The 57671-nt window shown below is 45.4% G+C and carries 38 protein-coding genes, 1 tRNA gene and 2 rRNA genes (2 of these 41 running past the window's edge); 30 read left to right on the top strand and 11 right to left on the bottom strand.

The window, feature by feature from the left end; all coding sequences use genetic code 11:
• The 5 genes from ACZ49W_RS08355 to ACZ49W_RS08335 form a co-directional block, all read right to left on the bottom strand.
• A protein-coding gene (locus ACZ49W_RS08355; protein WP_464814827.1) for an IS3 family transposase occupies positions 1 to 954 on the bottom strand; the annotation gives its coding sequence in 2 pieces (ribosomal slippage) (positions 1 to 504 and positions 504 to 954; 1344 coding nt in all); it reaches 389 nt to the left of the window's first position.
• Between the two features lie 86 nt (positions 955 to 1040).
• Positions 1041 to 1685, bottom strand: coding sequence for a PAQR family membrane homeostasis protein TrhA (gene trhA, locus ACZ49W_RS08350; protein WP_464814826.1), 645 nt, complete (start codon positions 1683 to 1685; stop codon positions 1041 to 1043).
• Positions 1666 to 2121 carry a DUF1836 domain-containing protein gene (locus ACZ49W_RS08345; RefSeq protein ID WP_464814825.1) on the bottom strand — a complete coding sequence of 152 codons (456 nt, stop codon included), beginning with the start codon at positions 2119 to 2121 and terminating at the stop codon, positions 1666 to 1668. The genes trhA and ACZ49W_RS08345 overlap by 20 nt, the downstream gene beginning before the upstream one ends.
• A gap of 137 nt (positions 2122 to 2258) precedes the next feature.
• A complete protein-coding gene (locus tag ACZ49W_RS08340; RefSeq protein ID WP_464814824.1) occupies positions 2259 to 2996 on the bottom strand; it encodes an amino acid ABC transporter ATP-binding protein in 738 nt (245 codons plus the stop codon).
• Entirely contained in the window at positions 2993 to 4558 is a 1566-nt protein-coding gene (locus ACZ49W_RS08335) for an ABC transporter permease subunit (protein WP_464814823.1), read from the bottom strand. The genes ACZ49W_RS08340 and ACZ49W_RS08335 overlap by 4 nt, the downstream gene beginning before the upstream one ends.
• A 208-nt stretch (positions 4559 to 4766) precedes the next feature.
• On the opposite strand from ACZ49W_RS08335, the gene ACZ49W_RS08330 reads away from it, so the two are divergent.
• From ACZ49W_RS08330 to ACZ49W_RS08320, 3 genes are all read left to right on the top strand, one after another.
• A complete protein-coding gene (locus ACZ49W_RS08330; RefSeq protein WP_464814822.1) occupies positions 4767 to 6620 on the top strand; it encodes a DUF2207 domain-containing protein in 1854 nt (617 codons plus the stop codon).
• Between the two features lie 68 nt (positions 6621 to 6688).
• On the top strand, positions 6689 to 7528 hold the full coding sequence (locus ACZ49W_RS08325; RefSeq protein WP_464814821.1) for an undecaprenyl-diphosphate phosphatase: 840 nt from the start codon (positions 6689 to 6691) through the stop codon (positions 7526 to 7528).
• Between the two features lie 155 nt (positions 7529 to 7683).
• Positions 7684 to 9240, top strand: coding sequence for a YfcC family protein (locus ACZ49W_RS08320; protein ID WP_464814820.1), 1557 nt, complete (start codon positions 7684 to 7686; stop codon positions 9238 to 9240).
• A 46-nt stretch (positions 9241 to 9286) separates the two neighbouring features.
• Here ACZ49W_RS08320 and ACZ49W_RS08315 read toward each other — a convergent pair whose 3' ends face one another.
• The gene (locus ACZ49W_RS08315) at positions 9287 to 9664 is read right to left on the bottom strand and encodes a nuclear transport factor 2 family protein (protein WP_464814819.1); all 378 of its coding nucleotides are present in this window, start codon (positions 9662 to 9664) and stop codon (positions 9287 to 9289) included.
• 562 nt (positions 9665 to 10226) lie between these two features.
• On the opposite strand from ACZ49W_RS08315, the gene ACZ49W_RS08310 reads away from it, so the two are divergent.
• The 8 genes from ACZ49W_RS08310 (at position 10227) to ACZ49W_RS08275 (ending at position 26795) form a co-directional block, all read left to right on the top strand.
• Entirely contained in the window at positions 10227 to 10964 is a 738-nt protein-coding gene (locus ACZ49W_RS08310) for an adaptor protein MecA (RefSeq protein ID WP_464814818.1), read from the top strand.
• Positions 10965 to 12128, top strand: a complete 1164-nt coding sequence (locus ACZ49W_RS08305; RefSeq protein WP_464814817.1) for a glycosyltransferase family 4 protein — start codon at positions 10965 to 10967, stop codon at positions 12126 to 12128.
• A gap of 101 nt (positions 12129 to 12229) precedes the next feature.
• Positions 12230 to 13000, top strand: coding sequence for a Fe-S cluster assembly ATPase SufC (gene sufC, locus ACZ49W_RS08300; RefSeq protein ID WP_464814816.1), 771 nt, complete (start codon positions 12230 to 12232; stop codon positions 12998 to 13000).
• 10 nt (positions 13001 to 13010) lie between these two features.
• Positions 13011 to 14273: a Fe-S cluster assembly protein SufD gene (gene sufD / locus ACZ49W_RS08295; RefSeq protein WP_464814815.1), complete on the top strand. Its 1263-nt coding sequence runs from the start codon at positions 13011 to 13013 to the stop codon at positions 14271 to 14273.
• Positions 14273 to 15502: an aminotransferase class V-fold PLP-dependent enzyme gene (locus ACZ49W_RS08290; protein WP_464814814.1), complete on the top strand. Its 1230-nt coding sequence runs from the start codon at positions 14273 to 14275 to the stop codon at positions 15500 to 15502. Before sufD ends, ACZ49W_RS08290 begins: the two co-directional genes overlap by 1 nt.
• Complete coding sequence (sufU, locus tag ACZ49W_RS08285; RefSeq protein ID WP_464814813.1) at positions 15489 to 15932, top strand: Fe-S cluster assembly sulfur transfer protein SufU; 444 nt, start codon at positions 15489 to 15491, stop codon at positions 15930 to 15932. Before ACZ49W_RS08290 ends, sufU begins: the two co-directional genes overlap by 14 nt.
• Position 15933: 1 nt before the next feature.
• On the top strand, positions 15934 to 17346 hold the full coding sequence (gene sufB, locus ACZ49W_RS08280; RefSeq protein WP_464814812.1) for a Fe-S cluster assembly protein SufB: 1413 nt from the start codon (positions 15934 to 15936) through the stop codon (positions 17344 to 17346).
• A 50-nt stretch (positions 17347 to 17396) separates the two neighbouring features.
• The gene (locus tag ACZ49W_RS08275) at positions 17397 to 26795 is read left to right on the top strand and encodes a ZmpA/ZmpB/ZmpC family metallo-endopeptidase (protein WP_464814811.1); all 9399 of its coding nucleotides are present in this window, start codon (positions 17397 to 17399) and stop codon (positions 26793 to 26795) included.
• 387 nt (positions 26796 to 27182) lie between these two features.
• On the opposite strand, the gene pbp3 is transcribed toward ACZ49W_RS08275, so the two are convergent.
• Entirely contained in the window at positions 27183 to 28421 is a 1239-nt protein-coding gene (pbp3, locus tag ACZ49W_RS08270) for a D-alanyl-D-alanine carboxypeptidase PBP3 (RefSeq protein WP_464814810.1), read from the bottom strand.
• Between the two features lie 193 nt (positions 28422 to 28614).
• Between pbp3 and ACZ49W_RS08265 the strand changes: the two genes are divergently transcribed.
• The 11 genes from ACZ49W_RS08265 (at position 28615) to ACZ49W_RS08215 (ending at position 43251) form a co-directional block, all read left to right on the top strand.
• The gene (locus tag ACZ49W_RS08265) at positions 28615 to 30603 is read left to right on the top strand and encodes a peptide ABC transporter substrate-binding protein (protein WP_464814809.1); all 1989 of its coding nucleotides are present in this window, start codon (positions 28615 to 28617) and stop codon (positions 30601 to 30603) included.
• Between the two features lie 221 nt (positions 30604 to 30824).
• Complete coding sequence (locus tag ACZ49W_RS08260; RefSeq protein WP_464814808.1) at positions 30825 to 32810, top strand: peptide ABC transporter substrate-binding protein; 1986 nt, start codon at positions 30825 to 30827, stop codon at positions 32808 to 32810.
• Positions 32811 to 33043: 233 nt separating this feature from the next.
• Positions 33044 to 35017, top strand: coding sequence for a peptide ABC transporter substrate-binding protein (locus tag ACZ49W_RS08255; RefSeq protein WP_464814807.1), 1974 nt, complete (start codon positions 33044 to 33046; stop codon positions 35015 to 35017).
• A gap of 63 nt (positions 35018 to 35080) precedes the next feature.
• Positions 35081 to 36577 carry an ABC transporter permease gene (locus ACZ49W_RS08250; RefSeq protein ID WP_464814806.1) on the top strand — a complete coding sequence of 499 codons (1497 nt, stop codon included), beginning with the start codon at positions 35081 to 35083 and terminating at the stop codon, positions 36575 to 36577.
• Positions 36577 to 37503 (top strand): oligopeptide ABC transporter permease OppC, encoded by a 927-nt coding sequence (gene oppC / locus ACZ49W_RS08245; protein WP_464814805.1) that lies wholly within the window; start codon positions 36577 to 36579, stop codon positions 37501 to 37503. The genes ACZ49W_RS08250 and oppC overlap by 1 nt, the downstream gene beginning before the upstream one ends.
• A gap of 10 nt (positions 37504 to 37513) precedes the next feature.
• On the top strand, positions 37514 to 38578 hold the full coding sequence (locus tag ACZ49W_RS08240) for an ABC transporter ATP-binding protein (protein ID WP_464814804.1): 1065 nt from the start codon (positions 37514 to 37516) through the stop codon (positions 38576 to 38578).
• Positions 38575 to 39510 (top strand): ATP-binding cassette domain-containing protein, encoded by a 936-nt coding sequence (locus tag ACZ49W_RS08235; RefSeq protein WP_464814803.1) that lies wholly within the window; start codon positions 38575 to 38577, stop codon positions 39508 to 39510. The genes ACZ49W_RS08240 and ACZ49W_RS08235 overlap by 4 nt, the downstream gene beginning before the upstream one ends.
• Positions 39511 to 39585: 75 nt before the next feature.
• Positions 39586 to 40545 (top strand): class I SAM-dependent methyltransferase, encoded by a 960-nt coding sequence (locus ACZ49W_RS08230; RefSeq protein WP_464814802.1) that lies wholly within the window; start codon positions 39586 to 39588, stop codon positions 40543 to 40545.
• A gap of 59 nt (positions 40546 to 40604) precedes the next feature.
• Entirely contained in the window at positions 40605 to 41795 is a 1191-nt protein-coding gene (locus tag ACZ49W_RS08225) for an acetate kinase (RefSeq protein WP_464814801.1), read from the top strand.
• 63 nt (positions 41796 to 41858) lie between these two features.
• Entirely contained in the window at positions 41859 to 42518 is a 660-nt protein-coding gene (locus ACZ49W_RS08220) for a CPBP family intramembrane glutamic endopeptidase (protein ID WP_464814800.1), read from the top strand.
• Positions 42519 to 42597: 79 nt separating this feature from the next.
• The gene (locus ACZ49W_RS08215; RefSeq protein WP_464814799.1) at positions 42598 to 43251 is read left to right on the top strand and encodes a CPBP family intramembrane glutamic endopeptidase; all 654 of its coding nucleotides are present in this window, start codon (positions 42598 to 42600) and stop codon (positions 43249 to 43251) included.
• Between the two features lie 53 nt (positions 43252 to 43304).
• On the opposite strand, the gene ACZ49W_RS08210 is transcribed toward ACZ49W_RS08215, so the two are convergent.
• The 3 genes from ACZ49W_RS08210 to ACZ49W_RS08200 all read right to left on the bottom strand — a co-directional run bounded on the left by ACZ49W_RS08210 (position 43305) and on the right by ACZ49W_RS08200 (position 46373).
• Positions 43305 to 44647 (bottom strand): IS3 family transposase gene (locus tag ACZ49W_RS08210; protein WP_464814798.1). Its coding sequence is split into 2 segments (ribosomal slippage): positions 43305 to 44197 and positions 44197 to 44647, totalling 1344 coding nucleotides; the frame shifts between segments, so codons are not numbered across the junction.
• 74 nt (positions 44648 to 44721) lie between these two features.
• Positions 44722 to 45783: a glutamyl aminopeptidase gene (pepA, locus tag ACZ49W_RS08205; RefSeq protein ID WP_464814797.1), complete on the bottom strand. Its 1062-nt coding sequence runs from the start codon at positions 45781 to 45783 to the stop codon at positions 44722 to 44724.
• Between the two features lie 71 nt (positions 45784 to 45854).
• Positions 45855 to 46373 carry a TetR/AcrR family transcriptional regulator gene (locus ACZ49W_RS08200; protein WP_464814796.1) on the bottom strand — a complete coding sequence of 173 codons (519 nt, stop codon included), beginning with the start codon at positions 46371 to 46373 and terminating at the stop codon, positions 45855 to 45857.
• A gap of 151 nt (positions 46374 to 46524) precedes the next feature.
• On the opposite strand from ACZ49W_RS08200, the gene ACZ49W_RS08195 reads away from it, so the two are divergent.
• The 5 genes from ACZ49W_RS08195 to ytpR all read left to right on the top strand — a co-directional run bounded on the left by ACZ49W_RS08195 (position 46525) and on the right by ytpR (position 52408).
• Positions 46525 to 47871: an MATE family efflux transporter gene (locus ACZ49W_RS08195; RefSeq protein WP_464814795.1), complete on the top strand. Its 1347-nt coding sequence runs from the start codon at positions 46525 to 46527 to the stop codon at positions 47869 to 47871.
• A 62-nt stretch (positions 47872 to 47933) separates the two neighbouring features.
• Positions 47934 to 49250: an FAD-containing oxidoreductase gene (locus ACZ49W_RS08190; RefSeq protein WP_464814794.1), complete on the top strand. Its 1317-nt coding sequence runs from the start codon at positions 47934 to 47936 to the stop codon at positions 49248 to 49250.
• A gap of 131 nt (positions 49251 to 49381) precedes the next feature.
• Positions 49382 to 51400 carry a bifunctional metallophosphatase/5'-nucleotidase gene (locus ACZ49W_RS08185; RefSeq protein WP_464814793.1) on the top strand — a complete coding sequence of 673 codons (2019 nt, stop codon included), beginning with the start codon at positions 49382 to 49384 and terminating at the stop codon, positions 51398 to 51400.
• 82 nt (positions 51401 to 51482) lie between these two features.
• A complete protein-coding gene (locus ACZ49W_RS08180) occupies positions 51483 to 51785 on the top strand; it encodes a DUF4651 domain-containing protein (RefSeq protein WP_464814792.1) in 303 nt (100 codons plus the stop codon).
• On the top strand, positions 51782 to 52408 hold the full coding sequence (gene ytpR / locus ACZ49W_RS08175; RefSeq protein WP_464814791.1) for a YtpR family tRNA-binding protein: 627 nt from the start codon (positions 51782 to 51784) through the stop codon (positions 52406 to 52408). Before ACZ49W_RS08180 ends, ytpR begins: the two co-directional genes overlap by 4 nt.
• Positions 52409 to 52446: 38 nt before the next feature.
• On the opposite strand, the gene ACZ49W_RS08170 is transcribed toward ytpR, so the two are convergent.
• Positions 52447 to 53403, bottom strand: coding sequence for a LacI family DNA-binding transcriptional regulator (locus ACZ49W_RS08170; RefSeq protein ID WP_464814790.1), 957 nt, complete (start codon positions 53401 to 53403; stop codon positions 52447 to 52449).
• A gap of 809 nt (positions 53404 to 54212) precedes the next feature.
• On the opposite strand from ACZ49W_RS08170, the gene ACZ49W_RS08165 reads away from it, so the two are divergent.
• The 3 genes from ACZ49W_RS08165 to ACZ49W_RS08155 all read left to right on the top strand — a co-directional run.
• Positions 54213 to 55760: ribosomal RNA gene (locus tag ACZ49W_RS08165) — 16S ribosomal RNA — on the top strand.
• A gap of 65 nt (positions 55761 to 55825) precedes the next feature.
• Positions 55826 to 55898 (top strand) — tRNA-Ala (locus ACZ49W_RS08160).
• Between the two features lie 120 nt (positions 55899 to 56018).
• A 23S ribosomal RNA gene (locus tag ACZ49W_RS08155) occupies positions 56019 to 57671 on the top strand (it continues 1246 nt past the right edge of the window).
• The 16S and 23S rRNA genes sit together here with 1 tRNA gene alongside, the layout of an rRNA operon.

Here is a 57671-nt window from a genome sequence, read left to right as displayed (position 1 = left end):
TAATCTCACTGTTATAGCCATCAAGAACAGGGGAGAGATAAAGTTTCCCTTCAGGTAAGGCAAACTCCGTCACATCGGTATAGCCCTTCTCGTAAGGTTTAGAGCCTTCGAATTGACGTTTAATCAGATTATCAGACTTCTTACCAACCTCACCTTTATAAGAAGAATACTTGCGCTTACGACGAATACGAGCGGTCAAGCCTAACTCTTTCATCAAGCGCTGCACCTTTTTGTGATTGATGATAAAGCCACGATTTCGTAATTCTAAATGAATCCGACGATAGCCGTAATTACCTTTATGGTCATCATAAATAGATTGTATTTCATCCTTGATAGTTTTCTCCTTATCTGGCTTAGCCAGTCGCTTCACTTGATAGTAATAGGTGAAGCGTGGCAAATCAAGGATTTCGAGTAGCGTCTCTAGGGAAAACTGATTCGTTAATGCTTGAATGATTTCTGTTGCTCTTTGCGCTTTGCTTCGTCCCTCAAGCGGTATTCTCTCAGCTTTTTTAGCACAGCATTCTCCGCTCTAAGGTATTCATTTTCATGTTTTAGTCGTTCTAACTCTGTCATTTGGTCCAAAGTCTTTTTTGGTTTACGTCCCATCTTTGGTGGTCTCCCTCTTGGTTTTTCAAGAATAGTATAACCGTTTTTCTTGTATTTGGCTATCCAATTTGGGAGCATCCCTCGATTTGGCAAGGCATAATCAAGGGAAACTGAGAGTTGAGAGCAACCATGAATCAAGACTTTATCCATTATTTCCTGCTTTAATTCGGGTGAATAATACCGATTTTTACCCTTTTCAACAATCTCAACACCATATTTATCCATGAGTTTAACCATGTACTTGAGATTGGAAGGACAGACTTCATATCGCTGACTGATCTGAGGCCATGATACACCTCTCTTTCTCAACTTGTATATACCTCGTTTATCTTCATAACTTAATTTCATAAGAAAAGCCCCCCAATCGTTAGATTTTGTGTCTAACTTTTGGGGTGCAGTTCAGATTTCCAGAGCTTTTTGGATCATTCTAAAAACTACATCACATAAACAATAGCCAAATATTGCAACGTAGAGGCTGCAAGGATGAAAAGGTGCCAGATGAAGTGGGAGTAGTCTTTTTTTCTGGCGTAAAAGGCAGCTCCAATGGTGTAGCAGAGTCCTCCAGCCAGCATGAGCCACCAAAAGAGGGGACTAGTCTTGGTCAGAATAGGTGGGAGGATAAAGACCACTAGCCAGCCCATGATGAGATAAAGGGCTAGGCTAAAGCGTTCATTGATGGACTTAGCAAAGATCTTGTAGAAAATCCCAAAGAGGGTCAGGCCCCACTGGATAAAGATGATGAGAAGCCCTAGTTTTTTCGGTAAAATCCCAAGAGCAATCGGGGTATAGCCTCCTGCGATAGCCACATAGATCATGGAGTGGTCAATGAGGCGCAGCACATACTTGTGCAGGGTGCCGTAGGTCATGGAGTGGTAGATGGTGGAGGAGAGAAACATGAGAAAGAGGCTCATGACAAAGATAGAGGTACCGATGGCAGAGGTGATGCCGTGGTGTTCATAACGGTAGGTAGCAGCGATGGGTAGCAGGATTAAAAAGACGAGGCTACCAATGCCGTGACTGATGGCATTAGCCATTTCTTCCTGACGTGAGAGGGGACGACTAAAGGTCATGTTTTTCATAGGGTTCTCCTTCGAGTTTTTGGGCGATGGCCTTGGTTTCGTAAAAGAGGCTAAGGGTCTTGGTTGCAGCCTCAATCAAGGGAATATGGGCACGGTCGTCTTTCTCCAATAGACTAGCTTGAAATTGGTTGTAGCGCTCAGGGGATAGTAGCCCGTCCTCAGAAAGGAGGGTCATCATCCGGCTGATGTCTGGGATGGGAAAGACTGGCTTTAGGCTACTGAGGATGAGGAGCCGTGCTAAGTGGCGTTTTTGGTATTTTTTCTTGATGGGTTTTGGCAGGTAGCCGTTTTTGACGTAGTTATTGACCATAGCAGCGGTGAGTGGTTTTTCTTCACGCTTTTCTAAAATGCCATTCACATAAAGGAGGACCTGATCCAGATAGAGGTCCAGCTCAGGCAGTTCTTCCCAGCTGGGAAAATGAGGGTAAAGAGCCAAAGTCTATCTCCTTGTCATCTAGTTTTAATAACTAGATTATAAAATAAACGAAATATCTTGTCAAGTCTGAAAAGAGGTGAAAAGGAGTGTTTCGGACAAAAAAGCCCCACCTCTTTGAAGAGAAGTGGGGGATGATGCTAACCAAGGAAGCGTTTCAAAAATTCCTTGGTTCTGTCTTCTTTAGGATTTTCAAAGATGTCTTTTGGTGTCCCTTCCTCAGCGATGAGGCCCTTATCCATGAAGATAACGCGGTCAGACACGTCTCTTGCGAACTCCATTTCATGGGTGACAATAATCATGGTCAGCCCTGATTTGGCAAGATCTTGCATGGTTTTGAGGACTTCGCCCACCATTTCAGGGTCAAGAGCTGAAGTTGGCTCGTCAAAGAGGATGGCTTCTGGGTCCATAGAGAGGGTACGGGCAATCGCTACCCGCTGTTTTTGTCCACCAGAGAGCTGGCTAGGTTTGGCATTCCAGTAGGTTTCGCCCATGCCCACCTTGGTGAGATTTTCTTTGGCGATTTTTTCAGCTTCTGTGCGGTCACGTTTTAAAACAGTGGTTTGGGGAACGATAGCGTTTTCGAGTACCGTCATGTTGTTAAAGAGGTTGTAGGACTGAAAGACCATGCCCACCTTTTCTCGGTAGTGGGTCAGGTCATAGCCTTTTTCCAAGATGTTTTTCCCGTGATAGAGGATTTCACCACTAGTCGGGGTCTCAAGGAGGTTAATGGAACGAAGGAAAGTGGATTTTCCAGAACCAGAGCTTCCGATGATGGAGATGACTTCCCCTTTTTTGACGGTCATGGAGATGTCCTTTAGGACTAGGTTTTGCCCGTAAGCTTTTTTGAGATGGTTGATGGCTAAAATGTCTGTCATTCGAGGACCTCCGTTTGCATTTGGTTAGCACCTGTGGTGTAGGTGTCGGTATCCATCTTGCGCTCGATATAGCGTAGGATGCGCGTGATGACAAAGGTTAGCACAAAGTAGATCACGGCAATGATGGTAAAGGTTTGGAAATATTGGTAGTTCTGGGTAGCGACGGTATTTCCAGAGAAATAGAGTTCCACAACAGAAATCACGTTCAAAACAGAAGTGTCCTTGATGTTGATGACAAATTCGTTTCCTGTGGCAGGCAAGATGTTTCTGATGACCTGAGGCAGAACGACCTTTCTCATGGTTTGATTATGGGTGAAACCAAGGGCGGTTGCGGCTTCGAATTGTCCCTTATCGACCGCAAAGATTCCGCCTCTGACGATCTCACTCATGTAAGCCCCTGTGTTGATAGAAACGATGAAGATAGCAGCTAGCGTGCGGTCAATGGAAATGCCAAAGGCTTGGGCAGAACCGTAGTAGATGATCATGGACTGAACAATCATCGGGGTTCCGCGGAAAATCTCAATGTAAGCATTGATGAGCCAAGATAGGACTTTTTGCCCAAAAGCAAGGAGAGAGCTCTCAGCCTTTGGAGCTGTTCGAAAGACACCGATGAGAAGCCCGATTGCTGTTCCTGCGATGGTTCCGATGGTGGAGATGAGCAGGGTCACGCCTGTTCCACGTAGGAATTGTGGCCAGTTGGCTTTCAAGATGCGCCAGACATCATGGAAGAATCCTGTTTTTCCTCCCTCTTCTTTTTGGACAGGTTGGTGTTTGATCATATCATCCATGAGCTTTTCACGATCAGAAGGAGATAAACTAGCGAGGACTTGGTTGACCGTCTCTAAGCGCGGGTCTCCTTTTTTGAGTCCGACAGCTGTGGTGGTGTCCTCTTCTGAAGCCTTGAAGCCTTGGTCTTTACCAAAAGCGACCATCTGGAGCTCTCCATTTGCCCCTTGGGCCGTTAGGCCTTCGGAGCGCTCAGACACATAGCCATCGACCACACCAGAAAGAAGGGCTTGGCGCATTTGGGCAAAATCGCCCATAGGGGTTTGCTTTTTGACCTCTGGGATTTGTGAAATCAGGTCTGCGAGGTAAGTCCCTTGCTGGGCAGTGATTTTTGCTCCCTTAAAGTCAGCGAGACTTTTTGCTTTGGCGTAGGGGCTGTCCTTTTTGACCACGATAACAGGCTGGCTTTGATAATAGTTATCGGAAAAATCGATTTCCCTTCTGCGCTCTGCTGTTGGGCTCATGCCAGCGATGATGAGGTCGATCTTACCAGACGTGAGAGCAGGGATCAGTCCTGTCCAAGAAGTCTTGACGATAAGGGGCTTTTTGCCCAGTTTATCAGCGATGCGTTTGGCGATTTGGACGTCATAGCCGTTGGCGTATTGGTTGGTGCCTTCAATAGGAACGGCACCATTTTTGTTATCATCTTGGGTCCAGTTAAAAGGGGCGTAAGCCGCCTCCGTCCCGACCCTGAGATAGTCGTCTGCCTTGGCGCTACCTTGCCCAAATAAAAAAAGACAGGCGGCTAAAAAGGCAGTTAAAAGTGTTTTTTTCATAAGCACATCCTTTACAGTAGTAAATCTAATCTAGTCTATTTTATAAAAAAATCAGACAAATGGCAAGAACTTTTTTGAAAACGCAAGATATTTATGCAAAAATGTAGAAAAAATGAAAATAAATTACAAACAAATGATGAAATAGGCGATTTATTTTGACCGCTTTCTTCGTCAGATATGATACAATAAAATCAAGGAGGAAAGCGCTATGAAACGGTTGGTTTATCTGATGCTTATCTGGTTGGTGCCCCTTTTTAGTCAGGTCACTTTGGCAGATTCGGTGGATTACGCTATTACCTCTTATCAGGGAGATTTGGCTCTTGCGTCGGATAACACCGCCACCTATACCCAGACCATTACCTATGCCTTTGACGAGGACTACAAAGGTCAGTATGTGACCCTTGGAAAAGCAAACGATCAAGCCAAACGGTTTGCTATTTCTGCTCATCCAGAAGTCCATGTCAAGCGAAACGGTAAACCTGTGAGTGCCTCGGTTAAGGTGGATAGGATCGATCAAGGCTACCGTGCCAAGATTTTTGATGCAGGAAAGCGTCACGATGTGGTCGAAGTGACCGTGGTTTGGCATTTGTATAACCTTTTGACCCTTTATTCGGATATGGCTGAGCTAGGCTGGTTTCCCATCTCGGACTGGGATGTGCCTTTAGAACAGGTGGACTTAACGGTAGCGCTTCCAAAGGAAGGGACAGGCAAACTCTTTGTCCATAGGGAATGGTTTCAAAAGGAAGTTTCTGTCAAAAAAGAGGGAAAGCGTTATTTGGTCCATCTTGATCACGTTCCGATTTCAGGCAAGCTCGAGCTTCACGGGGCATTTGAGCGTGGGCTCTTTAGTTCAGCAACGACAAGTCAGCAAAAAGGCGCTAGCATCTTTGAGCAAAAAGAGGCAGCAGCCAAGCGGGTGAAGCGTTTATACACCAACTGGCTCTATGTCTATGGACCAAGTCTTGTTATGAGCTTGGTGGCGGTCATCTTGCTCTTTTTGTGGTGGTTACGCCGCACGCAAAATCCAGAAAAGGGCGCTCGCGTGAAACGGCTCTATCAAGCACCAGAGGACTTGACCCTGTTAGAAATGGTTTATCGCCTCTATGGTACAGATATTGAACAGCTCTCTCCCCTTAGCAAGAATAAGGTCAAAACGACCAAGGATTTATCCTTTGAACGGGTGATTGAAGCCTTGGTCTTGGATTTGATTCAGCGTCAGCTCATCGAACTCTCAGGAGACTTGCTCATCCCTATGAGGGAAAAAGCTGTGACAGACCAAGACCGCTTTAGCCTAGAACTCATCTTTGAGAACAGGTCATCAGTAGCCATCACGGATTTGCTGGGGCAATATCAAGTTGGAGCAGGTAGGGATTTGGATCGTAAAAAAACAGAGCTTTACCTCAAGCGGGTATTGAGAGATATAGCAGCCGCAACCAGAGCTAACCTAGCAGCGAAGAAACTAACCCCTTTGCGCAGGCGCTTAAAAGGAGGGATGCGGACTCTATTGATGCTGTCTAATCTCACCCTGGCTCTTTTGACCTTTGCTTTACTAGGCCTTTTGTTTACGAGCTTTCATGAAGAGTGGGGCGGTATTCCGAGCCTGATTTTGGGTGAACTTTTGGCCTTGGTGGCACTTAGTTTATATGGGTTTATCCGAAGCACGGCTGTTTTTTGGGCTTATGGCTTGTGGGATTACAAGGAACTTGCCATGATTCAAGATTGGCTCTCCTATCGTCGGATGTTTATGGATATCAAAAAGCTCAACACGGCTGAGTTAGAGAGTATCGTCGTCTGGGATCAGGTCTTGGTGCATGCGACCCTCTTTGGTCAAGCTAAGGAGGTCCAAAAGGCGCTGAAGGTTCATCACTTGTCTTATGTTTTGACGGATTTTGATCCCAAGCAACTGGTGATTTTGCAGCTTCAAAATCAAATCTTTTTGCAGGCAGGGCTTTTTCACACGGCTGTGGTCAGCCTTTCTCCGACCAGTTCGTTTTCTGTTTCTTCAGGCTCTTCTAGTGGCTTTAGTGGCGGCTTTGGCGGAGGGGGAGGCGGCGCCTTTTAGTCTTCTTTTTCTCCCATGTGGGCAAAAATTTGCTATAATAGACCAGATAAGAAAAAAAGGAGAGACGAATGTTAATCGAATTACTCAAGGCAGTCTTATTTGGGATTGTAGAGGGCATTACCGAGTGGTTGCCCATCTCAAGCACGGGACACTTGATCTTGGTGCAGGAATTTATCCAGTTTCAGGATAAAAATCAGGCCTTTTTGGAGGTCTTTAACGTGGTCATCCAGCTGGGAGCCATCTTAGCGGTTATGGTCATCTATTTTGACAAGCTCAACCCCTTTCAAGGCGGCAAGACCAAGCAGGAAGTGAAAGAAACTTGGCAGCTTTGGCTGAAGGTGGTGATCGCATGTTTACCTGTGGTTATCTTAGCTCTTCCTTTGGATGATTGGTTTGAGGCGCATTTTTACAATTTCTTTAGCGTAGCCATCATGCTCATCCTTTACGGGGTCGCCTTTATTTGGGTGGAAAATCGCAATCAAAGTAAAACACCAAAGGTGACACGCCTAGCGGATTTGTCCTACAAGACAGCGCTTGGGATTGGTCTTTTTCAAATTTTGAGCTTGATGCCTGGAACCAGTCGGTCTGGAGCGACTATTTTAGGAGGGATTCTCCTTGGGGTTAGTCGTTCTGTCGTGACGGAATTTACCTTTTTCCTTGGGATTCCCATCATGTTTGGGGCTAGTCTTTTGAAAGTTTTTAAATTCGTGAAAAATGGCCATCATTTGACCCTTGATCAAGGCTTGATTCTTGCCATGGCTATGCTAGTGGCCTTTGTGGTCAGCATGGGCGTGATTCGTTTGCTCACTTCTTTTGTCAAAAAACATGATTTCAAAATTTTTGGCTACTATCGTATTGTTTTGGGCGTTTTGTTGCTCATTTATGGTTTGGTCAAGTTGGTTTTATAAAAGCGAGGGGATTCTCTCGCTTTTTTTGTGACCAATTTGGCAGTTGAAGTGTTAAATTGTTAACGATAGCGCTTTCAAAAAGATGGTAAACTGAAAGTATCAGAAATCGGTAAAACCTTGAGTTTCTCAAGAAAAATTAGAAAAGAGGTAATATCATGACGACTGAAAATCGCAAGTTGACCGCACCTAAAAAAGGCTTTCGAATGCCAGGTGCCTTTACGATTTTGTTTGTGTTAACCATTTTGGCAGTCTTTGCCACTTGGTTTATCCCAGCAGGCTCCTACGCTAAGCTGTCTTATGATCAAGTCAGCAAGCAGTTGGTGGTGACCGAGCCAGACGGAAAAGAAAAGAAGCTAAAAGCCACCCAAGAAACCCTCAAAGACTTGGATGTGGCGATTGATGTTTCTCAGTTTACCTCAGGAAGCATCACAAAACCCATCTCTATTCCTAATACCTATAAGCGCTTGCCTGCAAGACCAGAACCGCTCTTTGCCATTCCCACTAGCATGGTTCAAGGCACTATCGAGGCGGTGGATGTCATGGTCTTTATCTTGGTTCTAGGGGGCTTGATTGGGGTTGTTAAGATCAGTGGAGCCTTTGAAACAGGTCTGGTTGCCCTGTCTAAAAAGACAAAAGGACGGGAGTTTCTCTTGATTTTCATGGTGTCTATCTTGATGATTTTGGGGGGCACCTTTGCAGGAATTGAGGAAGAAGCGGTCGCCTTTTATCCGATTTTGGTACCGGTCTTTCTGGCTATGGGCTATGATGCCATTGTCTGTGTGGGGGCGATTTTCCTTGCCAGCTCTGTGGGCACGACCTTTTCGACCATCAATCCCTTCTCTGTGGTTATTGCCTCTAATGCGGCAGGGATTAGCTTTACAGATGGTCTAGGCTGGCGGATTTTTGGACTAATCGTAGCAACCATCTTTGTCATTAGCTACCTTTACTGGTACGCCAAACGGGTCAAGGCAGATCCAACCTTCTCTTACGCTTATGAGGATCGTGAGGACTTCTTAAAACAATGGGGAATGGGCGAACATCAAGAGGAAGAGAGTCCCTTCACCCTCAAGCAAAAAATCATTCTCACCCTCTTTGTCATCGGTTTTCCCATCATGGTTTACGGGGTTATGGCACTTCACTGGTGGTTCCCGATTATGGCATCGTCCTTTCTCACCATTGCGCTCATCATCATGCTTTTGGTCGGTACAGGGCGTGACGGTGTCGGTGAAAAGGCGGTAGTCGATGCCTTTGTCGAAGGGGCTTCTAGCCTTGTTGGGGTTTCCCTCATCATTGGGTTAGCACGTGGAATCAACTTGATTTTAAATGAAGGCTTGATTTCAGACACTATCCTACATAGCTCCACTCAAATCGTGCAACATCTCAACGGTCCTGTCTTTATCTTGATTTTGCTCCTTATCTTCTTTGTCCTTGGCTTTATCGTGCCGTCCTCTTCAGGGCTTGCTGTGCTTTCTATGCCGATTTTAGCTCCATTAGCAGATGCGGTTCACATGCCTCGCTTTATCGTGGTTACCGCCTATCAATTAGGACAATACGCCATGCTTTTTCTTGCCCCAACAGGGCTAGTCATGGCGACATTACAGATGCTCAACATGAAGTATTCTCACTGGGTGCGCTTTGTTATGCCAGTTGTCCTCTTTGTCTTGATTTTTGGCGGTGGACTTTTGGTGGTGCAGGTCTTGCTTTATTCGTAAGATAAAAATAGAGATTGAACAGGAGTTCAATCTCTATTTTGGTTTATTAAGGTTCAATAGGGAACATAGGACGACCGCTGACGGTTTGGTCTGCTGGAACTTCTTTTTGCATCACATCCCAGTGCTCTACGATTTTACCATTTTCAAAACGGAAATAGTCAACGGCGATAAAATCTTCACCAAACCAATTTTGGTAGCGTCCGTGCACACTAACGAGATTTCCCTCTTCCATTGCCAAATCAGCTTGGTAGCGAATATGGTTGTCTGGTGAGGTAATGAATCCTTTTAAGACCTCCAGTCCGTCTGGCATAGTGGGATTGTGTTGGATCATTTGGTCTCCCCAAAATGATTCTACCTTGGTCAAGTCCCTGTCATTAAAGACAGCGTTTAAGTAAGCAATAGCTTGTTCTTTTTGTGATGTCATCTCAAACCTCCATGAGTTTATTTTTTATGAAGATACAAAATCTTCACCTTATATTATATATATATATATATATATTGTCAAGCTTTTTCGAGCTTTTCATGGTTACCTCCTACTTCTTTGTAGGGGGTTAGCCTGCCATTGTTGACGAGACGTTAATTGTACGAAGAAGCTGCTTACCCAGTCAAGCAAGTAAAGATGGATGAAAACCCAAACGAGCTTGGCTGCTAGATGATATAGTCTTTTCGTTTACCTTTTATGACTTTGTTCCCTCATTGCCTCGTCCTAAAAGAGAGCATCGGGGTTGCAAACGTGGTTTTAAGACTAAGGTATTTAGAACATTGAATGGAGCTATTGATAAATTTCAAGAGGATTTGGTTATTTTTGATTTTAATGGAGTATGAGATGGTATCCTGAGTTAGCCTAAAGCTCAGTTTTTCATTCTAGAGATACAATGGGGATAGAAATACTCAATCTTTCTCCCAATACAGGTCAAAATTGAAATTTTGCCACTTTTAAAGTATAATAGGGGGACTAATGACGAGTTTGTATGAGGTAATAACAAATGAAAATGAAACAAATCAGTGACACAACGGTAAAAATATCTATCCCTTTGGAGGATTTAGAATTGTATGGCATGGAGCTATCTGACTTTTTCAAACCCCAAGAAAAGACCGAGGAATTTTTCTATACCATGTTAGATGAGGTGGACTTGCCTGAAAACTTTCAAAATACCGGTATGCTTAGTTTTCGTGTGACCCCAAGAAAAGATCGGATTGATGTCTTTGTTACCAAGACTGAGTTTAAGGAAGACATGAAATTAAATGACTTTGATCAGATGGATGACATGATGGCTCCAGAAGAGTTTATCCGTATGCTAGAAGAAGGCGAGGATAAAAATGGTCCCAATGCCAAACTCATTCAAAAAGTCGAAGACATCATGGAGGATTTGCTGGCAGGACGTAATAACCCGTCAGAAAAAGCAGATAAGACTAAGGACGAAAAGCAAGAATTTACCCACTATGTGTTTGCTTTTGAGGATATTCACCGTTTATTGATGTTTTCGCGTGCTTTTGAGGAGACTTTTGCAGGATCTGAGCTTTACAAATTAGATGGTATCTACTATATGACCATCCTCATCAAGCTCATAGACCAACCAGACTATTACGGCAATCTCATGTACTCACGCTTTTTAGAGCATGCCAAGGTCAGCGAACGCACGAGAGCTTACTTGCGTGAACACGGCACAACGCTCTTGGAACACAAGGCTTTGGAAGAATTGAAAAAAATAAGGACGAATTAGATGGCACCCTTTTCAATCAGTTATGTTTTGGTCTGTATCGGTAGCTTTATCCTGTCTTTGATTTTAACCCCTTTGGTTCGTTTTTTATCTTTTCGGATAGGAGCGATCGATCAGCCAAACGCTAGACGCATCAATCAGGTTCCCATGCCTTCTGCTGGAGGGCTTGCGATTGTCATTTCCTTTTGCTTGTCGGTCTTGATTTTTTTGCCCCATAGTTTGACCTTTCAGATTTTGGGCAAGTCTTATCTGGCTTATATCTTGCCGGTAGTTTTGGGAGGCTTGATAGTTGCTTTGACGGGGCTTATCGATGATATTTATGAGCTGAGTCCTCGCTCTAAAATGTTTGGGATTGTTCTAGCTGCGGTGGTGGTCTGGTATTTTACCGACTTTCGTTTTGACAGTTTCAAGATTCCTTTTGGCGGTCCCATGCTGACGTTTGATCCGATTGTGACCTTTTTCTTGACCATTTTGTGGATTGTTTCCATTACCAATGCCATTAACTTAATTGATGGTTTGGATGGTTTGGTGAGTGGGGTCTCGATGATTAGTCTTTTTACCATGGGGATTATCGCTTATTTCTTTCTTTTTGAGACGGATATTTATTTGGTTTTGACCATTTTTGTTCTCATTGCAGCGATTGCGGGATTTTTCCCTTATAACTATCACCCAGCCATTATCTATCTGGGAGATACGGGGGCCCTTTTTATCGGCTTTATGATTGGAGTCTTGTCCCTTCAAGGGCTAAAAAATGCCACAGCTGTTGCAGTAGTGACCCCTGTCATTATCTTGGGGGTTCCCATTATGGATACAATAGTAGCGATTATTAGGCGCAAACTCTCTGGCAAGAAAATCTCAGAAGCAGACAAGATGCACCTGCACCACAGGCTTCTTGCTATGGGGTTTACCCATCGTGGGGCTGTCCTTGTGGTTTATGGCATTGCCTTGCTCTTTTCTTTGATTTCTCTCCTGCTCAACGTGTCCAGTCGTCTAGGCGGGGTTCTTCTTATGCTGGGGCTCTTGTTTGCCCTAGAGATTTTGATTGAGGGTTTGGGCATTTGGGGACCCAATCGTACCCCCCTCTTTAATCTTTTGAAATTCATTGGAAATAGCGATTATCGGGGGAAAACCGTCCGAAAATTTGAAGAAAAACGAAAAAAACGTTAAAGACATCAGTTTGGCTCGACTTTCAAGAGATAGAAGTAGGAGCTGACTGGTGTTTGTGTTATAATAAGGCTAATCTATTTGGAAAAACGAAAGGAATAACCATGTCAATTTTAGAAATCAAAGACCTCCATGTCTCGATTGAGGACAAGGAAATTTTAAAAGGGGTCAATCTTACCCTTAAAACAGGAGAAATTGCAGCCATCATGGGGCCAAATGGGACAGGAAAATCGACCCTTTCAGCAGCCATCATGGGCAATCCCAATTTTGAAGTGACCAAGGGAGAGATTCTCTTTGACGGTGTTGATGTCTTGGAGCTTGAGGTGGATGAACGTGCAAGACTAGGCCTCTTTCTTGCCATGCAGTACCCAAGTGAGATTCCAGGCATTACCAATGCGGAGTTTATCCGTGCGGCCATGAATGCTGGAAAAGAGGACAAGGACAAGATTTCAGTGCGCGATTTTATCCAAAAGCTCGATGAGAAGATGGAGCTACTTGGGATGAAAGAGGAGATGGCGGAGCGCTATCTCAATGAAGGTTTCTCAGGTGGGGAGAAAAAACGTAATGAAATCCTGCAACTCCTCATGCTTGAGCCCAAATTTGCCCTCTTAGATGAGATTGACTCTGGTCTTGACATCGATGCCCTAAAGGTAGTCTCAAAAGGGGTCAATGCAATGCGTGGTGAGGGGTTTGGAGCCATGATTATCACCCACTATCAAAGGCTACTTAACTACATTACCCCTGATGTGGTCCATGTCATGATGGATGGTCGGGTCGTCTTATCTGGAGGAAAAGAGTTGGCGGTGCGTCTCGAACAAGAAGGCTATGCCAAGATTGCTGAGGAGCTGGGTCTAAGCTACGAAGAAGAGGTTTAAGGAGGATACCATGACTAGAGAAGCGATTAAGGCTTTTTCCCTCATGCAGGCAGAACCAGATTGGCTCTTGGAGCGTAGGCTAGCCGCCTTTGATGTGATGGATTCTCTTGAGTTGCCAAAGATTGAGCGGGTCAAATTTTCAAGGTGGAACCTAGGAGATGGCAGCATCGAAGAGAATACACCTTTTGCTGGGGTGCCAGATTTTACCGCCCTTTCGCCTCACCCTAAATTGGTGCAGGTTGGTACCCAAACCTTGCTCGAAGAAATGCCTATGGACTTGCTAGAGCAGGGGGTTCGTTTCACAGATTTGAATACCGCCCTAGAGGAATTTCCAGAAGTGGTCCAAGCAGCCCTTGGTAAGGCCCTGCCCTATACAGAAGATCGTCTTGCTGCCTATCACACGGCTTATATGAACAGTGGAGCGGTGCTTTACGTCCCAGATGGGGTAGAAGTCGCCTCTCCTGTAGAAGGGATTTTCTATCAAAATAGCGATGAGTCGGTTCCTTTTAATAAGCATATCTTAATCATCCTTGGGAAAAATGCCAAGTTGACCTATCTTGAGCGATTTGAAAGTTTGGGTCAAGGTCAAGTGGCAACGACGGCCAATATCAGTGTTGAGGTCTTAGCAGGCAAGGGCAGTCAAATCAAGTTTGCGGCTATTGACCGACTTGGCAGTCATGTGACCACCTATATTAGCAGACGTGGTCGGCATGAGCAAGATGCGACCATTGACTGGGCGCTTGGGGTCATGAATGAAGGAAATGTCATCGCAGATTTTGATAGTGACCTCATGGGTGACGGCAGCCACGCTAATCTCAAGGTGGTGGCCATCTCTAGTGGTCGTCAGGTGCAAGGAATTGACACACGGGTGACCAACTACGGCAAGCACTCAGTCGGCCATATCCTTCAGCACGGGGTTATCCTCGAGCGAGGAACCCTTACTTTTAATGGTATCGGTCATATCATCAAAGGGGCAAAAGGAGCAGATGCCCAACAAGAAAGTCGAGTGCTGATGTTGTCGGATAAGGCAAGAAGCGATGCCAATCCGATCTTGCTCATTGATGAAAACGAAGTCACCGCAGGGCATGCGGCCTCCATCGGTCAGGTGGATCCAGAAGACATGTACTACCTCATGAGTCGCGGTCTTGATCGCTTTACCGCAGAGCAGCTGGTCATTCGTGGTTTCTTGGGAGCTGTTATTACGGAAATCCCTGTCAAATCTGTGCGAGAAGACATGATTGCTGTGGTGGATCAAAAATTGGTAGGTCGCTGATGGTGGATTGGAGAGCTGTTCGGCGTGACTTTCCCATCCTAGAGCGCACGGTGCATCAAGAGCCTTTAGTTTATTTGGATAGTGCCGCCACCACGCAAAAGCCAAATCAGGTTATAGAGGCTATGGTAGCCTATTATCAAAGGCAAAATGCTAATGTTCATCGTGGGGTCTATGCCCTATCTCAAGAGGCTAGTGATGCCTTTGATGTTTCGCGTGAAACCATCCAACACTTTATCGGAGCAAAATCGCGGCAAGAAATCATCTTAACCAAGGGAGCGACGGCCAGTCTTAACCAGTTGGCTCGTTATTTAGAGCCGTGGCTAGGTGAGGGAGATGAGATTTTACTATCCGTCATGGAACACCACGCTAACCTCATTCCTTGGCAGGAGCTAGCAAGACGCACTGGTGCTAAACTGGTTTATGTCGGCTTGACCAAGGACGGTCAGTTTGATTTGGCGGATTTTTATGCCAAACTCAGTCCAAGGACAAGGCTTGCGAGTATCACCCATCTGTCCAATGTGCTGGGAACACTTGTACCCATCAAGGAAATAGCGCAGGCTGTTCATGCTTGTGGCGGTTATTTGGTAGTGGATGCTGCCCAGTCGGTTGCCCATCTGCCACTTGATGTGGTGGATTTGGATTGTGATTTTTTGGTCTTTTCCGGTCACAAGGTCTATGGTCCGACAGGTATCGGTGTACTGTACGGCAAGGTTGCTCTTCTAGAAGAATTTTATCCGCTGGAATTTGGTGGTGATATGATTGAGCGCGTGACCTTAGAGGGAGCGTCTTGGGCTGGTTTACCTGAGCGCCTAGAGGCAGGGACTCCTGCGATTGCAGAGGCAATCGGTCTAGCCAAGGCTTTAGACTATGTGAGGACTATCGGTTTTGAGGCGATTGCCACCCACGAGGACCAGTTATTTGTGAGCTTGCTCTCTGGTTTGGAGCGTTTTGATGGGGTGCAGGTTTACGGACCTAAAGAATCGGCTCAGCACAAGAGTTTGGTTTCCTTTAACCTTGAAGGGGTTCATCCTCATGATGTGGCTATGGCACTAGATATGCAAGGCATTGCCGTGAGGGCAGGACATCACTGCGCTCAACCCTTGATGGGCATTTTGGGGATTTCCTCTAGTTTACGAGTCAGTCTTGGATTATATAATGATCAATCCGACATTGAGCGCTTATTGGATGGTTTAAAAGCGGCAAAGGAGTTTTTTGATGGGCTTAGCTAAGTTAAACAAACTCTATTTGACCTTGGTGAGCGATCATGCAAGACACCCCCACCATTATGGGGAATTAGCAGGTCTTGAGAGTCAGCCAGCTCATAATCCGACTTGTGGGGATCAGTTAGACCTCTATCTCAAGTGGGAGGGGAATCGCCTGGTGGACATCGGCTTTACCGGAACAGGTTGTAGTATTTCCATGGCATCAGCCAGCATGATGACCGACTGTGTGCTGGGGCAAGAGACAGAGCAAATCAACGCAATGATTCAAGCATTTTCTCAGCTCCTACAAGGAGATGAGAAACAAATCGTAGATCTAGGGGATGCGGCAGTGCTATCAGGTGTTAGCCACTTTCCCCAGCGAATCAAGTGCGCCAAGCTTGCTTGGTCGGCGCTTGATTTAGCCTTAGAGCAAAGAAGAAAGGAAAGAAAGGAATAAGATGGCAGAAGAAAAAGTAGAGCCAAAACCCATTGATCTAGGCGAGTATAAGTTTGGCTTTCATGATGATGTCGATCCCATTTATAGTACGGGAAAAGGCCTAAGTGAGGCGGTCATTCGTCAAATGTCAAAGGAAAAAGGAGAACCAGACTGGATGCTGGATTTTAGACTCAAGTCTCTAGCGACATTTCAAAAGATGGCTATGCCAGACTGGGGTCCTGACTTATCAGATATTGATTTTGAGGAAATCATTTACTATCAAAAACCGTCTGAAAAGCCAGCGAGGTCTTGGGATGAGGTGCCTGAGAAGATTAAGGAGACCTTTGAGCGTATCGGGATTCCAGAAGCAGAGCGGGCTTATCTGGCTGGGGCAGCCGCCCAGTATGAGTCAGAAGTGGTCTATCACAATATGAAAGAAGAGTTTGAAAAGCTGGGAATTATCTTTACCGATACGGATTCGGCATTACGCGATTACCCAGACTTGTTCAAACAGTATTTTGCTAAGCTCGTTCCCCCAACGGACAATAAGCTAGCCGCGCTCAATTCAGCCGTGTGGTCAGGTGGGACCTTTATCTATGTGCCAAAGGGGGTTAAGTGTGACATTCCCTTGCAGACTTACTTTCGGATTAACAATGAGAACACTGGTCAGTTTGAGCGCACCCTCATCATCGTCGATGAGGGGGCGAGTGTTCACTATGTGGAGGGCTGTACGGCACCGACTTATTCGACCAATAGCCTTCATGCGGCCATTGTTGAGATCTTTTCTTTGGACAATGCTTATGTGCGCTATACCACTATTCAAAACTGGTCTGATAATGTTTATAATCTCGTGACCAAGCGCGCCAAAGCGACCAAGAATGCAACGGTCGAGTGGATTGATGGCAACTTAGGAGCAAAGACGACCATGAAGTATCCATCGGTTTACTTGGATGGTGAGGGAGCGCGTGGGACCATGCTATCTATTGCTTTTGCCAATACCGGTCAAAAACAAGATACCGGAGCTAAGATGATCCATAATGCACCGCATACGAGTTCATCCATTGTCTCCAAATCCATTGCAAAAGGTGGTGGTGAGGTCAACTACCGAGGTCAGGTGACCTTTGCCAAGCCGTCTAAAAAGTCTGTCAGTCACATTGAGTGTGATACCATCATCATGGATGATTTGTCTAAGTCAGATACCATTCCTTTTAATGAGATTCATAATTCTCAGGTGGCCTTAGAACATGAGGCCAAGGTGTCTAAGATCTCAGAAGAGCAGCTCTATTATCTGATGAGTCGTGGTTTGTCAGAGAGTGAAGCGACAGAGATGATTGTCATGGGCTTTGTAGAGCCCTTTACCAAAGAGCTTCCTATGGAATACGCTGTGGAGCTCAATCGTTTGATTGCCTACGAGATGGAAGGATCGGTAGGCTAGGTTTATGTGTTATTGTCAATAAATAATAGAAAAGGAAAAATAATTCGTTAATGAAAGTTCAAAAAGATTGGCTCGATGAGCGATCGCGGTTTTCTATCCGCAAGTACTCCGTAGGAGTGGCTTCGGTCCTAATCGGTCTCTTGGCTTTTCAAGCAGGGCCTAGGGCTCTAGCGGACAGTGAAACCAACCAAGCCCATATCCGTTATCAGTACGTCACTGAGCAAGAGCTGACCAAGGAAGAGCAGAAGCAGATTTTGACGCAACTTCCGAGTGATCGGGTGACAGGCGATACGACCTATTATATGGTTTATCGACCTATCCAAAAGACTTTGCCAGAAACAGCTCTACACCTCAATTCTTCCCTATGGTTGGGGGGAGCTGGTGTGTCGTTTTTGGTGGTAGGACTGGCTTTTCGTCGTAAAAGGAAAAAGTGGCTAGCGCAAGCCTTCATTTTGACTGCGCTTGGTCAAGCCTTGTTACTCCCACAAGCAGAAGCGATTACAGCCAATATCTTGTCAGCTTATGCCAAGTCGTTTGAGTTGACAAAAGGGGAGCTACTTCCAGAAACCAAGGTGCAGATTGAAGGGTACCGCTTTGTTGGCTACATTGTTGAAGAAAACACCAAAGAAACCACAACGCCACGCCCTTACAGTGTTTTGAGTAAGGACGTGCTGGATACTGTTCTAAACGGACAAGCACAAGGGCCGACACAAACACAAGAGAATGCCAATGCCTCCCAAGGAGAAGTCAGCGAGACTGTTGAAGATCTCCCGTCAGTTGTGGAAACCCCAACTCCCCCATCAACGGAAGGTGGCACGTCAAGTGAAGTTGTTCCAACGCACCCCGATGTCCCCCCAACCGTTCCAGTCGAGGAAGTTCCATCAGTTCCAGAAACTCCGACTCCCTCAACTCCGGAAGGTGAGACGTCAAGTGAAGTTGTTCCAACACAGCCCGATGTCCCCCCAACCGTTCCAGTTGAGGAAGTTCCATCAGTTCCAGAAACCCCGACTCCCTCAACTCCGGAAGGTGAGACGTCAAGTGAAGTCGTTCCGACGCACCCTGAAGTGACACCAATATCTCCAGTTGAGGAAGTTCCATCAGTTCCAGAAACCCCGACTATCTCAACTCCGGAAGGTGAGACGTCAAGTGAAGTTGTTCCAACACAGCCCGATGTCCCCCCAACCGTTCCAGTCGAGGAAGTTCCGTCAGTTTCAGAAACTCCGACTCCCTCAACTCCGGAAGGAGGCACGTCAAGTGAAGTTGTTCCGACACAGCCCGATGTCCCCCCAACATCTCCAGTCGAGGAAGTTCCTTCAGTTCCAGAAACTCCGACTCCCTCAACTCCGGAAGGAGGCACGTCAAGTGAAGTCGTTCCAACACAGCCCGATGTCCCCCCAACCGTTCCAGTTGAGGAAGTTCCTTCAGTTCCAGAAACCCCGATTACCTCAACTCCGGAAGGAGACACGTCAAGTGAAGTCGTTCCTCAAAAGGAGCATACCGTTTCTGATCTTCCTCCAACAGTCAGTCAAGCCGAGGCCCCGCTGGAATTGTTGGTGGCGGTCAAGGAGTTAGAGCAGGCATTAGAGATTTCAGAGTCGGCTGATGTTACAGATAAGACACCAGAGAGTGTTAAAAACTATGATTTGGCTCAGGCTCAGGCGAAGGTTATGCTCTCTCAAGCAAGAAGCCTCTTAGCTATGCTACCAAATCGAGAAGATGCACGTGTTTCCGAAATGGAAAGTGCTATTTTGGAGGCGGGCGCAGCCCTAGCCAAAGCTCGAGAAGAGCTGGAGGTGAAGCGCCATCAGCTGGTTGATCCAGTGACCCAAACGCAACCTGAAGCCCCACTGGCTCTTATTGTAGCCGTTAAGGAATTAGAGGAACTGGTCAACACATCAGTTGATACCAGCGATAAGACGCCAGAAAGTGTTGCGGCTTACAACGTAGCGAAACAAGCGGCTGAGCAAGCCTTGGCAAGAGCTAACGCCCTTCTTGCTGCGAACCCTGTGGCATCTGATGAAGCGGTGAAGAACCATGAAACGTTAGTCACGGCTGCCAAAGAAGCGCTTGAGCAAGCTAAGTTAGCGCTCGAAACCAAACGTCATGAGTTGGATGATCCAGAAACGACTAGTCAAAAAGTGGCACCGCTGAATTTGATTGCGATGCTGAAAGACTTACAAGATTTGGCAAGTGAAGAGGTCACCTTAGACGATAAGACGCCAGCTAGTGTTGAGGCTTACAATACGGCAAAACAAGCTGCCGAGCAAGCACTGAGTGCAGCGAATGCTTTCCTTGCCACGAATCCAGTAGCTTCTGATGCCCAAGTGCAACCAACTGAAACCGCAGTGACAGCTGCCAAAGAAGCCCTTGAAGCAGCCAAGTCTGCTCTGGAAACCAAACGTCATGAGTTGGACGATCCAGAAACGACTAGCCAAAAAACAGCGCCTCTTAACTTGCTTGCCATGTTGAAAGATTTGCAAGATTTGGCAAGTGAGGAAGTCACTTTGGACGATAAAACACCAGATAGTGTGGAGGCTTACCAAACGGCCAAAGCGGCAGCTCAGACTGTTCTGTCTACGGCAGAAAACATGGCTCCCAACCTAGATAGTTTGGACGAGAGCGCTCTTGCCCTTGCCGAAAGCCTTGTTGGCAATGCCTTGACTAACTTGCGTGAGGCACGAATTGGTCTGCTCCCGAAAGAGGGGTCAACATCGGACGCTGAACCACCAACGGTGAGCCAACCCGAAGCGCCGCTTGCACTTCTAGTTGCGGTTAAGGAACTTGAAGAGTTGTTGCATACGCCAGTCGATACTAGTGACAAGACCCTAGCTAGCGTTGCGGCTTATGAATCGGCAAAACAAGTTGCTCAAGAAACCTTGGCAAGAGCTAACGCCCTTCTTGCTACGAAACCAGTGGCTTCTGATGAAGCGGTGAAATCAAGTGAAACCGCAGTCACATCTGCCAAAGAAGCGCTTGAGCAAGCTAAGTTAGCGCTCGAAACCAAACGTCATGAGTTGGATGACTCCGAGATGACCAGCCAACCCGAAGCCCCGCTCGCCCTTCTTGTCGCAGTCAAGGAGCTAGACGAACTCCTCAAGTCAACATCAACCGTTGATATCAGCGATAAGACCCCAGACAGCGTTGCAGCTTATAACGCAGCGAAACAAGCCGCTGAGCAAGCACTGAGTGCAGCGAATGCTTTCCTTGCCACGAATCCAGTAGCTTCTGATGCCCAAGTGCAACCAACTGAAACCGCAGTGACAGCTGCCAAAGAAGCCCTTGAAGCAGCCAAGTCTGCTCTGGAAACCAAACGCCATGAGTTGGACGATCCAGAAACGACTAGCCAAAAAACAGCGCCTCTTAACTTGCTTGCCATGTTGAAAGATTTGCAAGATTTGGCAAGTGAGGAAGTCACTTTGGACGATAAAACACCAGATAGTGTGGAGGCTTACCAAACGGCCAAAGCGGCAGCTCAGACTGTTCTGTCTACGGCAGAAAACATGGCTCCCAACCTAGATAGTTTGGACGAGAGCGCTCTTGCCCTTGCCGAAAGCCTTGTTGGCAATGCCTTGACTAACTTGCGTGAGGCACGAATTGGTCTGCTCCCGAAAGAGGGGTCAACATCGGACGCTGAACCACCAACGGTGAGCCAACCCGAAGCGCCGCTTGCACTTCTAGTTGCGGTTAAGGAACTTGAAGAGTTGTTGCATACGCCAGTCGATACTAGCGACAAGACGCCAGAAAGCGTTGATGCTTACAACGTAGCGAAACAAGCGGCTGAGCAAGCCTTGGCAAGAGCTAACGCCCTTCTTGCTACGAAACCAGTGGCTTCTGATGAAGCGGTGAAATCAAGTGAAACCGCAGTCACATCTGCCAAAGAAGCGCTTGAGCAAGCTAAGTTAGCGCTCGAAACCAAACGTCATGAGTTGGATGACTCCGAGATGACCAGCCAACCCGAAGCCCCGCTCGCCCTTCTTGTCGCAGTCAAGGAGCTAGACGAACTCCTCAAGTCAACATCAACCGTTGATATCAGCGATAAGACCCCAGACAGCGTTGCAGCTTATAACGCAGCGAAACAAGCCGCTGAGCAAGCACTGAGTGCAGCGAATGCTTTCCTTGCCACGAATCCAGTAGCTTCTGATGCCCAAGTGCAACCAACTGAAACCGCAGTGACAGCTGCCAAAGAAGCCCTTGAAGCAGCCAAGTCTGCTCTGGAAACCAAACGCCATGAGTTGGACGATCCAGAAACGACTAGCCAAAAAACAGCGCCTCTTAACTTGCTTGCCATGTTGAAAGATTTGCAAGATTTGGCAAGTGAGGAAGTCACTTTGGACGATAAAACACCAGATAGTGTGGAGGCTTACCAAACGGCCAAAGCGGCAGCTCAGACTGTTCTGTCTACGGCAGAAAACATGGCTCCCAACCTAGATAGTTTGGACGAGAGCGCTCTTGCCCTTGCCGAAAGCCTTGTTGGCAATGCCTTGACTAACTTGCGTGAGGCACGAATTGGTCTGCTCCCGAAAGAGGGGTCAACATCGGACGCTGAACCACCAACGGTGAGCCAACCCGAAGCGCCGCTTGCACTTCTAGTTGCGGTTAAGGAACTTGAAGAGTTGTTGCATACGCCAGTCGATACTAGCGACAAGACGCCAGAAAGCGTTGATGCTTACAACGTAGCGAAACAAGCGGCTGAGCAAGCCTTGGCAAGAGCTAACGCCCTTCTTGCTACGAAACCAGTGGCTTCTGATGAAGCGGTGAAATCAAGTGAAACCGCAGTCACATCTGCCAAAGAAGCGCTTGAGCAAGCTAAGTTAGCGCTCGAAACCAAACGTCATGAGTTGGATGACTCCGAGATGACCAGCCAACCCGAAGCCCCGCTCGCCCTTCTTGTCGCAGTCAAGGAGCTAGACGAACTCCTCAAGTCAACATCAACCGTTGATACCAGCGACAAGACGCCAGAAAGTGTTGCAGCTTACAACGTAGCGAAACAAGCGGCTGAGCAAGTCTTGGCAAGAGCCAACGCCCTTTTTGCTACGAAACCAGTGGCTTCTGATGAAGCGGTGAAATCAACTGAAACCGCAGTCACAGCTGCCAAAGAAGCGCTTGAACAAGCTAAGTCAGCTCTTGAAACCAAACGTCATGAGTTGGACGATCCAGAAACGACTAGCCAACCAGAAGCCCCGCTCGCCCTTCTTGTCGCAGTCAAGGAGCTAGACGAACTCCTCAAGTCAACATCAACCGTTGACACCAGCGACAAGACCCCAGCCAGCGTTGCAGCTTACAACGCAGCAAAACAATCCGCTCAAGAAGCCTTGGCAGCGGCCAACACGCTTCTTGCCACCAAGCCAGTAGCGACGAACGATCAGGTGAAACCGACTGAAACGAGAGTCACAGCTGCCAAAGAGGCCTTAGAGGCGGCAATCGCACAGCTGACTATTCTTGAGTTGACCAAGCCAACCTTGACTCTTGTTGACCTTAAACAAGAAAATTATGAGCCTAAGGTTAAAGTCACTTATCAACTTGAGGATGCCGATCAACACCTCAGACAGGTGAAGGTTCAGGTCAAAGATAAGGCAACGGGAGCAGTCGTCTTAGAAAAGACCCTTAGCAGAGATCAACTGTCAGATGTGACCCTAGAAAAACTGGATTATGACAAGGACTACACCCTTGAGACCAGCTACACCTACCAAACACGTCAGGGAGAAGCCAGTGAAACCCTTCCTCCTCGTGTTTTTGTCCTCGAGCGCAAGCAAATTGAGTTCCAAAAAGTGACAGATGCAGGTCTTTATCAGGATGTTTCAGGTCAGGCACGACGAGTGGCAGGACTGACAGCTGCGGGTAATCCAAGCGACTACTATGTTCGCCTTCTAGCTGACAATCGTCAGGTTCTCCTTCCTGTGAGCGCCATCCGTGATGCAGGCGATCATTACGAGGTGACAGCGCACCACGCAGACTTGATCCAGCAGGGTCAAGACGGCACCTACCACGATGAGTACAAACTCAACATTGCCAAGATTGCCCCAGCCACCAACGGGGTTTACACCTCCTTTAGCGAACTCATCAAGGATATGAACGCCAACCCAAGCGGCACCTTTACCCTAGGGGCAGATCTCTCCGCAGATGAGTTAGCGAGCCAAGACGGAACCACCTACTTGACCAAAGAGTTCACCGGAACCCTCAATGGTGAGCATGACGGTAAGGTTCACACCATCTATGGTTTGACTAAGCCGCTCTTTGGTAATCTGAAAAATGCCACCATCAAACACCTCAAATTGGATGATGTCAATATCAATATGCCAACTCAGTCACAAACAGGGGTTCTGGCATCTGCCATCACGGGTACAACCGTCGAAGACCTCACTGTCAAAGGTAAATTGACCCTAGATCGTGAATTTGGTGGTGTGGTTTACAAGGCTACCAAGTCCACCTTGAAAGATTTGGATGTTAATCTGAAGATTTACAGCGTCAATAGTCAAAAACGTTTCCATAACTCTGGAGGGGTAGTCGCCCTTCTTGACGGCAGTCATATCAATCGTGTCCACGCTGTGGTTCACATGACAGGGGACTTCCCAGGCAGCAATGATATTGGTCTTTTGGTCGGAAAAGGTATCAACAGCAGTAGCATCCAGAGCGCTTATGTCGAGGGTAGCTTGATGGGACTTGAGAATACCAACGGACGTATGGCAGGTCTGATTGCTTATTATAGTAATACCAAGGTGACGGATGCCATCGTGGCTAGCCAAGCCCCTACCGTCGGTAAGGTCGCTGGGATGAATAATGCTACTAAAAACTTTAGCAACGTTTACACCATCGCTAATCGGACCACTGGATTGGATAATTTCTCTCAGACAAGCGAGATTACTCCAGAAGTGGCAGCACAAAAGATTGCTGAGATGAATCTTCCAGGTCTGGTTGATCAGACGCCAAGCCTAAATTATGAGCAGGTGCGCAACTATCAAGCCGATCGCAAACTCGCTTATGAAAACATGACCAAGCTCTTGCCGTTCTATAACCAATCCTTCATCGTCAAGGAAGGAAACCTTGTGGATCCAAGCAGCAAGCTCTATACGACCAAGCTCTTGTCGGTTGTACCGATGAAGGATAATCAAGTCGTCGCAGATCTTTATGAGTCAGGCAAGACCCTCAACCGCCTCATGCTCCACTATGCAGACGGTACGGTCGAATACCAAACCTTGACACCAGTAGAAGAGTACAAGAATACCAGCGTCTTTGAGTACCAAGTGGGCGAAACAGGTCTTCTTTACACGCCAGATCAATGGTTGAAAACACCAACTAACTTGATTGCTCAAGCCAAGGCTGATGTGTCTTCTGCGGACCTCTACTCCGAGGAGATGTGGAAGCTCTTCTACCCAGTTGATCCACCAGCGACCGAACCTTGGACAGCAGAGAAAAAACGTGAGCGAGTGGCTAAGCTCTACCTTGACACTGCCTTTACAGCCGCCAAGGAGCAGATGGGGCAACTCATGGACGCTGCCCTTTCTCACAGTAGTGTCGCTGATTTCACCCAAGGGGCGATTGCCAACCACTACACCAAGTATCTCAAGGAAAATGCCAATGCCATCCTTCTTGGTCTTGCTTACATGAATCGTTTCTACAACATTCAGTTTGGTGAGATGAACGTGAAGAACCTAGCCACTTTCTACCCAGGTTTCCTCAAGGGGGCTACGGTGGATACTCTTGCCCTCTTAGCCGATATCGGACAAGGTGGTTATGAGGTTCTTAGAACCAACAAGAACTTGGCGACTTATGACCGTTACCTAGAGCCGCTATCTGGCAAGATGACACTTAGAGACTACCTCAGCGCTTACAGGACTCTCTTTACCAAGATGGATGAAAATACTTGGTTCAAGTCAGCCACCAAGGCTTACATCTCAGAAGGCCAGTCCAAGTCAGCGCCAGAGCTAGAGTACCGAGCTTATGAATTGCTCAATTCACCGCTTCACCGTCACATGATCTTGCCGCTCCTTAACCTGAGCCAAGAAGGTGTCTTTATCATGACCACCATCAACACGGTGACTTTTGGTATGTACGATCGCTATATCGATATGAGCCTCGCTCAGACAGATAAGGCAACTTATGATACCAAAGTGGCGGATTTGAAAAAAACAATTGACTATTACAATGGCGTGCAGCGTGACCATGTGGACTTCTGGTACCGTGTCGCTCAGCCATCGGTCAAAGAAGCCCTCTATCATCAAAATCGCCTGCCAATCCCAGTCTGGGATGGCTACCGCATCATGCGTAATGGCAAGGCTGCTTGGATGCCAGCCTTTGGTGAGGGCGCATCGTCTAGCATGCTAGAATTCTTTGGACCGATTGAGAAATACTATACCAGCAATGGTTCAGGAGCTTATGCGACTGGAACTTTGGTACACTTTGTCGTGGACAATGTCCTCAGCCTTTACGGGGAATCGGTTTACACCCATGAGATGACCCACAACCTTGATAATACCGTTTACCTAGGTGGATATAGCAGACGGGATACCGTCGGAGCCGAAGCCTACGCCCAAGGTCTCTTGCAGTCGGCTAATAATCCAAATAACGGGAACTTCGCCCTCAATACCCATATTGACTACCAAGTTCACGAAGACGGAAAATTTGCGGAGAATCGCTTGTATGCCCTCTCGCCAGAGCGCTATCAAACCAAGGAAGATCTCCAAAATTATGTCAAGAGTATGCTAGATGTGGTCTATACCTTGGAAGCTCTTGAAGCGCAGAACCTCTTGGCTCTTCCAAAAGAAGACCAAATGGCGCTTTATACCCAGATTGCCTCAAGCTCGGCAGGTCCAGCGGGTACGGTATCGCAAATCAAGACACTCACCTTAGAGGAATTGAATCAAATCAATAGCCTAGATGACATGATTGATCACGGCATTCTCGTCTTTAACAACAACGAGCATAAGCCAGCCTTTATCGGTCGAAACAATTATAGCCAAGCGCCTCTCTTTAGCGCTAACTATAGCGGATTGACCTCTACGGAGGAAGGATCAGTGGATTCCCTTAGCTTCAAGCGTCTGGCTTATGAAGTCTTGGGAGCTTATGGATATGATGGCTTTATCGGCTATGCTTCCAACCGTTACAAGGAAGAAGCCAAACAAGAAAACCAAACCTTTACCGAAAGCTATATCTTGTCGAAGATTAGCCAAGGCAAGTACACCGATTTCAAAGCCTTCAAGAAAGATCAGTACAAAGAGCGCCTAGACAAAGTCGACCAGCTCAAGCCAGTCACCTTTACCTACGGAGGCAAGACCTATCAAGCGACTAAGGATGAGATTAACAAACTCATGCAAACAGCTATCTCCAGTGATGCGGCCGCTAAAAAATCAAAACCAGCCTCAACACCAACTGCTGTTCGCAGCCTGAAAGAAGCCATTTACAGAGCTTACCTCAAAGAAACCAACGACTTCAGAAGTTCGATTTATAACTAAGATACTAAAGGTGTTAAGCGGACAAGGCAAAAATAGGGAGTCTAACGCTGAACGCTTGCGTTCTAGGCAGACGAGTCTTTTTTGCCCAGTCCGTAGCCTGAGTTCAATTAACTAAGATACTAAGGCGCGATTCTGCTTTTAGCAGAAATTTTCGATGAGAAAATAGGAAGTGAGACGAAGGAACTTGAGTTCCGAGGAACACTTATCTTTTTCTCGAAGAAAATAGCGACGGGTTCAGTTACTAAGACACTAAAGGCGTAAAAAGGACTCCGAAAAAGTATCGCAGTGACACGAGATGAGAGTCACTCAAATCAGCAGTATGCGTTTCTTTAAGGAAAACCAAAAATCCCACGGAATGTCATTCCGTGGGATTTTTTTTAGATGATGTTACAAATACTTATTGACGTAATCGACAAAATGATTCCAAAAGACCTTCAAAAAGAAGCTACGCTTGATCTCATGACTAGCCACGACCTCTGCTTGAGGGAGTCCGTCTAGGTAGCCGTCTCCGATGAGATCGGTATCGTTAAAGGTGACCGTTCCCATTTGGTCTCCCTTTTTAAGGGCGGCTCTCAAGTTCTTTTTTGGCTGAATTTTGAGGTGGTTGCCGAGGTTGTCTGATTTTTTTTGCACCACGTTAAAATCCTTGGTGGTGACGGCATAACTCTTTGCTTCTTTGGCATCAGGAACGGCGATTTGAACCGCCTTATTGTTTTTTTCTGCCTCCATGATTGGTGTTAGCTCAAAGTTCCCCCGCACATAGTCCAGCAGTTGATTGGTTGCGACAAAGCGTGAGTTTGGGTTTTCGTCAGAATTTTTAGCATTGAGAACCACCGTGATGACCCGCATGCCGTTCTCGATAGAAGTCGCGGCAAATGATGCACCAGATAGTTCAGTTGTTCCTATTTTTAAACCATCAACGCCTTCTCTGAAAAAGACTTGATCAGAAAGCATGTAGTTATAAGTGGAAATGGTTGTCCCATCAAAATCCGCACTGGTCTTGCTGGTGATATCAAGCACCTCTGGAAATTCAGTGATGAGATGCCTAGCAATGATGGCAACATCCTTCGCTGACATGAGATTCTCATCTTCTTTTTGAGGTTCAGTCGTCCCATCTCCTTCAATCATCTTTTGATTGAGACCAGTGGCATTGACCAGTTTGGCGTCTGTAATGCCCCAGTCTTTTAATTGCTGAGTCATCTGCGTGACAAACTTAGATTCGCTGCCTGCGACTTTTTCTGCTAGGGCAATGGCAGCACTATTGGCGTTAGCAATCAGCATGGCTTCCATGAGCTGTTTGGTGGTGTAACGGCGTTTCTCCATGGGGAGGTTGGTGACAAAAGGATTAGCCGTTAGCTGATAAGGGTAGTCGGAAATCGAAATCTTATCTGTCCATTTTAATTTTCCATCCTTGATCTCCTTATAGACCAGATAAGCAGTCAAAAGGGTGGTGATAGATGCGACCCCAGCAGGAGTTTTGGCATCCTGTTCATAGAGGATTTTTCCTGTACCCGCTTCAACAGCGATAGCGTGTTTGGCTGACACCTTAAAATCGCTAGCCATAACGGGCTGAAAGCTGGACACAAAGAGCAATAATGTCAAAAAAACTGTCAGTATTCGTTTCATAGTGATTCCTTTTTTTGCATACGATTAGTACCATTATACCACAAGTCGGACAAAAATCAGATCGGAAGAAAGTTGGCCTCTTTTTATCTGAAAATACCTAAATATTTTTTAAATAAAAAATCAAAAAAAGACTAGCTATTTTTCTTAGATATGATATAATGGTATCACTTTATATGTGTTAGGAGGATATTGAATGACGTCAAAGAAATATATTTACACCGCAGGAGCACTCCTATTTTCCACAGTAGCTCTAGCAGCTTGTGGCAATAGTAAGTCTGCTAGCAGCAAATCAGACAAGACTTATAGTTACGTTTACACTGCTGACCCAGACACACTTGACTACATCAAAACAGGAAGAGATGCGACTTCTAGCTTAGTCACTCAAGGTGTGGATGGTCTCCTTGCCAATGACAAGTACGGTAACCTCGTCGGCTCTCTGGCTAAGGATTGGAGCGTCTCACCAGATGGGCTCACTTATACTTATAAACTTCGTGATGATGCCAAATGGTACACTTCAGACGGTGAAGAATACGCTGATGTCAAGGCACAGGACTTTGTTACTGGTCTCAAGCATGCCGCAGACACCCAGTCTGACGCCCTTTATATCGTGCAAGACTCAGTCAAAGGCTTGGCAGACTATATCAGCGGGAAAAACAAAGACTTCTCAAGTGTTGGGGTCAAAGCCCTTGATGACCACACTGTCCAATACACCCTCAACCAACCAGAGTCTTTCTGGAACTCTAAGACCACTTATGGAGTCCTAGCACCGGTCAATGCAGACTTCCTCAAGTCAAAAGGAAAGGACTTTGGTAAGGTCGATCCATCTAGCATCCTTTATAATGGACCATTCATCATCAAGTCCATGACATCTAAATCCTCTATCGAGTTTGAAAAGAATAAGAACTACTATGATGCTGACAAGGTGAAGATTGACAAGGTCCAACTCACTTACTATGATGGTTCTGATCCAGATAGCCTCTTTAACAACTTTGCAGACGCTCACTACACCCAAGCGCAGCTCTATCCAAATAAACCAGGCTACAAAAAAGCAGAAAAAGACTACAAAGATAACATCGTCTATGGACCACAAGATGCCACAACTTATTTTGCAAGTTTCAACTTAGATCGTAAAGCTTACAAATACACGGACAAAAAAGACGATAAACAAAAAGCAGATGGACGTACTGCTATCCTCAATAAGGACTTCCGTCAAGCCATTACTTTTGCTTTGGATCGCACCAAATACAATGCCCAAGCCGCTGGTGAAGCAGCAGCGACCAAGTCTCTTCGGAATATTTTTGTCCCACCAACCTTTGTACAGGCTGGAGACAAGGATTTCGGAACTATGGTCAAGGAAGAACTCAATCAATTGGACAGCTCAACCTGGTCTGATGTCAAATTAGAGGACGCTCAAGACGGTCTTTACAACGCTGAAAAGGCAAAAGAAAAATTTGCCAAAGCAAAAGAAGAACTCTCAGCCAAAGGCGTTACCTTCCCAATCCATCTGGATATCCCTGTGGACCAATCGGCTGAAGTCATCGTACAGCGTGTCAACTCTCTCAAAGAATCGATCGAAAAGAGCCTTGGTAAAGAAAATGTCATTGTTGATGTTCACCAAATGAGCACCGATGATTACCAAAAAATTGGTTACTTTGCTGAGAGTGCTGCTCAAAACGACTGGGATCTCTCGATTGCCCAAGGTTGGGGACCTGACTATACCGATCCGTCAAGCTACCTTGACATCTTTAATACCAAGAATGGTGCCAACGTCAAGTCCATCGGTATCGATGCCGGTAAAGATAGCGCAGCAATTGCAGAAGCAGGCTTAACAGAGTATGACAACTTGCTTGCTCAAGCGTCTGCTCAAGCAACAGATCTCTCTAGTCGTTACCAAGCCTACGCCAAAGCCCAAGCTTATCTCAGCGATCAAGCTTATGTGATTCCGACTTACTCTCGTGGCGGTGTGCCAGCCCTTACTCGTGTTGTGCCATTTACCCAAGCCTACAGCTTAACAGGTAACAAGGGAACGTCTAACTCAACTCTTCCATATCTCAAGTTAACAGAACTCCAAGAAAAACCTGTTACTACAAAAGAATATGAGACTGCTTACAAGAAATGGCTCAAAGAAAAAGAAGAGTCTAACGCGAAGTACGAAAAAGACTTGGCTAGCCACGTCAAATAATAAGATCAAAAGAGTTTGGGAATTTCCCAAGCTCTTTTTTAAAAACAGCCAGGAGAAAATTTATCATTATACTAATTCTCTCATGAAGTTCTCTAGCTTGGCTGTCAAAATGCAAATAATTTATGATATTGAAAGATTTTGCAAATTTAAAATCGATAAAATACTGACACATCAACGGAAACGTGGTATAATAAAATCACTTTAAAAAAGGGAGGATTCTCATGACATCAAAGAAATATCTCTTTAGTGCAGGAGCTGTGGCACTTTGCGCTCTGACACTAGCAGCTTGCTCCAACAATGCCTCAAAGGCTAAGTCAGATAAGACGTTTAGCTATGTTTTTACCGCTGATCCAGACACCTTGGACTACATCAAAGCTTCACGAACGACTACTTCGATTTTGACCAGTCAAGGTGTAGATGGTTTGCTCGAAAATGATGCCTACGGCAATTTGGTCGGTGCCTTAGCCAAGGACTGGACGGTCTCAAAAGATGGACTGACTTACACCTATAAGCTCCGTGATGATGCGAAGTGGTACACCTCAGACGGTGAAGAGTATGCCAAGGTCAAGGCAGAGGACTTTGTCACAGGGTTAAAACACGCAGCAGATAGTCAAGCAGATGGTCTTTACATTGTCCAAGACTCCATCAAGGGGTTGGCTGACTATGTCAATGGTAAAAACAAGGACTTCTCCAGTGTCGGCATCAAGGCCTTGGATGACCACACCGTCCAGTACACCCTCAATCAGCCAGAAACCTTTTGGAATTCTAAGACCACTTACGGTATCCTCTCACCGGTCAATGCGGACTTCCTCAAATCAAAGGGCAAGGATTTTGGGAAAGTAGATCCTTCTAGTATCCTTTACAATGGTCCTTTCATCCTGAAGTCCTTTACATCTAAATCCTCTATTGAATTTGAGAAGAATCAGCATTACTATGATGCTAAAAAAGTGAAGCTCGATAAGGTTCAGTTGACCTATTATGACGGTTCTGATCCCAATAGCCTTTACAGCAATTTTGCGGACGGACATTACAGCAAGGCTCAGCTCTATCCTAATAAGCCAAGCTACAAGACCGCTCAAAAGGATTATAAAGATGACATCATCTATGCGCCACAGGACGCGTCCACTTATTTTACTAGCTTTAACCTAGACCGCAAGGCCTACAACTATACGGATAAAAAAGACGACAAACAAAAATCAGACACCAAGGCAGCGATTTTAAATAAAGACTTTCGTCAGGCTCTAACCTTTGCCTTTGATCGTACTAAATACAATGCCCAATCAGCAGGAGAAGCCGCAGCGACCAAGTCTCTACGTAGTCTCTTTGTTCCACCAACCTTTGTGCAAGCAGGGGACAAGACTTTCGGTAGCATGGTCAAGGATGAACTGGCTAGTCTAGATGGCGTTACTTGGTCAGATGTCAATCTCGATGATGCCCAAGATGGTCTTTACAAGGTAGACAAGGCCAAAGAAAAATTAGCCAAAGCCAAGGAAGAACTCGCAGCCAAGGGAGTTGCCTTCCCTATTCATCTGGATATTGCAGTGGACCAATCTGCCGAAGTCAATGTGCAGCGGGTCAACTCTCTCAAAGAGTCTATCGAGAAAAATCTTGGCAAGGACAATGTCTCCATTGACATCCACCAAATCAGCACAGATGAATACAACAAGATTGGTTTCTTTGCCGAAACAGCCGATCAAAACGACTGGGATATGTCCGTCGCACAAGGCTGGGGACCAGACTATATGGATCCATCCACTTATCTGGACATCTTTAATAGCCAAACAGGAGCCAATACCAAGGTCATCGGTATCGATGCCGGCTCTAACAATCCAGTAGCTGGGGAGGCTGGCTTGACCCAATATGATGCCCTACTAGCACAAGCTGCTGCACAAACAACAGACACAGCAGCACGCTATCAAGCCTATGCTAAGGCACAAGCCTACTTTAGCGATCAAGCTTACATCATTCCGAACTACTCCCTCGGTGGGGTGCCAACCCTCACTCGGGTGGTACCATTCTCAGGTTCTTATGGTTTGACTGGAGATAAGGGAAGTTCAAATTCAGTTCCTTATCTCAAAACGGTTGAACTCCAAGAAAAGCCTGTCACCACCAAGGACTATGAAGCGGCTTATCAAAAATGGCTTAAGGACAAGGAAGCCTCCAATGCCAAATATGAAAAAGATTTGGCCAACCATATTGAGAAGTAGTGAGAAAACGTTAGAGTTGCACGATAGATAAGAAGAAACACACGGCTAGTTTTGCCAGGTGTCTCTTCTTTTTTTATAAAAAAGAAGCCACATAACTCGAATGAAGCAAGGCGCATTTGGTTTTCTGAAAGCTAATCGCCCTAAAATTTTCAAAAAATTTAGTTACTGTTCGCTTTTTTTTAAGAATTATTTATGTTATAATAGAACAAATTACTTTTTGGAGGATATTGCTTATGGTAAGAGGGAAAAAAGTGTACCTGACAGCAGGTCTTGTTCTTTTAAGTGTTGGTGTTTTGACTGCCTGTGGCAATCAAAAGTCCAGCCAATCAAATGAAAAAGTGTTCAGTTACGTTTCAGCGGGAGATCCAGATACTTTGGACTATCTCAAGAGCAATAAATCATCGACCAAAGACATCGTCACTCAAGGTGTTGATGGACTCATGGTTAATGACAAATACGGTGTCCTAGCACCTGCCCTTGCCAAAGACTGGACCGTTTCAAAGGACGGGCTCACCTACACCTACAAACTCCGTGATGATGCCAAATGGTACACCTCAGACGGTGAAGAATATGCGGACGTCAAGGCAGAAGATTTTGTCACAGGATTAAAGCATGCAGCAGATAGCCAGTCTGATGCTTTGTTCCTCGTCAAAGACTCCATCAAGGGCTTGGATGACTATGTTTCAGGACGCACCAAAGACTTTTCAAGTGTTGGTGTTAAGGCACTTGATGACCACACGGTACAATACACCCTCAATAAACCAGAATCATTTTGGAACTCCAAAACGACATACAGTATCTTGTCGCCAGTCAATGCCGAATTCCTCAAGTCCAAAGGTAAAGACTTCGGTAAGGTGGATCCATCTAACATCCTTTACAATGGACCATTTATCCTCAAGTCTATCGTTTCAAAATCTGTCATTGAGCTTGAGAAAAACAAGAATTACTATGATGCCGACAAGGTCAAGATTGACCGCATCAAGATGACCTACTCAGATGGTTCTGATGCGGATAGCTACTTCAAAAACTTTAAAGATGGTGTCTTTTCAACGACCCGTCTCTATCCTAATAAACCAAGTTATACAGAAGCGATGAAGGACTTTAAGGACGCTGTGACTTATGCCGATCAAGATTCTACCACTTGGTATTTAGACTTTAACCTAGACCGTAAGGCTTATGAGTTTACGTCTAAGAAGGACGATAAGCAAAAATCAGATACCAAAGCAGCGATTCTAAACAAAGATTTCCGTCAGGCACTTGGTTTTGCGATTGACCGTGCTTCTTATACCGCACAGATCAATGGTAAGGATGCTGCTGAAAAATCCCTTCGTAGTCTCTTTGTGCCACCAACTTTCGTTCAAGAAGGCGGCAAAAACTTTGGAGACTTAGTCAAGGATGAGTTGAGCACCAATGATACTTGGAAAGACGTGAACCTTGCTGATGGTCAAAATGGTTTCTACCAACCAGAAAAAGCCAAGGCTGCCTTTACGAAGGCAAAAGCTGAGCTAGAAACCCAAGGGGTGAGCTTCCCAATCCACCTTGATATGCCAGTCGTCCAAACTTCTGATGGTCTGGTGCAACAAGCTAACTCCCTAAAAAATTCCATCGAAACCGTTCTTGGTAAAGATAATGTTGTTGTGGATGTGCAAAAAACAACAGAAGATAATGTCAACCGTGTGACCTACTTCTTTGAAAAAGGGGACCAAGCTGACTATGACTTCAATGTTGCAGGTTGGACACCAGACTATATGGATCCATCTTCTTACCTTGATATTTTCGGTGCAGATGGTAGCAATCTGAAGACCTTAGGTATTGACGATACTAGCTCACCAGCTTATAGTGCCGTAGGTCTTGATACTTATGCTAACCTTTTAAAAGAAGCAGGTAGCGAATCAACCGATTTAGCCAAACGTTATGAAGGCTATGCTAAGGCGCAAGCTTTCTTAACGGATAGTTCTATCGTTATTCCGATTAACTCTGGTGGAGGTGCCCCACGTCTTAGCCGTATCGTGCCATTCACAGGTGCTTATGCCCTCACAGGAGACAAGGGACCAGCAGGATTGCCGTCTTACCTCAAGACCACAGAGCTTCAAGAAAAAGCCGTTACGGAAAAACAATACCAAGACGCTAAGAAGAAGTGGGAAAAAGAGAAGAAAGCAGCTGAAGAAGCCTACGAAAAAGATTTGCCAAATCATGTTGAAAAATAAGAAAAAACGCTAAGGGGGTGTGGTAAAAATCCCACATCCTTTTTCGTTTATTGAGGATAGAGTATGAAACGATACGTCATAGAACGCTTACTACGGTCTTTGATTTCCATCTTTTTAGTGACCACTGTGGTCTATGCCATTGTCTTTACCATGGTGCCTAGAAATTTGATTTTCAAACAAGACCCTAACTACAACAAGATGATCAAAACCCCGGACTCAAAAGCCAATTATGAAAACACGGTCTATGAGCGCATGGGCTATATTGACTACTACAATACCAAAGAATTGCAAGAAAAAGCTGCTAAGTTTGACAAGTCTGTTACAACAGCTGGCACAGCCAAGAATGAAAAAATCTATAAAGACTATATCAAATCTATTGGTAATGGCTGGACCTTGCACCGATTTGAAAACAAAGAATTTTACGCGACCAGAGAAATTCCTCTGTATGAGCGGGTTTATAAATTCTATGCCAATTTGATTGTGATTGATCACCCTTGGCGCATTCATGATAGCAGTAATCCTAAATTGGAGCGCTATGTGCGTTTTGAAAACGACAAGTCTGTCGGATGGGCCTTGACTGGATCTGGTACAGAACATAAATACTTGATCTACTTCAATGGTGAGTTCCCTTATATTCACCAAAATATTGTGACTTTCAATCTTGGAACATCTTACCCAACTTATGCCAATATTCCGGTGTTACAGGTCATCACCCAAGGACAAGGGCGAACGATTTCTAAGGATGTGACCTTCCCAACTGGTGTGACCAAGTCTTCACCGATTAACATCTACACCAGAACCTACAAGTCACCTAAAAATGCAGACAGTAGAGATAAGGCTAACTTTGGCAATGACCCTTATACCAATACCCTCAATAACTATGCTGATCCATCTATGATTTCCAACTCCTTTGTGATTGGGGTCATCGGGGTGATTATCTCTTACATCATCGGATTGCCGCTTGGTATGCTGATGGCACGCTACAAGGACGGTTGGTTTGATACCCTCTCTACTGCTAGCATCACCTTTATGCTTGCTCTTCCAAGTGTGGCGACCATTTATATCATCCGCTATATCGGATCTTCCTTATTTGGATTGCCAGATTCCTTCCCACTACTTGGGGCATCTAGTCCGTCATCCTACGTCCTACCAGCCTTGATTTTAGGAATTTTATCTGTTCCTCGGATTGTGGTTTGGTTCAGACGGTATTTGGTGGACCAACAAGGTAGTGATTATGTGCGCTTTGCACGGGCAAAAGGTCTTTCTGAAGTAGAAATCTCTCGTCATCACTTGTTTAAAAATGCTATGGTACCGATTGTTTCAGGGATTCCAGGTTCTATTCTCCTTGCTATCACTGGAGCAACCCTAACTGAAACCATCTTTGCTTTCCCTGGTATGGGTAAGATGTTGATTGACTCCATTAAGGCAGCCAATAACTCAATGGTTGTTGGGTTGACCTTTATCTTTACCGTTCTTTCTATTCTTTCTCTTCTCATCGGGGATCTCTTGATGACAGTGATTGACCCACGGATTAAACTTGCAGGAAAAGGAGGCAAATAATGTCAACAATCGATAAAAAGAAATTTGAATTTGTTGCTTTGGATACCTATGCCTCCGAAGCAATTGATGCCCCAGCTTACTCTTATTGGCGATCTGTCTTTAGACAGTTTTTGTCTAAAAAGTCCAGTATCATTATGCTGGGCATCTTGATTACCATTATCGTGATGAGCTTTGTGTATCCTTTGTTTGCCCACTATGACTTTAACGATGTCAGTGGCATCAATGACTTTTCAAGACGCTATATCTCACCTAATGCTCAGTACTGGTTTGGTACGGATAAAAACGGTCAGTCCCTCTTTGATGGGGTCTGGTACGGGGCTAGAAACTCCATTTTGATTTCGGTTATTGCGACGGTTATCAATACTGTGATTGGTGTTATTGTTGGTGGTTTCTGGGGGATTTCAAAGACCTTTGACAAATTCATGATTGAGGTCTATAATGTTATCTCAAACGTACCAGATATGCTCATCATCATCATCTTGACCTACTCTCTTGGAGCTGGTTTTTGGAACTTGATTTTGGCCTTTTGTTTGACCGGTTGGCTAGGTATTGCCTACTCCATTCGGATTCAAGTCCTTCGTTATCGGGATTTGGAGTACAACTTGGCCAGTCGGACACTCGGAACACCAACCTTTAAAATGGTGACTAAAAACCTCTTGCCACAGTTAGTGTCTGTCATTGTGACGACCGTTTCTCAGATGTTACCAAGCTACATCTCTTATGAGGCGTTCCTATCCTTCTTTGGACTAGGTCTTCCAGTCACTGAGCCAAGTCTTGGTCGTTTGATTTCGGATTATTCTTCAAACTTAACGACCAATGCTTATTTGTTCTGGATTCCATTGACCGTTTTGATTTTGGTGTCATTACCACTCTATATCGTTGGACAAAACTTATCTGATGCCAGCGACCCACGTTCACATAGATAGGAGCTACTATATGACAGATCAAAAAAATGTAATATTAAGCGCCAAAGACGTGGTGGTCGAATTTGATGTGCGTGACCGTGTCTTGACGGCTATTCGTGGAATCTCCCTTGATTTCTATGAAGGGGAAGTCCTAGCGCTCGTAGGAGAGTCTGGTTCTGGGAAATCCGTTTTGACCAAGGTCTTTACAGGTATGCTAGAAAGTAACGGTCGGGTGGCAGCTGGTAGTGTGGATTATCGCGGTCAAGACTTGACTCAGATTAAGGACAATAAGGGTTGGGAAGCTATCCGTGGTAAGAAGATTGCCACGATCTTTCAAGACCCTATGACCAGTCTAGACCCCATCAAAACCATCGGGAGTCAGATTACAGAAGTCATCACCAAACACCAAGGCAAGAGCAAGGAAGAAGCCAAGGAACTCGCTATTGACTACATGAAAAAGGTGGGGATTCCAGAAGCTGAAAAACGTTTTAATGACTATCCTTTCCAATATTCTGGTGGAATGAGACAGCGGATTGTTATTGCCATTGCCCTTGCATGTAAGCCGGATATCCTCATCTGTGATGAGCCGACGACGGCACTTGATGTGACCATTCAGGCGCAGATTATCGACCTCTTTAAGACTTTGCAAGAAGAGTACAAGTTCACCACTATCTTTATCACCCACGATTTGGGTGTGGTGGCAAGTATCGCGGATAAGGTGGCGGTCATGTATGCCGGAGACATCATCGAGTACGGTACGGTTGAGGACATCTTTTATGACCCTCGTCACCCCTATACTTGGAGTTTGCTCTCTAGTTTGCCGCAGTTGGCTGACCATGATGGGGTACTCTTCTCTATTCCTGGAACACCACCATCTCTTTACAAAAAAATCAAGGGAGATGCCTTTGCTCCACGGTCTCAATATGCTATGGCTATTGACTTTGAAGAAGACGTTCCACGTTTTCAAGTCAACGACATCCACTGGGCTAAGACATGGCTCTTGCACCCAGAAGCACCGGCAGTTGAAAAGCCAAGTATGATTCAAAATCTCCATGAGAAGATTTCTCATAAGCACGGTTTCGGAGGAGGAAAATGACAGATAAATTAGTTGAAATCAAAGACCTAGAAATTTCCTTCGGTGAAGGAAAAAAGAAGTTTGTCGCTGTCAAAAACGCCAACTTCTTTATCAATCGTGGTGAAACCTTCTCCTTGGTTGGAGAGTCAGGGTCAGGTAAGACCACCATTGGTCGGGCCATTATCGGTCTCAATGACACCAGTGGCGGTGAGATTGTCTTTGATGGCAAGGTCATCAATGGCAAGAAAAGTAAGAGCGAAGAGCAGGAGTTGATTCGTAAGATTCAGATGATCTTCCAAGATCCTGCTGCTAGTCTTAATGACCGGGCGACTGTTGACTACATTATCTCAGAAGGTCTCTATAACTTCCATCTTTATAAGGATGAAGCAGACCGTCAAGAAAAAGTGAAAAAGATGATGACTGAAGTTGGGCTCTTGAGCGAACATTTGAGCCGTTATCCCCATGAGTTTTCAGGTGGTCAACGCCAGCGGATCGGAATTGCCCGTGCTTTGGTTATGGAGCCTGAGTTTATTATCGCAGATGAACCTATCTCAGCCCTTGACGTATCTGTTCGAGCGCAGGTCCTCAATCTGCTTAAGAAATTCCAGAAAGAAAAGGGCTTGACCTATCTCTTTATCGCCCATGACTTGTCTGTTGTGCGCTTTATCTCAGACCGTATTGCCGTGATTTACAAAGGGGTCATCGTTGAGGTGGCAGAAACGGAAGAACTCTTCCAAAATCCGATCCACCCTTATACCAAATCCCTGCTTTCAGCAGTACCGATTCCAGATCCGATTTTGGAGCGCCAAAAAGAGCTAATCGTCTATCATCCAGAAGAGCATGATTACAGTGTCGATAAACCAGAGATGGTAGAGATTAAACCGGGTCACTTTGTTTGGGGAAACCAAGCTGAGATGGCGCGTTACAGGGAAGAACAAGCTAAAAAAGCTTAAACCAATCCATAGAAAAGGTGAAAGGGGGTTTTCTCTCCTTTCCTTTTTTGTTATCATAGAAAAAAGGAGGAAATCATGAATTTTGAAACCATTGAGACCGCTTATGGTCTCATCTTAGAAAATGTCCAACTGCTAGAAAATGATCTCACCACCCATGCCTACGATGCCCTCATCGAGCAGAATGCCCTTTATCTAGGCGAGGAAGAGAGTGACAATCCCACCATTCAAGCCAACAATCAACGTTTGCATGCCCTCAACCTGAGTCAAGAAGAGTGGCGACGTGCTTTTCAGTTTGTCCTCATGAAGTTAAACCAAGTCGAGCCCCTTCAGGCCAATCATCAGTTGACACCAGATAGTATTGGCTTTATCCTCTTGTTTTTGATGGAAACTTTGAGTCACAAAAAAGAACTAGACGTCCTTGAAGTGGGTAGCGGAACAGGCAACCTCGCTCAAACGCTTCTCAATAATAGCACCACTAAGCTTCATTATCTAGGACTTGAGGTAGATGATTTGCTGATTGACTTGTCTGCTAGTATCTCAGATGTTATGGGCTCAAAAGCTGCTTTTGTCCAAGAGGATGCGGTGCGCCCTCAGATTTTAAAGGAGAGCGATGTCATCATTGGTGACCTGCCTGTGGGTTACTATCCCCAAGATGACATTGCAAAGCGCTATCAGGTCTTTTCATCAGAGGAACACACCTATGCCCACCATCTCTTAATGGAGCAGGCCTTTAAATACTTAAAGCCACACGGTTTTGCCCTCTTTTTGGCCCCGACTAGTCTTTTAAGCAGTCCTCAAAGTCCTCTTCTCAAGGATTGGTTGAAGGACCATGCTCAGATTTTAGGGCTTATTAGCCTCCCAGAAACCTTATTTGGGCATGTGAGCAATGCTAAGACCATCTTTATCCTTGGAAAAGACTGGCCAAAGGATACCCAGACCTTTGTCTATCCTTTGCAGGATGTGAGAAGCCCAGAAGCGCTGACCCAGTTTATGCAAGAATTTAAAAAATGGCGGTCCCAAATCCCCACTTTCTAGGTTTTTTGTGATATAATGAAAAGGTAACACGAAAACGATTACAGAAGAAGGAGCATGACATGTCAAAAACAATCGCGATCAATGCAGGAAGTTCTAGCTTGAAATGGCAACTTTACCAAATGCCAGAAGAAACCGTCCTCGCCCAAGGAATTATCGAGCGGATTGGTCTGAAAGACTCGATTTCAACCGTTAAGTTTGACGGGAAAAAAGAAAAACAAATCCTTGATATTGCTGACCACGTCGAAGCCGTGAAAGTGGTCTTGGATGATTTGATTCGCCTTCACATCATTGAGAGCTACGATGAGATTACAGGTGTGGGACACCGTGTGGTTGCAGGTGGTGAAATCTTTAAAGAATCCGTTGTCATCGATGACAAGGTGTTAGAGCAAATCGAGGAATTGTCTTCGCTCGCACCTCTTCATAACCCAGCCAATGCTGCTGGTATCCGTGCTTTCAAGGAATTGCTCCCAGACATTATCAGTGTTGCTGTCTTTGATACAGCCTTTCACACCACCATGCCAGAAGTGGCTTACCGCTATCCAATTGCGGACAAATACTATACCGACTACAAGGTGCGTAAATACGGCGCGCACGGAACCAGCCACTACTACGTGGCTCATGAAGCTGCCAAACTCTTGGGTCGTCCGATTGAAGAACTCAAGATCATCACCGCGCACATCGGGAATGGTGTTTCGATTACTGCCAACCTGCACGGTCAGTCTATTGACACGTCAATGGGCTTTACACCGCTAGCTGGTCCGATGATGGGAACCCGTTCAGGTGACATCGACCCAGCGATCATCCCTTACTTGGTGGCCAATGTTCCTGAGTTAAAGGATGCGGCTGATGTGGTCAATGTCCTCAATAAAGAATCTGGTATCGCAGGGGTTTCTGCCCTTTCTAGCGATATGCGTGACATTGAAAATGCTATGGAAGAAGGTCATGAAACAGCGACCCTTGCCTACAATATGTTTGTCGATCGCATCAAGAAATTTATCGGTCAATACCTAGCTGTCCTCAACGGAGCAGATGCCCTTGTCTTTACAGCAGGGATGGGTGAAAATGGCTGGATGATGCGCCGTGATGTGATTGAAGGCATGAGCTGGTTTGGTATGGAAGTCGATCCAGAAAAGAACGTCTTTGGCTTTGCTGGTGACATTTCAGGACCAAACTCACGTGTCAAGATTTTGGTTATCCCAACCGATGAAGAGTTGGTAATTGCGCGTGACGTTGAGCGCTTGAAAGGTTAATTTGATATAAAATACAAAGAGAAGACGTTTTTGCCTTCTCTTTTTTGCTAAAGGAGAAACGATATGATTCAACGGTTGAAGGCTCTGGGGCTTGCTTTTGGTTTCTTTTTACTAGAGATGGTCGGACTGGGCTATTTTATGGCTTTTCAAGCCTTACAGATACAGATGACCTTCCCTCTAGCCGCCTTGGGATTTCTTTTAAATCTCTTGATTGCAGCCTTGGTTATTTGGTATTTGCGAGAGAGCGACTTGATTGCTAGTCCTTATCGATTGAGCAAACAAGATTGGAAACGGATTTTACTCGGCTATCTCGTTATCACCCTGATTACGATGATTGGGCAATGGCTATTAAGTTTTAGTGGAAAAACGGATACAGAAAATCAAGCAGAGCTGGAGGCAGCCTTTAGGCTATTGCCGGCATGGGCTTTCTCTTTTCCCTTGGTGGTGACAGGGCCTTTGGTTGAGGAGCTGGTTTTCCGTGATCTGATTCCCAAAGGAATCTTTAAGGGGGCAGAAAAGTTTGGCTTTGTTCTTGGGACTTTGCTTTTTGCTTGGGGCCATAGTCCGAGTGACTTGGGGAGCTTTGTGATTTATTTTGGAATGGGAAGCGTCTTGTCTTTTATTTATTATCGGTATGACCGCTTTGCCCTCAATCTCGGCCTTCATATCCTCAATAATGCTATTTCGACCATACTCATGTTTATCGCCTTGTATTTTTCTTGAGCGAAATCCCTTGTTTTCAAAACAAGGGGTTTTCTTTTTTGTTGATATTTGGTATAATTTTCAAAAAGGAGTTTTGTGAATGTTATCACGTTTAAAATGGATGGGACTTGCGATTGTATTGTTCATTCTGGATCAGCTGGCCATGGGCTACGCGACTGTGGTTTTTGGGGCAAAGGGATATTTGACTCTTCCTCAGCAGCTTATCTCTTGGGGGCTAGGACTATTGGTTTTGTTTCTTGTCATTTGGTTTGTAAGACGAGAGAAACTGTTTAGCCGATCTGATTTTTTGAAACCCTCAAATTGGTTCATTGTCGCGATGGGGCAGTTGATCCTGTTTGGGATCAATATGGTGGGTAACCTCGTCATGCTCTTTGAAGGCGGGAAAATCGCTCAAAATCAAGCGAATATCGCTAGTCTCTTTGATGCCTTATCACCTGCCTTTCTCTTTTTGTTCATTGTGATTGTGGCTCCCTTGTATGAAGAGGTCATTTTCCGCTACATTATCCCAAAGGGCGTTTTCAAAGGTTATGAAAAAATTGGATTTGTCGTTGGTGGCCTTCTCTTTGCTTTGGTGCATAGTCCGACCAATTTTGGCAGTTGGATCTTGTATGGAGGGATGGCAGCGATTTTTGGGTGGATTTACTACCGCTATGATCGTTTGTCCATTAGCCTTAGCCTTCACATGCTCAACAATGCTATCGGTTTTTTGGCTTTGTTAATGAACCATCTTTAAAAGAAAAAGCGTTTGGAAATGTTGTACTGACCCCCAAAAGTTGGACATTTTATTTATCTAAAGGATTTAGTTCTGTACCCCACAGGACTAAGTCCTTTTAGTTTTGCTTTGATTCGTTTGTTGTTGTAGTAAAAAATGTAATCTGTGATAGCTTGCTCAAGGTCATCAAGGGATTGATAAGACTTCTCAAATCCATAAAACATTTCAGATTTGAGAATGCCAAAGAAGGACTCCATCATCCCATTATCTGGACTATTTCCCTTGCGAGACATAGAGGAACGAATTCCTTTGGTTTTCAAAAAGTGATGATAAGACTGGTGCTGGTATTGCCAGCCTTGATCGCTGTGAAGAATGGTTCCGCTATATGAATCTGCTGGAAAAACCTTCTCAAGCATGGTTTTAATCTGTTTCAAGTCAGGGGAGCGAGATAGGGTAAAATCAATAATCTCACTGTTATAGCCATCAAGAACAGGGGAGAGATAAAGTTTCCCTTCAGGTAAGGCAAACTCCGTCACATCGGTATAGCCCTTCTCGTAAGGTTTAGAGCCTTCGAATTGACGTTTAATCAGATTATCAGACTTCTTACCAACCTCACCTTTATAAGAAGAATACTTGCGCTTACGACGAATACGAGCGGTCAAGCCTAACTCTTTCATCAAGCGCTGCACCTTTTTGTGATTGATGATAAAGCCACGATTTCGTAATTCTAAATGAATCCGACGATAGCCGTAATTACCTTTATGGTCATCATAAATAGATTGTATTTCATCCTTGATAGTTTTCTCCTTATCTGGCTTAGCCAGTCGCTTCACTTGATAGTAATAGGTGAAGCGTGGCAAATCAAGGATTTCGAGTAGCGTCTCTAGGGAAAACTGATTCGTTAATGCTTGAATGATTTCTGTTGCTCTTTGCGCTTTGCTTCGTCCCTCAAGCGGTATTCTCTCAGCTTTTTTAGCACAGCATTCTCCGCTCTAAGGTATTCATTTTCATGTTTTAGTCGTTCTAACTCTGTCATTTGGTCCAAAGTCTTTTTTGGTTTACGTCCCATCTTTGGTGGTCTCCCTCTTGGTTTTTCAAGAATAGTATAACCGTTTTTCTTGTATTTGGCTATCCAATTTGGGAGCATCCCTCGATTTGGCAAGGCATAATCAAGGGAAACTGAGAGTTGAGAGCAACCATGAATCAAGACTTTATCCATTATTTCCTGCTTTAATTCGGGTGAATAATACCGATTTTTACCCTTTTCAACAATCTCAACACCATATTTATCCATGAGTTTAACCATGTACTTGAGATTGGAAGGACAGACTTCATATCGCTGACTGATCTGAGGCCATGATACACCTCTCTTTCTCAACTTGTATATACCTCGTTTATCTTCATAACTTAATTTCATAAGAAAAGCCCCCCAATCGTTAGATTTTGTGTCTAACTTTTGGGGTGCAGTTCATTTTCCAAACGCTTTTTCTTTTAGTAAGTGGTGATGGTATCCACCGTTGAGCGGTCAAGTTTTTTAACAATGGCTTGGAGGAAGGCTTGGGCTTCGAGGAAATCATCCATGGCATAGAGGGTTTGGTGAGTATGGATGTAGCGTGCGCAAACGCCGATGGTTGTTGATGGGATGCCCTTGTTTTGCATGTGGGCAGCACCCGCATCTGTGCCACCTTTGGCGCAGTAGTATTGATACTTGATGCCAGCTTCTTCAGCTGTGGTGAGGAGGAAGTCCTTCATATTTGGTAGCATCAAATGCCCTGGATCATAGAAGCGAATGAGGGTTCCATCCCCGACCTTGCCTTGATTGCCATAGACATCTCCTGCTGGGGAACAATCCACCGCAAAGAAGAGTTCAGGGTCAAAGAGATTGGCAGAAACCTTAGCCCCACGCAGTCCAACCTCTTCTTGGACGTTGGCACCGGCAACCAAGCGATTGGGAAGGTCTTGCCCCTTGAGGTGCTCGAGGAGTTCAGCCACCATGAGAACACCATAACGGTTGTCCCAGCTCTTTCCCATGATATGGCGTTTATTCGCAGAAAGGATGGTCTCTGACCAAGGGATGATGACATCACCTGGTCTAACGCCAAAGCTCTCTGCTTCTTCCTTATCGGTAAAACCAGCGTCAAAAACGATGTCGCCTGCACTTGGAAGACTTTGTCCTCCTGCGCCCCGCAGGAAGTGAGGTGGCACAGCACCTGAAATAACAGGGATATGAGCGCCCTCTCTAGTGTAGAGGGTGAAGCGTTGCGCGCTGATGGTAAGAGGGTTCCAGCCTCCAATCTCCACTACGCGAAGAGTACCGTTAGCTTCGATATGGCTGACCATAAAGCCGACCTCGTCCATGTGGGCACCGACGAGGATGGTTGGGGCATCTGTTTCTTGGTTATCACGAATTCCCCAGATGCCGCCAAGGCCATCTGTTTTGACCTCGTCAACTAGCGGGGTCATCTTGTCCCTGAGATAAGAGCGCACAGGTCCCTCATGACCAGATATGGCTTGTAGTTCTGTGACTTCTTTGATTTTAGCAAATAAATCCATCTTAACCTCCTTTTATAGCGATGGGATATACTTTCATTATACGATAAATTCAGAAAAAAAGCCCATTTCAACTAGCCAAGCAAGGTGTAAAGATCGCCCATCACTTCTTCTTTGCTGCGGTTTGTTGCCTTGGTTAACCACCATTTGAGCGTACTGATAAAGGTGGTGTTAATGGATAAAATGGCGAGTTCTTGCGGTAGAGAAGGGTGGTTAAAGCGCTTGGTCAAAAGAAATAAAGGACAGACATGCTGGGTCAGATAAGGGGTCAAGTAGCGTAAAAATAAGGGATTGTCTGAAAGCAGCAGGGTCGTAATCTTGTCCTTATTTTCCTGAAAATGCTTGAGCAAATGAAGCAGGGTCTGGTCTTTGTTTTCCTTGGTCAAATCATCAAAAATGTGATGAAATAAATCCTCGCAAATGGCTTCTAGAAGAAAATCCTTGGTTTCAAAATGACTATAAAAAGTCGTTCGTCCAATATCTGCCTGCTTAATAATGTCTTGAACCGTAATTTTTTCATAAGCTTTTTCAGCTAAGAGCTGGTAAAAAGCGGATAAGATGGCTTGCTTAGTTTTTCTGCTACGTCGATCCATGCCCTCTCCTTTTGGTACAAATGGCTCTAGGTGTTCCATAAGTAACACTAGAGTAAAATTGCGTCTGTTTTTTGAATGTCTTTTCTCCTATACTAAGAAGAAAAAAGGGTTTCTTTTATTATAACCCAAAAGATGAGAAAGGACAGGATTGATGCCTGATTTGAAAAAAGAAATCCTTGGTCTAGCGATTCCTACGACCTTGGAGTATGTTCTTGAAACTTCGGTTGGTTTTTTAGACACCTTGATGATTGCCCAGTTAGGTCTTGTGAGTGTGACTGCTGTTGGGCTTGCCAATGCTGTCTTAGCAGTTATTTTAGCCCTTTTTATAGCCATTAGTATTGGGGCGACTTCCTTTATTGCTCAAAGCTTAGGGGCAAAAGAGACTTCTGTTGCTCGTAGAAGTGCTCATCAAGCGACACGGTTGACCCTCGTTTGTGCGGTGTTTCTTGCTGTGTGTCTGCTTCTTTTTGGTTATCCTTTATTGGGGGTGATGGGAGGAAAAGGAGAAGTGCAAGAGCAGGCTTATCTCTTTCTTGTGGTTGTGGCAGGTTTTGGCGTTTTTATGGGCTTGATGGTTTTATTTTCTAGTTTCTTACGTAGCAACCAAGATAGTCAAACACCTTTAAGAGTGGCGATGTGGGTCAATGTCATCAATATCGGTTTAGATGCTCTGTTTATTTTTGGCTTTCACTGGGGCTTACTCGGAACAGCTCTTGGGACCGTCTTATCGCGCGCTGTTGGGACTTTTCTCCTTTACAGGGCGCTGAAGAAAAGTCCAATATCGATTTCTTGGCGAGAGGTCTTTAGGCAAGCAAATTGGGATTTCAACTTGATTCGACGGGTGATTCCAGCTGCTTTAGAGCGCTTTGTCATGCGCTTTGGACAGATTTTTTACTTTGGCTTTATTCTAGCCTTGGGAGCTAAGGTCTTTGCGGCTCACATGATTGCAGGCAGTATCGAGTCTTTCACTTATATGCCCGCTTACGGTCTTTCGAGTGCTGCTAGTATTTTGGTGGCAAGGGCTTTTGGGAAAAAAGATTGGATCATGGTAAGGCGCAGTGCCTATTTGGCGCTAATTTACGGTGTTTGTGTCATGTCGGTATTTGGTGTGGTCCTCTACTTTGCTAGCCCCTTTTTTGCTTCCTTATTCACCGCTGATTTAGAAGCCATACATCAGGTGACTGTGGCACTTAGAGTTGATGCTTTTATTCAACCTTTTCTAGCACTTAGTCTGATTTTAGCAGGCGCCTTGCAGGGGCTAGGCGATACCAAGTCGCCACTTTACAGCACCATGATGGGAATGTGGGGCATTCGGGTTGTAGGTGTTCTGCTTTTCGGAAAGGTCTTAGGTCTAGGGCTTTTCGGAGTCTGGCTAGCGATTGGGATCGATCTCTTCTTACGCTCGCTTTTTCTGGGAATGCGTTTTAAACAAAAATCCAGCCCTTCACTTTCCTCTGTTCCATCTTTCTTCTTTTTCTGGAAGAAAAAAACGCCGTAGCAGAAGTCAGCGCTTTCTTTTTCATTGTGCTAAAATGGAAGTATCAAAAGGAGGAAAGCATTATGTTAACCTATGACGTGATTGTAGTTGGATTTGGTAAAGCAGGAAAAACCCTTGCAGCCAAACTCGCTAAAGCCGGCAAAAAAGTGGCTCTTGTGGAACGCAGCAAAGAGCTTTACGGCGGAACTTGTATCAACATCGGTTGTATTCCAACCAAGACGCTGCTTGTTGCCGCAGAGAAAAACTTGTCTTTTGAGGAAGCCATGGCTGAAAAAAATGCCGTTGTCAAGCGTCTTAACGCCAAGAACTATAACGGCTTGAAAGAAGCAACGGTTGATGTTATTGATGCTGAAGCGCGCTTTGTTTCAGACAAGGTCATTGAAGCTGTTGCAGGTGATGACAAGCAAGAGTTGACTGCAGAAACCATCATCATTAACACAGGTGCAGTTACCAACACGATTCCGATTCCAGGACTTGCGACCAGCAAAAATGTCTATGATTCCACAGGCATCCAACGCTTAGAAGAACTTCCAAAACGTTTAGGTGTCCTTGGTGGCGGTAATATCGGCTTGGAATTTGCAGGGCTTTACAACAAACTTGGTAGCAAAGTCACTGTTCTTGATGCTCTGCCTGTTTTCTTGCCACGTGCAGAAAGCTCAATTGCAGCTCTTGCTAAGCAATACCTTGAAGAAGATGGCATTACCATTCACCTCGGCGTTCACACTACAGAAATCAAAAATGATGGTGAAGAAGTTGTGGTGGTGACCGAAGATGGCGAATACCGCTTTGATGCCCTTCTTTATTCAACTGGACGTAAACCAAACACAGCTCCCCTTAATCTTGAAGCAACTGGCATTGAAGTGACCGATCGTGGGGCTATCGTCGTTGACAAGCACTGTGAAACCACTGTTCCGGGTGTCTTTGCAGTGGGAGATGTCAATGGTGGTCTTCAATTCACCTATATCTCACTTGACGATGCGCGTGTGGTTTATAGCTACCTTGAAGGCGATGGCAGCTACACGCTTGAAGATCGTAAGAACGTGCCAACCACTATGTTCCTCAACCCACCACTTGCCCAAATCGGTCTCACCGAAAAAGAAGCAGCAGACAAGGGACTTCCTTATGCTGCTAAGGAAATGTTGGTGGCTGGTATGCCACGTGCCCACGTCAACGCTGATCTCAGAGGTGCCTTTAAAGCTGTGGTCAACACTGAAACCAAGGAAATTCTTGGTGTGACCCTCTTTGCCGAAGGGGCACAAGAGATGATCAACATCATCACCGTTGCCATGGATAACAAGATTCCATACACCTACTTCACCAAGCAAATCTTCTCTCACCCAACTTTGGCTGAAAACTTGAACGATTTGTTCGTCTTTTAATCTTAAAATCAGCTAGAATTCCTAGCTGATTTTTTATTTTTATCGTAAAATCCGAAAGACGATATTGACAAGACCGAGAAGCTTTTGATAGGATAGAAAGGAAAAGAAATTAAAAAATAAGAGGTAAAATCATGTCTGCTAAAAAGCATCGCATTGCCATGAGTTTGGGAATGACCAGTCTTGTTGGTCTAGGTGTTTGGTTTTCGTCTAGCTCAGTTCTGGCCGATGAGGTTCCTATCCAACTGCTTGGGGTCAATGATTTTCACGGCGCCCTCAGTAAAGGCGGAACAGCTGTCATGCCAGAAGGCAAAATCACAGATACAGGTGGAGCTGCCAAGCTAGCAACTGCCTTGGATCAAGCCAGCCAATCCTTTTTATCTGAAAATCCGACTGGCGAAAGCATTCGCGTGCAGGCAGGCGATATGGTTGGCGCAAGCCCTGCCAACTCCGCTCTCTTGCAGGACGAGCCGACTGTCCGCATTTTTAATGAAATGCAGTTTGAATACGGTACCTTGGGGAACCACGAATTTGACGAGAGCCTAGCAGAGTTTCACCGGATTTTAGCGGGAGAAGCCCCAGAAGCTGGTAAATTCTATCCTATTGTGGACGCTTATCCTCACGAAAAATCCAATATGCAATTGGTCATTGCCAATGTGGTGGATCAAAATGGTCAGATTCCATTTGATTGGAAACCTTATGCCGTTAAGGAAACTTTGGTGAATCAGCAGCCTGTTAAGATTGGTTTTGTCGGTGTGGTGACGACAGAAATCCCAAATCTGGTGCTCAAGAAAAATCATCAAGATTACCAGTATCTGGATGAAGCCGAGACTATTGTCAAGTACGCCAAAGAACTGCGTGACCAAGGAGTGCATGCTATTGTTGTCCTAGCGCATGTGCCTTCTACCAGTAAGGACGATCAAGCAGATTATTGGGCAGCTGAGATGATGAAAAAAGTTAATCAGTTAGACCCAGACAATAGCGTTGATGTGGTCTTTGCTGGTCATAATCATGTTTACACCAATGGACTGTTAGAACACACACGCATCGTTCAAGCCCTCTCACAAGGTAAGGCTTATGCTGATGTGCGCGGGGTCTATGATACGGATTTACAGGATTTCAAAGCCACACCAAGTGCCCAAATCGTTCCTGTTACCAAGGATTTGGCGGAAAATCCAAAGGTTAAAGCGCTTGTCGATGAGGCGACACGTCTTGCCAAGCAAGTGACGGATTCAAAATTGGGTGAGTCATTGACACACGAGACCATTACCAGAGAGGTTTCTGCTAGCAAGGAGTCTCCAGTAGGTAATTTGGTGACAGACGCCCAACGTGCTATGGCTAAAGCATCGGGCTATGATGTGGATTTTGCCTTTACCAATAATGGCGGTATTCGAGCAGACTTGGCGGTGACTGCAGATGGCAGCATCACTTGGGGCGCTGCCCAAGCCGTTCAACCTTTTGGTAATATCCTCCAAATCGTTCAAATGACGGGTCAACAAGTGATTGATGTGCTCAACCAACAGTATGATGAGGAAGAAAAATACTTCCTTCAAGTGTCTGGTCTCACCTACACTTATACGGATGCGCAGCCAAATGACCAAGGCATCTCTTATCAAGTCAACCGTGTTTACACAGCAGATGGTCAACCTCTAGATCCCAAAGCCACTTATACAGCTGTGGTGAACGACTTTCTTTACGGTGGAGGAGATGGCTTTAGCGTGTTTCCAAAAACCAAGCTCATTGGAGCGATTGACCCAGATACCGAAGTTTTTGTTCAGTATTTGAAAAATCTCACTGAAAAAGGAGAGAAAATCAGTGCCCAAGTAGAAGGTAGAAAAATGTATGTGAAAGAGGATGCTGACAGCAACACTCCTCAACCACCAAAAGAAACAGGACCAGCCCTTGACCAGCTTCCTTCTACGCCATCACAAGAGCCACTTTCTTTCACTCACGAGCCAAACCATCTTTCAAAGATTACCCGTCCATCAGAAGAATTTACTTCAAAAGTAGCCGATTCAAGGTCGTCAGAAACAACCTCAAATCAAGATAAACTTCCAGCGACAGGAGAAGACAGCTCTATCCTCCTTTCACTTGGTCTATTGAGTATGGGGCTTGCCTTAACGGGAGCTAGACGCAAGACGACTCAAAAATAGATAGAACAAGACGGGTCTTTCTCGTCTTTTCTCATTCTTTTACAAGTAGCGAAAATCTAGCAGATATGGTAAAATAGCACATGTGAAACAAAGAAAACAGCTAGGATTAGGTTTGCTAGGTGCCTTGTCTTTGGGGGCAGGTGCTTTGGCTTATCTGGTGAAAAGCAAAGAAAATCATCGTCAAAAAGCCCTAATGATTGCCGAATTACGTGCTTATTTCAGCCAAAAAGGTACCATTCAGGTCCTCTATCTTAGACAAGACCAAGAACAAGACGAGGCGACACAAGGAGGACTCGTCATGGAAGATGGCCGTGAGTACCAGTTTACCTATTATGAGGGTGATTTTTGGTATGAAGAAGTAAACCATAAAGGAGAAAATCAGTGATTAGTACTTATAACAAAGCCCATGTAGGCGATGTCCTCATGCTTATCGTAGCAGACCATGATGCTGCTAAAAAATCAGTAGAAAGAAAAGGACAAGTGGCGCGTGTCTATGACCAAGCGACGGGAGAAACCTTGGCTTGGAACATTTTTGAAGTCTCTAGTCTTTTAAATTTAGAAGGTCAAGGTCAGGTGAGCCTAACCGCTGCTGACATCGCTCTTTTAAATGACTTGCTAGCCAAAGAAGGCTTTGAACCAAGTTTGGTCTATGATGAGCAGCCAAAATTTGTCGTCGGTGAGATTGTTGAACTTACCCCTCACCCAGATAGTGATCACCTTAATATCTGTCAGGTCAGAGTAGGAGAAGAAGAGCTTCTTCAAATTGTAGCAGGCGCACCTAATGCTAGAGTTGGCTTAAAAACCATCGTTGCTCTTCCTGGTGCCATGATGCCAAAGGGCAACCTCATCTTTCCAGGAGAGTTGCGTGGGGTTAAGAGTTTTGGCATGATGTGTTCACCCCGTGAATTAGCCCTTCCAAATGCCCCTCAAAAGCGCGGTATTATTGAGCTAGAGGCTGATGCACAAGTGGGCGAAGCCTTTTCACCAGAAAAACACTGGACAGTTTAAAACAGTTTGGAACTTCCAAACTGTTTTTTTGTATGGTCTTAATGACTTTGGTCAAAGGTTCTTGGGTAGAAGGTGTAAGGAATCGTTTGGTGCTGCACATGCTCGGATAAAGCGAGAGAAACAGCCGTTCGACCAGCTCGGTTGAGATGAAAATCCAGACTAGGGATATTGAGGCAATCACTGATGGGTTGATTCTCTTGTCCGATAACCAAAGGCGGCTCGATCCCCAACTCTTTATAACCCGCTAGGATTCCTGCCGCCACTTCGTCGCTCGTGGCTAAGATAGCGGTTGATGGCTGGATATTTTGACATTCAAACGCCACACGTTTTCCGTCCATATAGTGCCTGCAATTACCGATGATATCATTTAGCCTTGTTGCAGGATAGAGCTCTTGCACCTTTTGGACAATGAGCCTTGAAGTCCGACTCCGCACCAAATCACGGCTAAAGCATAAAATAACCCGCTTGTAGCCTTTTTCCTTACATAAACGGAGCAAATAGTCATAACCAACCAGCCGACTAAGTCCCACGCTTGAGAGGTGATCTGCGATTTTTTCCATGGTCACAATCGGGCGTTCTGTCTCATAAGTGCTAAGAATTTCGGTGCTGTGAGCCATAGTACAGGAAGTGATGATGAGACCATCTATTTCTTTTGCAGCAAGCAATTTCAAACAGTCCTCTTCCTTTTCTTTCTGATAATGTGTGGGAAGGAGCAAACACTGATAGCCTTGCCGACTGGCTTCGCCTAAAATCCCATAAATCAGTTGATCGTAAAAGCTATTGTAGTTAACATAAGGAATCTGGATTCCTAGAGTATAAGATTTTCCCGTACTAAGACTAACCGCCTTTTGGTTAGGAATATATTGATGTTTTCTAGCTAGTTCTTGAATATATTCGCGTGTTTCTTTAGAAATACGCGTATTTCCTCTTAAAGCCCGCGAAACAGTGGATTTGGAATAGCCAGAAAGTCTAGCCAAGTCATTGATTGTGATCATAGTATCTTTTTCTCAAAATAACAAAAATAGAATAAATAAAAGTAGCAAACGATAGCTATTTATTCTATTTTATCATTTAGATGACAATAATGATAAAAATTGCTATAAAAAAATAAAAAAAGTTGAGCAAAAAGCTTGACGTGAAACCGGTTGCACATGCTAAACTAAAGATGGCTAAGGGAGAAAGGAAAAAATTGGGAACTATTTAATCCTTAGATTAAGTTTATATTTCAGTTTATTTTCTCACCTTGGTAATTATTTTTACAAGATTAGAGCAAGTGTTTTTGCCGTTGGACTAAGGTATTCTGATGACTTTCTGCCGAAAAAGTCATTAGAAAATCAATATGGAAGCCAGCCTTCCCTAACCTCCACCTTATTCTTACTTTAAAGGAACACTTGAAAATAAGAAGGGATTTCATCTACTAATGTGCCGTTTTAGTGGTTGAATTTCAGGATCAGTTCTTCATTTTCCAACTAGCCGTTTAATAGGAAGATAAAACTATCCATTCCATAAGCTCTTTATCCTTGTAAAATTCTGACGATGGCAGCCGCAAGGCTGTTTTTTATATTGTGAGCTTTGAGGCTCCTGCTTAAATCCCATTTGTTCTAAGGTTTTTGAGAGGCAGAGAAAAAAAGTAAAAAAAGTTTAAAAAAGGTATTGACAGTTGTGCTGAAGTTTGCTAGAATATAGTAGTTGTCGCTTGAGAGAGCGCAAAAGACCTTTGAGAACTAAATAAGAAACAACCAAGTAAGGGTTACACGAAGTAACCCGTCAATAAAGAAAAAGCTAGCAATAGCATGAGTAAGATTTAAACGAGAGTTTGATCCTGGCTCAGGATGAACGCTGGCGGCGTGCCTAATACATGCAAGTAGAACGCAGAGGAGAGGAGCTTGCTTCTCTCTAATGAGTTGCGAACGGGTGAGTAACGCGTAGGTAACCTACCTCTTAGCGGGGGATAACTATTGGAAACGATAGCTAATACCGCATAACAGCTTATGCTGCATGGCATAGGTTTGAAAGGCGCAAGAGCGTCACTAAGAGATGGACCTGCGTTGTATTAGCTAGTTGGTAGGGTAAAGGCCTACCAAGGCGACGATACATAGCCGACCTGAGAGGGCGATCGGCCACACTGGGACTGAGACACGGCCCAGACTCCTACGGGAGGCAGCAGTAGGGAATCTTCGGCAATGGGGGCAACCCTGACCGAGCAACGCCGCGTGAGTGAAGAAGGACTTCGGTTCGTAAAGCTCTGTTGTAAGCGAAGAACGGGTGTGAGAGTGGAAAGCTCACACTATGACGGTAACTTACCAGAAAGGGACGGCTAACTACGTGCCAGCAGCCGCGGTAATACGTAGGTCCCGAGCGTTATCCGGATTTATTGGGCGTAAAGCGAGCGCAGGCGGTTTCGTAAGTCTGAAGTAAAAGGCTGTGGCTTAACCATAGTACGCTTTGGAAACTGCGGGACTTGAGTGCAGAAGGGGAGAGTGGAATTCCATGTGTAGCGGTGAAATGCGTAGATATATGGAGGAACACCGGTGGCGAAAGCGGCTCTCTGGTCTGTAACTGACGCTGAGGCTCGAAAGCGTGGGTAGCGAACAGGATTAGATACCCTGGTAGTCCACGCCGTAAACGATGAGTGCTAGGTGTTAGGCCCTATCCGGGGCTTAGTGCCGTAGCTAACGCAATAAGCACTCCGCCTGGGGAGTACGACCGCAAGGTTGAAACTCAAAGGAATTGACGGGGGCCCGCACAAGCGGTGGAGCATGTGGTTTAATTCGAAGCAACGCGAAGAACCTTACCAGGTCTTGACATCCCTCTGACCGGCCTAGAGATAGGCTTTCTCTTCGGAGCAGAGGTGACAGGTGGTGCATGGTTGTCGTCAGCTCGTGTCGTGAGATGTTGGGTTAAGTCCCGCAACGAGCGCAACCCCTATTGTTAGTTGCCATCATTAAGTTGGGCACTCTAGCGAGACTGCCGGTAATAAACCGGAGGAAGGTGGGGATGACGTCAAATCATCATGCCCCTTATGACCTGGGCTACACACGTGCTACAATGGCTGGTACAACGAGTTGCGAGTCGGTGACGGCAAGCTAATCTCTTAAAGCCAGTCTCAGTTCGGATTGTAGGCTGCAACTCGCCTACATGAAGTCGGAATCGCTAGTAATCGCGGATCAGCACGCCGCGGTGAATACGTTCCCGGGCCTTGTACACACCGCCCGTCACACCACGAGAGTTTGTAACACCCGAAGTCGGTGAGGTAACCGTAAGGAGCCAGCCGCCTAAGGTGGGATAGATGATTGGGGTGAAGTCGTAACAAGGTAGCCGTATCGGAAGGTGCGGCTGGATCACCTCCTTTCTAAGGAACAGTAGAGATACTGGAACGGATTTACTTGGTTCTTATTTAGTTTTGAGAGGTCTTGTGGGGCCTTAGCTCAGCTGGGAGAGCGCCTGCTTTGCACGCAGGAGGTCAGCGGTTCGATCCCGCTAGGCTCCATAGGGTACATTTGTTATCCTAAGTTTAGTCCATTGAAAATTGAATATCTATATCAAATAGTAACAAGAAAATAAACCGAAACGCTGTAATACGAGACTTAAGAGTAGAGTCAAAAAATAAGGTTAAGTTAGTAAGGGCGCACGGTGGATGCCTTGGCACTAGGAGCCGATGAAGGACGTGACGAACAACGAAATGCTTTGGGGAGCTGTAAGTAAGCGCTGATCCAGAGATGTCCGAATGGGGGAACCCAACAGGTTATGCCTGTTATCCCTACCTGTTAAGGGTAGAGGAGGGAAGACGCAGTGAACTGAAACATCTAAGTAGCTGCAGGAAGAGAAAGCAAAAGCGATTGCCTGAGTAGCGGCGAGCGAAACGGCAGGAGGGCAAACCGAAGTGTTTACACTTCGGGGTTGTAGGACTGCGATGTGGACTTAAAGAATATAGAAGAATCATCTGGGAAGATGAGCCAAAGAGAGTAAAAGCCTCGTATTCGAAATAGTCTTTATACCTAGCAGAATCCTGAGTACGGCGGGACACGAGGAATCCCGTCGGAATCTGGGAGGACCATCTCCCAACCCTAAATACTCCCTAGTGACCGATAGTGAACCAGTACCGTGAGGGAAAGGTGAAAAGCACCCCGGGAGGGGAGTGAAATAGAACCTGAAACCGTGTGCCTACAAGAAGTTCGAGCCCGTTAATGGGTGAGAGCGTGCCTTTTGTAGAATGAACCGGCGAGTTATGATATGATGCGAGGTTAAGTGGAAGAAGCGGAGCCGTAGGGAAACCGAGTCTGAAAAGGGCGAGTTAGTATCATGTTATAGACCCGAAACCATGTGACCTACCCATGAGCAGGTTGAAGGTGCGGTAAGACGCACTGGAGGACCGAACCAGGGCACGTTGAAAAGTGCTTGGATGACTTGTGGGTAGCGGAGAAATTCCAAACGAACTTGGAGATAGCTGGTTCTCTCCGAAATAGCTTTAGGGCTAGCGTCGACATTAAGATTCTTGGAGGTAGAGCACTGTTTGGGTGAGGGGTCCATCTCGGATTACCAATCTCAGATAAACTCCGAATGCCAAAGAATTATGGTCGGCAGTCAGACTGCGAGTGCTAAGATCCGTAGTCGAAAGGGAAACAGCCCAGACCACCAGCTAAGGTCCCAAAATAATTGTTAAGTGGAAAAGGATGTGGGGTTGCACAGACAACTAGGATGTTAGCTTAGAAGCAGCTATTCATTCAAAGAGTGCGTAATAGCTCACTAGTCGAGTGACCCTGCGCCGAAAATGTACCGGGGCTAAAACAATTTACCGAAGCTGTGGATACCTTTATGGTATGGTAGGAGAGCGTTCTATGTGTGGTGAAGGTGTACCGTGAGGAGCGCTGGAACGCATAGAAGTGAGAATGCCGGTATGAGTAGCGAAAGATGGGTGAGAATCCCATCCACCGTAAGACTAAGGTTTCCAGGGGAAGGCTCGTCCGCCCTGGGTTAGTCGGGACCTAAGGAGAGACCGAAAGGTGTATCCGATGGCCAACAGGTTGATATTCCTGTACTAGAGTATGAAGTGATGGAGTGACGCAGAAGGCTAACTCAAGCGTGCGATTGGAAGAGCACGTCTAAATAGTGAGGGGTGGTATGAGTTAAATGCTTGTACCTATAACCTTGAGCTATGATGGGGAGCGAAGTTTAGTAGCGAAGTGAGTGATGTCACGCTGCCAAGAAAAGCTTCTAGCGTTGTATCATACTCTACCCGTACCGCAAACCGACACAGGTAGTC

Source organism: Streptococcus sp. STR1/CE/0325 (assembly GCF_055386095.1).
This window is presented reverse-complemented; position numbering and strand designations above follow the sequence as displayed.

Coding starts and splice junctions, on each gene's coding strand:
- ACZ49W_RS08170 (WP_464814790.1), bottom strand. CDS start 53,403: ATGATCACAATCAATGACTTGGCTAGACTTTCTGGCTATTCCAAATCC.
- ACZ49W_RS08290 (WP_464814814.1), top strand. CDS start 14,273: ATGGTGGATTGGAGAGCTGTTCGGCGTGACTTTCCCATCCTAGAGCGC.
- ACZ49W_RS08255 (WP_464814807.1), top strand. CDS start 33,044: ATGGTAAGAGGGAAAAAAGTGTACCTGACAGCAGGTCTTGTTCTTTTA.
- oppC (WP_464814805.1), top strand. CDS start 36,577: ATGTCAACAATCGATAAAAAGAAATTTGAATTTGTTGCTTTGGATACC.
- pbp3 (WP_464814810.1), bottom strand. CDS start 28,421: ATGAAACGAATACTGACAGTTTTTTTGACATTATTGCTCTTTGTGTCC.
- ACZ49W_RS08195 (WP_464814795.1), top strand. CDS start 46,525: ATGCCTGATTTGAAAAAAGAAATCCTTGGTCTAGCGATTCCTACGACC.
- ACZ49W_RS08260 (WP_464814808.1), top strand. CDS start 30,825: ATGACATCAAAGAAATATCTCTTTAGTGCAGGAGCTGTGGCACTTTGC.
- ACZ49W_RS08305 (WP_464814817.1), top strand. CDS start 10,965: ATGGCACCCTTTTCAATCAGTTATGTTTTGGTCTGTATCGGTAGCTTT.
- ACZ49W_RS08250 (WP_464814806.1), top strand. CDS start 35,081: ATGAAACGATACGTCATAGAACGCTTACTACGGTCTTTGATTTCCATC.
- sufD (WP_464814815.1), top strand. CDS start 13,011: ATGACTAGAGAAGCGATTAAGGCTTTTTCCCTCATGCAGGCAGAACCA.
- sufB (WP_464814812.1), top strand. CDS start 15,934: ATGGCAGAAGAAAAAGTAGAGCCAAAACCCATTGATCTAGGCGAGTAT.
- ACZ49W_RS08330 (WP_464814822.1), top strand. CDS start 4,767: ATGAAACGGTTGGTTTATCTGATGCTTATCTGGTTGGTGCCCCTTTTT.
- ACZ49W_RS08310 (WP_464814818.1), top strand. CDS start 10,227: ATGAAAATGAAACAAATCAGTGACACAACGGTAAAAATATCTATCCCT.
- ACZ49W_RS08320 (WP_464814820.1), top strand. CDS start 7,684: ATGACGACTGAAAATCGCAAGTTGACCGCACCTAAAAAAGGCTTTCGA.
- ACZ49W_RS08225 (WP_464814801.1), top strand. CDS start 40,605: ATGTCAAAAACAATCGCGATCAATGCAGGAAGTTCTAGCTTGAAATGG.
- ACZ49W_RS08215 (WP_464814799.1), top strand. CDS start 42,598: ATGTTATCACGTTTAAAATGGATGGGACTTGCGATTGTATTGTTCATT.
- ACZ49W_RS08325 (WP_464814821.1), top strand. CDS start 6,689: ATGTTAATCGAATTACTCAAGGCAGTCTTATTTGGGATTGTAGAGGGC.
- ACZ49W_RS08200 (WP_464814796.1), bottom strand. CDS start 46,373: ATGGATCGACGTAGCAGAAAAACTAAGCAAGCCATCTTATCCGCTTTT.
- ACZ49W_RS08230 (WP_464814802.1), top strand. CDS start 39,586: ATGAATTTTGAAACCATTGAGACCGCTTATGGTCTCATCTTAGAAAAT.
- ACZ49W_RS08240 (WP_464814804.1), top strand. CDS start 37,514: ATGACAGATCAAAAAAATGTAATATTAAGCGCCAAAGACGTGGTGGTC.
- ACZ49W_RS08220 (WP_464814800.1), top strand. CDS start 41,859: ATGATTCAACGGTTGAAGGCTCTGGGGCTTGCTTTTGGTTTCTTTTTA.
- ACZ49W_RS08235 (WP_464814803.1), top strand. CDS start 38,575: ATGACAGATAAATTAGTTGAAATCAAAGACCTAGAAATTTCCTTCGGT.
- sufU (WP_464814813.1), top strand. CDS start 15,489: ATGGGCTTAGCTAAGTTAAACAAACTCTATTTGACCTTGGTGAGCGAT.
- pepA (WP_464814797.1), bottom strand. CDS start 45,783: ATGGATTTATTTGCTAAAATCAAAGAAGTCACAGAACTACAAGCCATA.
- trhA (WP_464814826.1), bottom strand. CDS start 1,685: ATGAAAAACATGACCTTTAGTCGTCCCCTCTCACGTCAGGAAGAAATG.
- ACZ49W_RS08190 (WP_464814794.1), top strand. CDS start 47,934: ATGTTAACCTATGACGTGATTGTAGTTGGATTTGGTAAAGCAGGAAAA.
- ACZ49W_RS08340 (WP_464814824.1), bottom strand. CDS start 2,996: ATGACAGACATTTTAGCCATCAACCATCTCAAAAAAGCTTACGGGCAA.
- sufC (WP_464814816.1), top strand. CDS start 12,230: ATGTCAATTTTAGAAATCAAAGACCTCCATGTCTCGATTGAGGACAAG.
- ACZ49W_RS08265 (WP_464814809.1), top strand. CDS start 28,615: ATGACGTCAAAGAAATATATTTACACCGCAGGAGCACTCCTATTTTCC.
- ACZ49W_RS08335 (WP_464814823.1), bottom strand. CDS start 4,558: ATGAAAAAAACACTTTTAACTGCCTTTTTAGCCGCCTGTCTTTTTTTA.
- ACZ49W_RS08275 (WP_464814811.1), top strand. CDS start 17,397: ATGAAAGTTCAAAAAGATTGGCTCGATGAGCGATCGCGGTTTTCTATC.
- ACZ49W_RS08315 (WP_464814819.1), bottom strand. CDS start 9,664: ATGACATCACAAAAAGAACAAGCTATTGCTTACTTAAACGCTGTCTTT.
- ACZ49W_RS08185 (WP_464814793.1), top strand. CDS start 49,382: ATGTCTGCTAAAAAGCATCGCATTGCCATGAGTTTGGGAATGACCAGT.